A 57223-nucleotide genomic window follows, 5' to 3' on the forward strand; every position below is an offset into this window, starting at 1 on the left:
TGGTCTCCGCGTCGAACAGCTCGGTGGCGTACTTGCAGCCCACCCAGAGCCCCTCCGGGCCATGGGCCGCCTCGAACGTCAGGTCCAGCTCGGCGGTGTGGTTGTCCAGCAGCGCGACATCGAGCGACAGCCCATCCCCCAGCGAGAGCGCGCGAGGGATGTCGTAGTCGTCGAGGACGAACGCGATGTTGTACAGCTCTCGTCGCGACGAGCCCGGCTGCGCCGCCGCGAGCACATGGTCGAACGGGCAGTGCCCATGCGCGAGCGCACCAATGGTGCTCTCTTTCACCCGAGCCAACAGCGCCGTCATCGACCCTTCGACCGGCACCTGGATGCGCAAGGGGACGAAGTTGGTGCAGTCGCCCACCAGGGAACGGATGCCAGGGACATCGCGCCCCGAGACCGCGGTCCCGAGCACGAAGTCGGCCTGCTGACTCCAGCGATGCAGCACGGTGGCCAGGGCCGACACCACGCACATGAAGGGTGTGGCCCCTTCGCTGCGCCCGAGCGCGTGAAGTCGGGCCATGAGCGCCGCGGGCACTCGCCGCGACCGTCGAGCCCCTTGGAATGAAAGCCGAGACGGGCGCGGGCGATCCGTGGGGAGGAGCACCATCGGAGGCGCTTCGGCGAGCGCGCGTCGCCACCACCCAAGCTCGGTCGCCATCGCGCGAGCCGTGAGGTGCTCGCGCTGCCACCCCGAGAGGTCCGCGTACTGAAGAACAGGCTCCGCGAGCGGTGATGACTGCCCCGAGACGAAGGCGGCATAGAGCGCGGCCAGCTCACGCGCGAGCAGTCCCACCGACCAGCCGTCCGCCACCAGGTGATGCAGCGACAGCACGAGCACGTGCGCGTCGTCCGCGAACCGCAGCAACGTGCCGCGCCACAACGGCCCCGTGGACAGGTCCATGGGGTGCTGGCCGTCTCGCGCGGCCTGGGCATCCAGGGCCGCCTGGCGCGACTCGGGCGATGCGCTCGGGACATCCACGACCGAGAAGGACTGGGGCGCGGGTGAATGAATGCGCTGCCAAGGCTCGCCCGCGCGAACCTCGAAGGTGGTGCGCAAGGCCTCGTGCCGGCGCACGACCTCCGTCCACGCCCGCTCGAGCACCGCCACGTCCAAGGCCCCGTGGAAGCGGAGGGCCAGCGGGATGTGTGAGGCCGTGGAGGCCGGGTCCAACTGCTGCAACACCCACAGCCGTCGCTGCGCGAAAGACGTCGGGGCGTCAGCGGTCCGAACCGCGCGCGGCTGAAGCGGTGGCAGCGCCGCGGTCTCCTGTTCTGCCGCGAGTCGTCGCGCGAGGCGCTCCACACTCAGGTCATCCAGCATCGCCGCGGCGGGGATGCGCTTGCCGAGTCGCGTCTCGATGCGGCCCTGGAGTTCGGCCGCGCCCAGCGAGTCCAGTCCCATCCGCGTGAGGGGCGCGCTCACGTCGAGCGTCGTGGCCCTCGCGCCCAGGACCGCGCGCAGCTCCTCCAGGAGGAGTCGCTCCACCTCGTCCGGTGGCCGAGACGCCGGTGCCTCGGCGCGCACCGGAGCGGGTGACGGGCCTTCATCGCGCCACACCACGTTCAGGGTGCCGTGGGCCAGTCCATCGCGGCAGGCGAACCGCTGCAGCTTCCCGCTCGAGGTCTTGGGAATGCTCCCAGGCGCGAGCAGTGCGACCACCTGGGGCTGGATCTCCAAGGCGCGAGCGATGGCTTCGCGCACCGCGTGGCCCACGGACGCCAGTGCCTGGGCATTGGAGGACTCCACCAGCTCGCGCGCCACTTCGGCCACCACCGCGAGCGCCTCGCCTCCCGAGGTCTCCACGGAGAAGGCCGCCACGCCCCCGGGGCGCACGCGAGGATGCGCGCGCTCGACCACGAGCTCGACGTCCTGCGGATACACGTTGCGGCCGCGCAGGATGATCAAGTCCTTGCGTCGCCCCGTGACGAGGAGCTGGCCATCCTCGGTCAGCACTCCGAGGTCGCCCGTGCGCAGGTAGTGCGCCTCGGCCTCCTCGGGATGGCTCACGGCCAGGCGTGCGTGGAACAGCGCCTCGGTCTCCGAGGGCTTGCGCCAATAGCCTTGGGCGATGCTCGGTCCCGAGACCCAGATCTCCCCGACCTCGCCCGGTGCGCGAGGCACGCGAGACTCGGGATCCACCACGCGCAGGCGCTGCGTCTCCAGCGTGGCACCGCAGCCGATGAGGGTGCGCGCGCCCGGTGCCTCGGGCTCGCATGCGACGACACGACCTTGTGCCAGCGCGGGTTCCTGCACGGGGTGGACGCGCGCCCCGCGCCCCTTGCGCTCGCCCGTGACGATGAGCGTCCCCTCGGCGAGGCCGTAGCAGGGAAGGAACGCCTCCGGCCTGAAGCCTCGCGGGCCGAACACCTGGGTGAAGCGCTCCAGCGTCGCGGCGCGGATGGGCTCCGCGCCACAGAACGCCACATCCCAACTGCTGAGGTCCAAGCCCTCCAGGTCCTCGGGTGTCGCGCGGCGTGCACACAGCTCGAAGGCGAAGTTGGGGCCGCCGCTGACCGTGGCACGCCGCTCCGAGATGGCTCGCAACCAGCGCAGCGGGCGCTGGAGGAAGTCCATGGGCGACATGAGCGTGACGGGGAAGCCCGCGAAGAGCGGCTGGAGGATGCCGCCGATGAGCCCCATGTCATGGTACGGCGGCAGCCAGATGACGCCGCGGCTCTCGGGGCCGACCTCGAACGCTCCGGCGATCAGCCGCAGGTTGTGCAGCAGGTTCGCGTGGCCGAGCATCACCCCCTTGGGGGTGCCCGTGGAGCCCGAGGTGTACTGGAGGAACGCCAGGGATTCGGGCCCGCACGCGGGCTCACGCCACGAAGCCTCACCGCCGGCGGGCAGCGTGTCCGTGGCCAGCCATTGCAGCGCACGGAAGTCCGGCGCCTGCTCGAACACGAAGTCCGTGAGCGACAGGATGCCGGAGGTGGTGAGCACCACCGTCGCCTCGGCGTCCTGAATGATGGCGCGCAAGCGGGGAAGGGTGCGCTCCAGCCGCGACGGGTCCGGTGGATACGCGGGCACCGCGACGGCCCCGGCCAACAGGCACCCGAAGAAGCCCGCGATGTACTCGAGACCCGGCGGATAGAGCAGCAGCACCCGCTGCCCCTCGACCCCCCTCGCCTGGAGCGCGACGGCGATGCGCCGCGCTCGCTCCTCCAGCCCGCGCGCGCCCAGGACTTCTTCGTCGCCTGAGTCGGGCTCCAGGAACGTGAACAGCCGATCCTGAATTCGTGAGTCCAATGCGCGCTGCTGCAACAGCGCGATGAGCGTCCTCGAAGTCTCGTGCATGGGAGAGCCCGTCGGTTCGATGTCCAATCGCGAACGGGCCGGTCATACCAGTCCATATGCGCGAGATTGGAAAAGACAGGAAAACTCACATGCACCTCCACTCGGAGGTGTGCAGCGGCGATTCAAACTTCTCGCATCACGCGCGACCGAACAGCCCCCTCAACCATCCCATCAAACTTCTCTTGGGAGGCACGACAGGCGGAGGCTCGGGTGGGCTGGCCTTCGTGGGTGGAGACGACGGATTGCGTGGCGCGGCAGCGGCCGGAGGCGGGCGGCTGTTCGCGCGAGGCGGCGACGATGCGGCCGGAGTGACCTCCGCTTCCAGGCGTGAGACGCGGGCGCGCGCGGCCTCGGGCGTGTCGCGCGTGGTGAACGTGCTGGAGACCTCGCGGCCCGTGGTGCCCTCGCGGGCCGTCACCTTGAGCAGCGACTCGTTGCTCACCTCGAAGGTGATGGTGACCTGCACGGCGCCGCGAGGCCGCCGAGGCAGACCCGAGAGCTTCAGCGTGCCCAGGTACTCATTGGCCGCCGCGCGATCCGAGTCGCCCTGGAACACGGACAGCTCCAGCTCCGTCTGTTCATCGCGGTGCGTGGCCACCGTGTAGCTCTTGGTGGCTGGCAGCGACACGTTGCGCTCCAGCACGGGCTTGAACCGGCCACCCGGCAGGCCCACGCCAATGGCCATGGGGAGCACGTCGATGAGCACGACGCCTTCGAGCTGTCCCAGGCTGTGCGCGAGCAACGCCGCGCCCAGCGCCACGGCTTCATCGGGGTGGACGCCCTTGCTGGGCGGCCGGCCAAAGAAGCGGGTGATCTTCTCGTGCACGAGCGGGAAGCGGCTCTGGCCTCCCACGAGGATGACCTCGTCGATGTCCTTGGGGCCCAGGTTCTTTGCGCGGAGGACCTCGTCGCAGACCTGGAGCGTGCGGTCGACGAGCTTCTCCGTCAGCTCGGTCAGCTTCTGCCGCGTGAGCGTGACGTCCAAGTCGTAGGGCTTGTCGTCAATCATCGTCACGAAGGCCACGTGCACGCGCATCTCCGAGCGCTCGGACAGCGCGCACTTGGCGCGCTCCGCCGCGTCGTTGATGCGCTGCAGCGCCACGCGATCGCCCTGGAATGTGCGGCCGGTGGTCTTCCGGAACTCGTTCAGCAGGTACTCGACAATCGCGTTGTCGAAGTCGATGCCGCCCAGGAATGTGTCGCCGCCGGTGGAGATGACCTCGTAGACGGTGTCCGCCAGCTCCAGCACGGACGCGTCGAAGGTGCCGCCGCCCAGGTCATAGACGAGCACGCGCTGGTTGAGCTTGCGCCCATAGCCATACGCGAGCGCCGCCGCGGTGGGCTCGTTGAGGATGCGCTCCACCACGAGGCCCGCCAGCTTCCCGGCCTCGCGCACCGCCTGCCGCTGGTTGTCGTTGTAGTAGGCCGGGACGGTGATGACCGCGCGAGAGATGGGCTGGCCGAGCTGGTTCTGCGCCACCTCGCGCACCTCGCGCAGGATGAGCGCGGAGATCTGCTGGAGCGAATAGATGCGATCGCCCAGGCGCACCGCGGCCTCGCCTCCGTCGCCCGGGGCGATCTCGTAGTGAAAGCGGTCCTTGATGTGTTGAACGATGGGCGATTCGTACGGGCGTCCCACCAGCCGCTTCGCGCCATAGACGGTCTGGCGCGGGTTGGTGAGCATCTGCCCCTTGGCCGGATGACCCACCACCAGCTTGCCGCGCGCATTGAGCGCGAGGATGGAGGGCACCGTGTTGTGGCCCTCGCGGCTGTGCAGCACCGCGGGCTTGGTGTTGCGCACGAACGCCGCGCAGGAGTTCGTCGTGCCCAGGTCGATGCCGATGACAGGGCCCGTGCGCTTGGGCTCCTCGGTGTTCAGCTCCAGCGCCGCCGCCGTCATGATGACCACGTCGCCCGGGGTCGGGCCCGCGGCGGGCGAGGGTGCGGCCGGCGCTCGGGCAGCAGGGCTCGCGACGGGGGCCGCGCTCAGCGGAGGGGGAGCAGGGGAGGGTGGGACGGTGTGGTCCGCAGGCCCGACACCGTTGGGTAACGGAGGTGTGTCGGATTGGGCATGCGGAAGGCTGGCGGCGGCCGACTCCAGGAAGCGCCGGGTCTGCGGATCGAGCTGCACGAAGCGCAGCCCCATGCCCGGAATGCCCTGGCCTTGCTGCCCCGTGACGAAGTGCACCACGGCCGAGGCGTAGACAATGCGCTCACCGCTCGCCAGGCGGAGGTCCAGGGTGACGGGCGTCCCGGGAGGCTTCACCGCCTTGGCGCGCAAATAGATGCCGCCTCGGGTGATGTTGCCTCCGTACTTCGCAAGGAACTCTTCGGGTGTCGCGAAGGGCAGCTTCACCACCAGCCCGACCGCCCCCTGATTCGATTCCGTCAATGCGCGGTCCCGAGACGTGAGTGCGTGCCGAGTATCGCCCGAAGTCCTGGCGAACGGGCGTCAAAAAAGGCCTTCTCCGTTGCGCACGCGCCTCGTAACTCGTATGGACACGCACCCGCGGGGCGCTGGTGCCTCGCGGGGCCTCCGGGAGCCCCCATGCTGAACCCCGATATCCGGCTGGCCCTCACCTTCGATGACGTCCTGCTGCTGCCGGCCGACAGCGCCATCGTCCCGCGTGACGCCGACCTGACGACCCGCCTCACGCGCAACCTCCGCCTGAACATCCCGCTGCTCTCGGCGGCCATGGACACCGTGACGGAAGCACGCACGGCCATCGCCATGGCGCAGGAAGGCGGCATCGGCGTCATCCACAAGAACATGACCCCCGAGCAGCAGGCGCTCGAGGTCCTCAAGGTGAAGAAGTTCGAGAGCGGCATGGTGGTGGATCCCGTCACCATCGAGCCTGACGCGCCGCTGTCCCGCGCCCTCGAGCTGATGCGCCACCACGGCATCTCCGGCATCCCCGTCGTGAAGGGCAAGCTGCTCGTCGGCATCGTCACCAGCCGCGACGTGCGCTTCGAGAAGAACGTCACGCAGAAGGTGGAAGCCGTGATGACGCGCAAGCTCATCACCGGCCAGGTGGGCATCAAGCAGGAAGATGCCCAGCGGCTCCTGCACGAGCACCGCATCGAGAAGCTCCTCGTCGTCAACGACGGGTTCGAGCTCAAGGGGCTCATCACCATCAAGGACATCGAGAAGCGCCGCACGCATCCGAACGCGGCCAAGGACGCCAAGGGCCGTCTGCTCGTCGCCGCCGCGGTGGGCGTGGGCGCGGACCGCGAGGCCCGCGTGGATGCGCTGAGCAAGGCCGGCGTGGACGTCATCGTGGTGGACACGGCCCACGGCCATCAGCGCGGCGTGGTGGACTCGGTGCGCGACACGCGCACGAACTTCCATGGCTTCGAGCTGATCGCCGGCAACGTCGCCACCGCCGAGGCCACTCGCGCGCTCATCCAGGCGGGCGTGGACGCGGTGAAGGTGGGCATCGGGCCCGGCTCCATCTGCACCACCCGCGTGGTGGCCGGCGTGGGCGTGCCCCAGGTCACCGCGGTGGATGACTGCGCCCGCGAGGCGGACAAGCACGGCATCCCCATCATCTCGGACGGCGGCATCAAGTACTCGGGAGACATCGTCAAGGCGCTCGCCGCGGGCGCCAGCTCGGTGATGATCGGCTCGCTGTTCGCCGGCACCGAGGAGGCCCCTGGCGACGTCATCCTGTACCAGGGCCGCAGCTACAAGAGCTACCGGGGCATGGGCAGCCTGGGTGCCATGAAGCAGGGCGCCAAGGACCGCTACTTCCAGTCGGACGTGGAGGCGGTCAAGCTGGTGCCCGAGGGCATCGAAGGCCGCGTGCCGTACAAGGGCACGCTGTCCATGAACGTGCACCAGATGCTGGGCGGCATTCGCAGCGGCATGGGCTACGTGGGCTGCGGCAACATCGAGGCCCTGCGCACCCAGGCCACCTTCGTGCGAATCACGTCGGCCGGACTCAAGGAGAGCCACGTGCACGACGTCATCATCACCGAGGAAGCGCCCAACTACCGGATGGAGTAGGGCGCTCCGCGCTCGGGGAGGGGGCCCTGGGACGGGCCCCCGACCGCATGACTACTTGCGGCGGCGCTCCTTGCCACCCGCCGCGTCGTCGCTGGCGGGAGCGGTGGTGCCGGCGACCTTCTTCTCCGCGCCGTTCACCTTGCCCACGAGCTGATCCTTGTCGTCCGGCTCGAGCGTCTCGATGGCCTGTCGCAGGGTGTTGAAGTCCAGGCGCGCCACCGTGACGGTGTTGCCGCCCTTGATCTCCTGCACCGTGGGGACCTCGATGAGCTCGCGCAGGTACGTCTCGAACTCAACGCGCACATCGGCGGCCTGCTGCACGCAAGCCTCCTTGGCGGCGACGATGGTCTGGCTGCCCTCTCGGTAGCTCAGGTCGGGGTTGCGGTTCATCGCCTCCTCGAACGTGGCCGTCCGCTTGCGGAGCGAGGAGTAGAGCTGGATGTAGTCGACCAGGCGGTCGGTCTCTGGCCGGTTCACGTTGCGAGCCTTGTTCAAGGCCTCGGACGTGTCGTCACAGGTGAGCTTCTGAAGCTCGGCCGCTCCGGGAGTCTCCTTCACGGAGAGATTTTTCGTGTCGCGGTCCAACCGCTCGTCGGACGTAATCTCCTTCACGCAACCAGCGGAGGACAGCATCAGGACGGTCGCAGCAACAGCACTGGAAGCGGACAGGCGCATCCGAACCTCGAAGAACAATTGGCGGGCTTTCGGCGTTGTTTCCCGAAGTTTGTAGCGATAAGGCCCCCCACCCGTCAACGACGCCCCCTATTGGAGACCCTCTGGTGGACCTGCACGCCGAGAAGATCCTGATCCTCGATTTCGGGAGTCAGTACACCCAGCTCATTGCCCGCCGTGTGCGGGAATTGGGCGTCTACTGTGAAATCCACCGGCCGGACCTCTCCAAGGAGGAGATCCGCCGGTTCGCCCCCCGGGGAATCATCCTCTCTGGGGGCCCTGCATCCGTGGAAGCACCTGGCTCGCCCCGGTGCGATCCCTACGTGTTCGAGGCCGAGGTGCCCGTGCTGGGCATCTGCTACGGCCTCCAGCTCCTGGCGAAGCTCTTGGGCGGCCGCGTGGACCGGGGCGCCCATCGTGAGTACGGCAACGCGGAGGTGGAGGTGCTCGCCGCGCGAGGCCCGCTGTCCGACTTCCACCCCGGCGACCGGGTCCAGGTGTGGATGAGCCACGGCGATCGCGTGGACGCACTCCCGCCGGGTTTTGAGGCCATCGGTCGCAGCGGCAACTCGCCGTTCGCGGCGGCCGCGCACACGAGCAAGCCCTGGTACGGCCTCCAGTTCCACCCCGAGGTGGCCCACACGCCGCAGGGCAAGGCGCTGCTGCGCGCCTTCCTGTTCAACGACTGCAAGGTGACGGGCTCCTGGACGATGAAGGGCTTCATCGACGAGGCCGTCACGACCATCCGCCAGCGGGTGGGGGAGCAGGGTCGGGTCATCTGCGCGCTCTCCGGTGGCGTGGACAGCTCCGTCGCAGCGCTGCTGCTTCACCGGGCCATCGGCCCTCGGCTCCAGTGCATCTTCGTGGACAACGGGGTGCTGCGGCAGGGCGAGCGGGCGCAGGTGGAGGCGCTCTTCGTGGATCGCTTCCACGTGCCGCTCATCACGGTGGATGCGCGCGCGCGCTTCCTGGAGAAGCTCGCCGGCGTCACGGATCCGGAGAAGAAGCGGAAGATCATCGGCCGCGAGTTCATCGCGGTGTTCGAAGAGGCCTCCCGCGACATCCAGGACGCCAGCTTCCTGGCGCAGGGCACGCTGTACCCGGACGTCATCGAGTCGGTGTCCTACAAGGGCCCGTCCGTCACCATCAAGAGCCACCACAACGTGGGCGGGCTGCCTGAGCAGATGAAGCTCAAGCTGGTGGAGCCGCTGCGCGAGCTGTTCAAGGACGAGGTCCGCGCGCTCGGCCGCGAGCTGGGGCTCCCCGAGGAGATGGTGAACCGGCAGCCGTTCCCGGGCCCCGGCCTGGCCATCCGCGTGCTGGGCGAGGTGACCGAGCCGCGGCTGGAGCTGGTGCGCCGCGCGGACGCCATCGTCCAGGAGGAGATCCGCGCCGCGGGGCTGTACACCCAGGTGTGGCAGGCTTTCGCCGTGCTGCTGCCCGTGCAGAGCGTGGGCGTGATGGGCGACGAGCGCACCTACGAGTCCACCTGCGTGCTGCGCGCCGTCACCAGCGTGGACGGCATGACGGCGGACTGGGCGCGGCTGCCGTTCCCGGTGCTGGAGCGCATCTCCACGCGCATCACCAACGAGGTGCGCGGCATCAACCGCGTCGTCTACGACATCTCGTCCAAGCCCCCCGCGACCATCGAGTGGGAGTAGGCCGCAGCGTCGGCCCCAGGCTCGCGAGGGCCTGAATGACCAGAGGCTGCCCGGAGTGAACCGGGCAGCCTCTTTTGCTTCAAGGGACTGTGACGTCCGCGAGACTTACCCGGCCGGGTTCGCCTTCACGGGCGGCGTCTGGGTGCTGCCCGGGCGCAGCTCCTCGAGGACGCGGTTGGCGCCGTAGACCTTCTGGAGCGCCTCGATGAGCGCGTCGCTGTGGACGGCCACCGTGCGGTTCACGGACTCGTCGAAGCCGTAGTCACCGCCGAGCGACTGGATGTTGCCGTCGAACACCAGGCCGACGATCTCCGCGTCCTTGTTCAGCATGGGCGAGCCGGAGTTGCCGCCGATGATGTCGTTGGTGGTGACGAAGTTCATGCCCGTGGTCGGCGTCAGGCTGCTCTGCGCCTTCAGCCAGGACTTCGGCAGGGCGAAGGGCTCCTCGCCCGTCGCGTGCTCGAAGGTGCCCGCCATCTGGGTGATGGGAGCCACCGTCTTGCCGTTCGCCGAGTAGCCCTTCACCGAGCCGTACGACAGACGCATGCTGAACGTGGCGTCCGGGTACGCGTTGGTGCCGTAGATGTCGAACTTCGACTTGGCGACCAGCTCGCTGTTCTTCCGGATGACGGACTCGATGTCATCCTCGAACGTCTTGCGGATGCCGCGCGCGTCCTCGTCCACCAGGCGGGCCAGCTGGATCATCGTGTCCTTGGAGGACTCGACGGCGGCCTTGCCGCCCGTGAACAGGGCCTGGCGCGCCTTCACGTCCGTCAGCTTCGAGCCCTTGACGACGCGGGTGGCCAGCGTGGCGGGCGACTCCTTGCCCAGGACCTTCTTCACGAACGGGTGGGACGGCCCCAGCTCCTCGCGCAGCTTGGTGAGGCTGAACGTCAGGCGGGCAATCTCCAGCTCCGGGTAGATGGGGGCCGGGCTGAAGACGTTGGCCTTGAGGGCGGGCAGGTTGGCGTCCGAGTACTCGCGAAGCCGCTGGCCGTTGTCCTTGGGCAGCTCATCCGCGCCGCGCACGAGCGCGCGGGCGATGTTGAAGAGCTGGGACGAGAAGCCCGCGCCCTGCTCCATGAAGGACAGTTCCTTGCGGATGTGGGTGAGCTGCTCCTCCGCCTTGGCGATCTCATCCCAGGCCGCGCCGTACTTCTTCTTCATCTCCGGGTTGGCGTCGACCTTCTTGCGCAGCTCCTGCTCGGCGGCGACCTTCTGCGCGAAGAACGTCTTGTCGAGCAGCGCCTCGTGCTTGCCCTTCATGGCCTTCAGCGCGTTCTCCACGCCGAAGAGCAGGTTGCTGGAGATGCGCTTCTGCTCGGGGCCCCGGCGCTGGAACTCGGTGACCATGCCGCGCAGCTCGGACAGCGACATGAGCGTCTTGGGCAGCATCACGTCGCGCTGGTACTCCAGCTCGGCGATGGTCAGCCCGCGCGAGGTGCGGCCCGGGTTGCCGGAGACGAACGTCAGCTCGCCTTCCTTGGCTCCGTGCGCGGACCACTTGAAGTAGTTGTCCATCTTCGCCGGCTTGCCGTCCTGGTAGACGCGCACGAAGGACACGTCCAGGTCGTACCGGGGGAACTCGAAGTTGTCCGGGTCACCGCCGAAGAAGGCGATGGCGTGCTCCGGGGCGAACACCAGGCGCACGTCCTGGAACCGGCGGTACTTGTACAGGTTGTACTTGCCGCCCTGGTACAGGGTGACGACGTCACAGCGGACCTTGTCGTCGCCGCCGGCACAGTCCTTCTCCAGCTTGTTCATCTCGGCCTTGAGCGTCTCGGCGTACTGCTTGCCGGTCATGCCCTGGGTCGACTTGTTCAGCGACTCGGTGACGTCCTTGATGTCAACGAGCTGGTTCAGCTCCATGGCCGGGCACTGCTTCTCGTCGGCCAGGGTCTTCGCGTAGAAGCCGTTCGCGAGGTAGTCCTGCTTGGCGCTGGAGAGCTGCTCCACGCAGCCGCGCGCGCAGTGGTGGTTGGTCATCACCAGGCCGTCCGGCGACACGAAGCTGGCCGAGCAACCGCCCGCCAGACGCGCCGAGCCGAGCCGCACCTTGTCGAGCCACTGCTGGGTGGGCTCGAAGCCGTACTTCTCCTTCACCTTCGCGGCCGGGAAGTTGTTGTACGTCCACATGCCTTCGTCGGCGAGCGCGGGAGCGGCGCCGAGGAAAGCGGCAATCATGACCAGACGCTTCATGAAGTGAGTCCTTTCAGGCCGAGGGTACGGCCAGGGCAGTGCGGTGTTTCTGCGGGAAGCCACAGGGAGGGTCAAGCTGGGAAATACCCCGCGCCTCCCCTAACGGATGAGCGGCTGAACGATTCCTTGGGTGGGGGCCAAGGGGCTCGCCATCCCTCGGGAACCTTTAGGGAATCCCCGAACCCATGGAGTTAAACGAGGCCCGCTTGGAATTGTCGCGCGGCTTTCGCCCGAAAGGCGCTGGGTGACCTGGGGCATCGCGTCGTCAGGGTACGACGCAATACGTCAGGCCCGATGTCTGGATTGGATTCAGGGGTTGCGGAGGAATGCAGGGGGTTCCGGCCGCGCGAGAAGCTTCCGGGCGTGGTGCCGGTGAGCGCGCGGAAGTCCGCGATGAGGTGGGCCTGATCGTAGTAGCCCACCGCCGTCGCGATGGTGCCCCAGTCCGGTGAGGACTGGAGGCGCGAGGCGTGCACGGCGCGCTGGAACCGGACGATGCGGGCGTAGGCCTTGGGGCCCATGCCCACCACGTCATCGAAGGCCCGCCGCAGTTGGCGCTCGCTGACGCCCACCGCGCGAGCCAGCGCATCCACCCGAGGCAGCTCGCGCGCGTTCGAGAGCAGCCTCACGGCGCGGCGGACGAGGTGCGCGGACGCAGGTTCATACACGTCGTCTCGTCGCAGGCGGTCGATGAGGGTTTCGCGGAGCACGCCCATGCGCGCGGCCACCGAGGGGGCTTCGGTCAGGCGCTCGCGCAGTCGCTGGCCCTCCGCGCGGCTCCACAGGGCTTCGATTGGCACGACGCGGTTGGTCAACTCGGAGATGGGGACGCCGAAGAAGGGGTAGGCGCCGCCGGGCTTGAAGTGCAGGCCGATGGTTCCGGGAGGGACCTCGGACAGGGGCTTGCTCAGGGCCTGAAGTCGCGTCCCCAGGGCGTAGACGTCCGCGCCGGATTCGGTGAGGCGGACGATGAGGTCCACCTCGCCATTGGGCAGCCGCACGAACTGGTCCTGCTCTGGGGTTCGCGTCAGGACGCGAATCCTCTGCACGAACCGCGAGAGCGCGTCGTGAGGCATGGCGGGGGTGGAGGCCGGGTTCACGCTTCGAGCATGGGCCACGCCTCGCGGCGCTTCAACCTGGCCGCGAGGGGACCCCGAGGCCATGGCCGATTTCTCCAATCGCCTGCGAGGGGGCGTTCCTAGCTTTCGCGGACCCAGTCAAAGAGGTCATGCGACATGCGGATTCATCACATCAACTGCGGGACGCTGTGTCCCGCGAGTGCACGACTCGTCGTGGGAGAAGGCAGCCTGTTCGCCCGAGCGCGGCTGGTGTGTCACTGCTTGCTCATCGAGTCGAGTGACGGCCTGATCCTCGTGGACACGGGGTTGGGCACGAGGGATCTGAAGGATCCGAAGGGGCGACTCGGGAAGCGCTTCGTGCGCCGCAACGCGCCCCGATTGAATCCCGAGGAGACGGCGCTGGCTCACGTCGAGCGGCTCGGATTCCGACGCGAGGACGTGCGGCACATCATCCCGACCCACCTGGACCTCGACCACGTGGGCGGGCTCGCGGACTTCCCGAACGCGCGCGTGCACGTCTTCGGGGACGAGTTGGAGTCGGCGCGGCAGCCCATGGACCCGAAGCAGCGCTTCGGTTATCGGCCCGTGCTCTGGGAGCATGGACCTCAGTGGGTTTCGTACGCGGTGGCGGGCGAGCGCTGGTTCGGCTTCGACTCTGTGAGAGCCATCCCGGGGCTGTCCGAGGAGATCGCCTTGGTGCCCCTGGTGGGCCATACCGAGGGTCATTGCGGCGTCGCGGTGAAGACCGGCGAAGGCTGGCTGCTGCACGCCGGGGACGCGTACTTCAGCCACCGCGAGCTGGATTGGAAGTCACCGCACAGTCCCTTCGGGCTCGCGCTGTTCCAGCGGCTGCGGTCCGTGGACAACGCTCGGCGTGTGGCGAATCAGCAGCGGCTGCGCGAGCTGGTCCGGAATCATGGCCAGCAGGTCCGCGTGTTCTCCGCGCACTGTGGCGTGGAGTTCGATCGCCACGCGGCCACGGAGGACTCGGTGCGCGGCGCGGCTTGAGCGCGGAAGGGGCCGGGCAGGGGAAATGAGACGCGTCCGCTGCCCGCGCGCAGGGATGGCTGGCCGTAGGTGCTAGGGAATCAACCGGCGTTCCCGAAGCGCCGCGAGCAACCGAGGCTTGCCGTCGTTCATCGCCGGGTCGCCGTGCGAAGGAATCACGTGCTCGAAGTCCATCTCGACGAGCTTCGCGACAGCGACTTCGAGCGCGGCCCGGTCCTTGGCGAACCGCAGGAACAGCTTGCTGACCGCGAAGCGCCGGTACGTGCCGAACATGCGGAAGAACATCCACGCCAGCAGGCCCTTGGGATGGGCGATGTTGAACACCATGTCGGTCAGGTAGAGCGCCTTGGAGGCCCGGTGCAGGAACGCGGTCTCGTTGAGCTTGGGCATGCCCGGGAGCGGCAGGATCGGCAGCTCGCGTTCAAAGGGCCACGGGTCGACGCCCAGGAGCCCGTGGAACTTCGTGTCCGGGTGCTTTTCCCGGATGCCCACCGGACCCCAGAGGCGAGCGTTCGGATGGGCCGCCGCGGCGGCCTTCATGCCCGCGGTGTGCGGCAGGCACGGCGCCACGATGTCGGTGACGGGGCCTGCGCCCTTGAGCTGCTCATGGGTGAGCTGGGTGCCCGGGGAAAACAGCACGCGGCCTTGCTCGAGTTCGAAGACGACCGAGCGAACCGGCAGATGCATCAACGGCGACCGCAGCGTGGAGTCGAGGAAGCGAGTCTGGGGGAGAGTCATATGGGGCTGCGACGCTCGCACAACGCGCGACGGAAGACGCGGACGAACACGGTGGATCCGAGCGCGAACCGAGGCCGCCGAGGAGGGATTTCCAGCGGGATCTCAGCGGCCTCGAGCCCCCTTGGGATTCAATTCACTTAGTTTACATAACGCATCTTATCAGACGTTCCGTTCAGAGAGGGACAGGGGGACGAATGGCCCTGACTTGGGGCTTTCCGGGCCGGTCTCCGGCACCTACGGTTGCCGCCCCAAATGCGTCCTCTTCTTCTTCGAACCGGATTCGTCGCCACGTGCTGTGGCGTGGCGCTCGTTCTCGCGGGCTGCCCCAGCAAGACTCCCGTGCCCGGCCCCGATGGCGGCGTCGCCGAGACTGTCGTGGATGCCGGCATCGCCCCGCCGGTCGCGGTGTTCTCGCTCCAGTACCAGTCACCGGATGCAGGCCTCGCAACCATCCCGCTGGCGCTGGATGAGAAGCCGCTGGTCGAGCCCACCTCGGTCCTCGAGCTGCGCAGCTCGGTCCCGCTGCGCAACTACCGGGTTCGCCTCTTCGATGAAGCCGACCGCGCCGTGGTCTCGGATGACAGCGCCACCGAGTCCGAGGCCGGCCTCGAGTACCGCATCGGCCTTCCGGAGCCGCTCAAGACAGGCTTCTCGTACACGCTGGTCGTCGATGCCCAGACCGGCTCGTCCATCACCGACGCCCAGGGCCACGACGTCAACGACCTCCGGGCTCAGTTCCAGGTCGCCGGCGAAAAGGAAAAGCCCAAGCCTTCACCGGCGCCCGCCAAGTCCAAGGCCAAGAAGAAGAAACACAAGTAGCGGACCCTACCGGCCCGTGACCGGGAGCTTCAGCTCGGCCTGGAGTTCCCGCAGCTTCGCCTGGATGGTCCGGACGTTCGCCGGGCCCATGCGCAGCAAGTGCTTCTGGGCTCGGCTGAGCCCCTCCAGCTCCGGCGCCGCGTAGACGTACAGCGCGCCCTGGGCCTGGACCTCCACCGGGTTCTCGGACACAGGCACGGCCAGCATCGCCGCGATGGCCCGCGACAGCGCCTGGTCAAACGTCTGACCCGGCGGCGCGATCTCCGCGTAGGCCTGATCCATCAGCGGATGCAGTTCGCGGAACACCAGCCCCGAACCGCGCGCGTCGATCGTCCCCAGAACCCGGGCCACGGCGTCGTAGCGTGCGTAGGTCCGCGGATGGATCGTGGTCGCCGCACCTCGGGCCTCGTTCACCTCGAAGGCCCCCGGGGGCGCCAGGAACCCGAGCACCGTCCGCGGGCTCTCGCCGTCCGCGATGTTGCTGACGGCCGCCGTGAACCGCCGGATCAGGTCCTTCTCTTGGAGCCACTTCGCCAGCTCCGCCTCCAGCGACAGCTTGCCCACCAGCTCTCGGACTCGGCCGTCGCTATCCGGCAGCGAGGCCGCGGCGACCGGAACCTCGGCTGGCGGCGCAGCGGGCACTGGGGCCGGCGTGGTTGGCGTCTCTTCGGGCTGAGTCTCGGCATCGCGACGCAGCCCGAAGTACGAGCCGACCAAGGCAAGCACCGCGAGCGCTGCCACGGTTCCCATCGCCATGGCCCGGGATGACCGAGCCGGCTGGATGGCGGCATCGGCCTCGGGGGTGTCACCGGGGGGCTTCACGAAGTTGGGCTCATTCATGGGTGTCTCCAGTCCATCCAGCTACAAACGAGTCCCGGGCGCATTCCAGTCCGCCAGCCGCCACAGTCGACGGCCATCCGCCATGAGGAATCCCCCGGGCAGGAGCTGCAAGGCTCCGATGGCCTCGTGCTCCAGCGGCAAGTCGAGGCGACCTGTTGGCTGCAGCGTCTGCACGTCGAGCTGGAGGATCGAAAATCGCTGTGACTCCCCTGCCCCCTCGTCCAGTCCTTCCATGACGACCCACACCGAGTCCGCCGTCACGAGCCCGGAGTAGTCCGTGACCTGCGTCCCGGTGTCCTCGGGAAGCGCGTACTCAGCCAGCAGCACGCAGTCCGGGAAGCTCCAGCGGCGGATCCACGTCCCGCCAATGCCGATGAAGCTCGTCCCCGAGGCATCGAAGCCCGTGGGAAAGAACGGCGCATCCGGGCTGTCGAGGCCGCCCTCGCGGACCAGGTGCCCGCCCTCGCGCCGCAGGAACACGAGCCACGTCCCGTCCTGCCCTTGGCTCACGGACACGCCCATCACCGGCGCCGAGGGATGCGGCATCAGCTCATGCAGGCCCTCCAGCTCCGGGTCCAGCGCGGCATTGACTGAGCCCGGCCCCGAGGCCCCATCGGTCAGCGTCTCCCCATCGAGGACGCGCACGACGTGCTGGCCCGCGGACTCCTCGCTGGTCCAGAGTTCTCGGCCGGAGGCATCGAAGCCCAGCGCCAGCGACGGATGCGGCCAGAGCCGAGCCCCCAGCGTGGGCACATCGCGAGGCATCCCTCGCCGCAGCTCCAGTCGTCCGGGTCCCATGACGATGAGTCGCTCCAGGTCGGGATGCAGCGCCAGCAGTGTCGTGTGGAGCGGGACCTCCAAGCCCGGCCCCACGTGCCAATCATCCGAGGCGCGCAGCAGCGTGAGTCGCCCGGGTCCCGAGGGCAACCCCAGGACCCGATCGGACGTTCCGCGAATGACACCGTCCCGGGCCCATGGCACCTGCACCGGCCGAGGCAGGTCCTGCCGGATGAGGCGGACCGCGTGGCTGGGGATGTTCCTGCCCCCAGACGGGCTCAGGTGTCCTGCTCCATGGCGCGCACGCGCGCGAGCGTGTCGAGGTCGCGCTCGGTGGGGCCCAGCTCCAGGATGACGCGGCTCACGTCGTAGAGCACGTCGCCGCGATCGAACACCGGCAGCCGAGGAACGTCCTGGTTCAGATCGTCGGCGCCCCGGTTGTACGTCACGTCCATCAACGTCCGGAGCTGGAACGCGTCGTACAGGTTGTACTCGACGAGGAAGCGCAGGGCTTCGATGTCGCCGCGACGCAAATAGGCACGCCACAGCAGCACCGCGTCCCAGCCGTGCACGCCCTTGAGGTGCGGAGGCCGCGCGGCGCCGATCTTGTCTTCGATCTCCTTCAGCCCACCGCCCATGCCCAGTCGCCGCGTGACGAACCGCAGGTCGATGTGCGCCGCGGGCGCCGGGAAGCGCCCGGGGCCGAAGTAGTCCTTCAGCACTGGGACATCGAAGCAGGAGCCGTTGAACGTCACCCACAACCGCCGGGCCGCCATCGCCTCGGGCAGCGCGTCCATGTTGCGGCCCTGGACGAAGACACTCAGGCCCGAGGCATCGAACAGGCTCACCACCGTGGGGACCTGCGTCTTGCTGCCGTCCGTTTCGATGTCGAAGTAGACGGCCTCCTGCGCGAACTCTGGATACAGCCGCCAGTGCTCGCGGGATGGCAGGAGCTGCGCCAGCGCATGGAGGTCCCTGCGCGCCAACGCCTCGCGCGCCTGGGCGATCCGCGCGCGCGCCACGTCATCGGACTTGCGGCTGATGGCGATGCCGGTGCCCGCCTCGGGGAAGTCATCCCAGGTGCGGATGCCGCGCGACCACAAGTCCTTCTCGCGCCACGGCCCCACTCCGGGGATGTGCTGGAAGGTTCGCTGCAACATCAAGCGGGGGTGCCCAACCTTCCGGCCAGGAGTTCATCCAGGAGCGGCACGTCCGCCTCGCAGAACGGCAGGGCCTGCATCTCCGTGGGCGTGTGGAACGCGAGCGCCTGGGCGCCGAGCGGCCGGGGCTCACCCGAGACGAGCGTCGCGCCGTACAGCGCCAACTCCACCGTCAGGTCGGGATACGCGTGGCGCCCCTCCCAGAGGCGCGGTCCCACGCGCAGCTCCACGTCCAGTTCCTCGCGGCACTCCCGGGCGAGCGCGGCCTCGTCGGACTCTCCGCGCTCCACCTTGCCTCCCGGGAACTCCCACAGCAGCGCCCGGCTTCCGCCAGGCAAGCGCTGCTGCACCAGGAAGCGCTGGGGCTGGCCCGGCTGGGGAATCAGGGCCGCCACCACCCGCACCGTCCTGGGCGCGGGGGCTGTCAACCGTGCGTCCCCTTGATGTCCATGGAGTACAGGTAGCCGTTGTTCGAGAGCACGAACACCTTGCTGCCCTGCACGTAGGGGGTGGCCGAGATGCCATCGCCCGGGTTCCACGAGAGCCGGGACTGGCCCGTCACCGGATCCACGAAGAGCAGCGCGCGCTGAACGGGAACGAGCAGCATTCCCCTGGCGAACACGGGCGCATAGCCCGCGCGTTCCCCGAGCTTCAGCGTCCAGATGCGCTTGCCGTTCTCACCCAGGAAGGCCTCCACCCGGCCGTCCCCGCTGGCGAACAGGACCTGCCCCCGAGCGAGCAGCGAGGTGATGCCCTCCACCGCCGTGTTCCAGACGAGGTCGCCCGTCTCCGCATCCAGGGCGTACAGCCCGCCCTTGTACGACGCGACGTACAGGTGACCGGCCTCGTCGAGCACCGGCGTGGTGTCCACGTCCAGGAACTCGGTGCCGCCGCCGGCCAGGGACTTCTCCCACGTCACGCTGCCGTCGGACGTCTTCAGCGCGACGAGGTAGCCATCGGAGAACCCGAGGTAGGCCGTCTCGTCATGCACCAACGGCCGGCACGCGCCATGGATGGTGAAGCCCGAGGGCGGATCCCGGCGGTACTGCCAGGCCCACTGTCCATCGTCCGCCTTCACCGCGAACAGGGTGTCGCTCTCCGACACCACCAGGACGAGTCCGTCCGCGACGACGGGCACCGTGGCGAGCGACTCGCCTGCGGCGTACTTCCACTTCACCGAGCCCGTGCGGACATCGATGGCGTAGAGGATGCCGTTGCCGCCCGGAACGTAGGCCACGCCGTTCTGGATGTGCGCGCCCGCGTTGAAGCGGATGCCCGTCTCCACGCTCCAGACGACCTTGCCGTCAGGCGTGAGCCCGCGGGCGATGCCGTCTCGCGTGAGCGCCACCACATGGCGGCTGTCGGGATCGAATGCCGGCGAGGCGAACTCGCGCGGCGCGTACTCGAGCAGCGGTGGCTTGACGAGCGGCGTCCACCAGTCGATCTCGAAGAAGCTCACCGGTGGCTGACGGGGCGCCCGGGGCAGCTCCGGGTTTCCGTACAGCGGCACCGAACCGCACGCGCCCAGCAATCCAACCGCCGCGGCGCCACCCACCCAACGCTTCCACCACGTGAGCTGCTTCATGGTCACTGCGCTACCCCGCGTCCTGCGTCGTCGTCGCCGCGGGGGTGGGCGCCGGAACCTTCACGCCCTCGGCGGTCAGCACCGCCAACCGCTCCGTGGCCTGGCGCGCCGCCGCGCTGTTCGGGTGGTCCGTGGGAATCTTGGACAGCACCTGCGCGGCCTCTTCCTTCTTGTTGTCCAGGATCAGCATGCGGGCCTTGTGGTACTGGCCCATGCCGGCCAGGTACTCGCCGGAGTCCGCCGCGTCCATCTGGCTGAACGACTCGATGGCCTTCGCGTGGTCGCCCTTGGCCTCGTACGCGTAGCCCTGACCCTCGAACGCGCTCGCGCGCAGTGGATCATTGGTGGCGGCGGACTTGAGGAAGTCACCGAAGGCGGCCAGGGCGTTGTCGTAGTTGCCCAGCCGGAACTCGGCCTTGCCCAGCGGCAGGGCCGCCGTCGTCGCGGCGCGGGTGCCCCCGTGCTCCTTGCGGAAGTCCGTGAGGGACTTCACCACCGCCTCGTCCTTCTCCTTCACCGACTTGAAGGGCGGCTCGGTGTCCGAGGGGTTGGCGGCGTCCACACCCGTCACCGGGCGGTCCAGCACGGTCAGCGCCTGCCCGAGGCCCTGGGTGGCCTTCTCCTCGCCACGCTTGGACACCTCGCTGCCAATGGCAACGCCCACGGCGCCCACCACGAGCACGCCCGCGGCGATGGCGAGGAGCTTCTGGCGCTGCATGAGCCAATCGCGCGCCTCGGCGCCGACCTTCTGGAAGGCGTCCGGCTGGCGGAGCTCACGCTGGCGAATCTTCTCGGTCTTCTGCTGGGCCACGGTCACAGGACCTCTCTCGGCTCGACGGTGCTTTTCTGAGAAGCGGCGCACTGTAAAGAGCGCCCACCGGAAGTGTCAACGCGTTGGAGCGTCAGTGCTTCCCGGACTTCTTACTGACCAGGTGCGGCTTCTTGCGGGCCTCTCGCTTGGCCTTGCCCGGTCGCTCTCGGAACAGCAGTCGGATGGGGACCCGCAGGTCGAACGTCTTGCGGATCTGGTTGGTGATGTACCGCTTGTACATGTCCGGCACGCCCTCGGGCACGTTGCACGTGAGGGCGAAGGTGGGCGGCGCGATGCCCACCTGGGCGATGTAGTACAGGCGCAAGGGTTTGCCGCGAACAATGGGGGCCGGGTTGTTGTCCACCATGTGTTCCAGTAGCCGGTTGAGCTGGGGCGTGGGGGCCCGGAACCGGAACTGCTCGGCCATCTCCACCGCCAGGTCCACGACCTTCTCCACCTTGGAGCCCGTGAGGGCCGAGGTGAAGATGACCGGCGCGTAGCCCACGAACTTGAGGGCGAGCTTCAGGTCCTCGCGGTAGGTGTCCTGCTTGCGCTTGTCCGTGGACACCAGGTCCCACTTGTTCACCACGATGACGAGCGCCCGACCGCGGTCCGCCGACAGGCCGGCCAGCTTGGCGTCCTGATCCACGGCGGGCTCGGTGGCGTCCATCAGCAGCACGGCCACGTCGCTGCGCTCCAGCACCTTCATGGCGGCGACGACGGAGTACTGCTCCACGCGGTGCGCGATGGTCTTCTTGCGCCGGATGCCCGCGGTGTCCGTGAGGATGAGCTTCTTTTCCTTGTAGGTGATGGCCGAGTCGATGGGGTCCCGCGTGGTGCCGGGCACGTCGCTGGCCACCACGCGCTTCTCCTTGAGGATCGCGTTGACCAGGGTGCTCTTGCCCACGTTGGGCCGACCGATGATGGCCACGCGGATGGTGCCGTCGTCGGGCGGCGCCTCCGCGTCCTCGCCCTCTTCCTTGGGCGGCAGCTTCGCCACCACCGCGTCCATCAGGCTGGCGACGCCCAGGTTGTGCTCGGCGGAGATGGCCTGCACCTCGCCCAGTCCCACGCGGAAGAACTCGGCGGCCAGGGCCTGCATCTGCCCGGACTCGTTGTCGAGCTTGTTGGCGGCCACCACCACGGGCTTGCCGCTCTTGCGCAGGTAGGACGCCACCGCCTCGTCATCCGAGGTGAGGCCCACGCGCGCGTCGGCGACGAAGATGATGGCGTCGCACTCCTCCACGGCGAGCTGCGCCTGCTCGCGCACCTGCGCCAGCAGGGTGTCCTTCTCACCGGGGACGAACCCGCCCGTGTCGATGAGGGTGAAGGCGCGGTCCGCCCACTCGGCGTCGGCGTAGTGCCTGTCCCGCGTGACGCCGGGCAGGTCCTCCACGAGCGCGATGCGACGACCCGCCAGGCGGTTGAACAGGGTGCTCTTGCCCACGTTGGGGCGTCCCACGATGGCGACCAGCGGCTTCATGAATTCTCTTTCGCCTGCGACAGCTTCACTCGTAACCCAGCTTCTTGAGACCCTCGGGGCGCTCGCTCCACCGAGGCTCCACTCGCACGCGCAGGTCCAGGTAGACGTGCGCGCCCAGCAGGCGCTGCACCGACTTGCGCGCGTCCGTGCCGATGACCTTCAGCATCTGGCCCTTCTTGCCGATGATGATGGCCTTCTGGCTGTCGCGCTCCACGTAGATGGACGCGGCGATGCGGATGAGCCCGCCCAGTTGCCCGGGGGGCGTGCCCGGACGCGGCTCGCGCTCGGACTCGTCGAACACGTCCACCATCACCGCCGTGGAGTACGGAATCTCCTGGCGGCAGTGACGCAGCACCTGCTCGCGGATGTACTCGCTCACCAGCACGCGCTCCTGCTGGTCCGTGAGCATGTCCTCGTCGAAGAGCCGCTCGCCCTCGGGCAGGTGGCTCAGCACCGTCGTGAAGAGGTGCTCCACGCCGTCGCCCTCGCGGGCGGACACCGGCACCACCTCCGCGAACGGGAACTGGTGGCGGTACAGCTCGATGAGCGGCAGGAGCTGCTGCTTGGGGACCGAGTCGATCTTGTTGATGACGAGGAAGGTCGGCTTGCCGATTTTCTGGAGCCGCTCCAGGACGGCCCGGTTGCCCGGGCTCACATCCGGCGTCTCGCCCGCGGGGGGCTCGATGAGGAAGAGGACCAGGTCCACTTCCTCGGCCGCCGAGAGGGCGACCTCGACCATGTAGCGGTTCAGCTCGCCCTTCGCCTGGTGGATGCCGGGCGTGTCGAGGAAGGCCACCTGGCCCTCGGGCCGCGTCACCACGCCCAGGATGCGGTTGCGGGTGGTCTGCGGCTTGGGCGAGACGATGGCGATCTTCTCGCCCGTGAGCGCGTTGAGCAACGTGCTCTTGCCCACGTTGGGGCGACCAATGAGCGCGGCGAAGCCGGCGCGATATTTCTGCTGGGGGGACATGCTTCCGGAGGTGATCTGAGGGCCCCCTCGCGAGGGCCCCGGGTTGCGACAAGGACGGCGCTGCTGTCTTGCGACAGGCCCTTACAGGCTTACGGCTGCGACGTCGAGATGGTCAGCGTGTTGATCTTCACGTCCTTCTTGGGACGGTCGTTGTGATCCTTCGGCAGCTCGTTGGCAATCCGGTCCACCACCTCGTAGCCCTGGACGACCTCCCCGAAGATGGTGTGGCCGTTGTTCAGGTGCGGCGTGGGCACCACGGTGATGAAGAACTGGCTGCCGTTGGTGTTGGGGCCCCGGTTCGCCATGGCGAGCAGGCCCTTCTTGTCAAAGCGGCGGCCGCTCTGGAACTCGTCCTCGAAGTTATAGCCCGGGCCACCCGTGCCCCGGCCGAGCGGATCGCCGCCCTGAATCATGAAGTTGCCGATGCAGCGGTGGAAGATCGTCCCGTTATACAGGGACTTGCCCGTCTCCTGGGCGTTCGTGGCCGGGTTCTTCCAGGTCTTCTCGCCCGTGGCCAGGCCCACGAAGTTCTCCACCGTCTTGGGCGCGTCCTTGCTGAACAGCTTCACCACCACCTTGCCCTCGGTGGTGTCGAAGGTGGCGAACAGCTCCTTGCCCGAGCGGGCCTCTTCCATCATTCCCATGGTGTCGTCCTCGTGGTCTCGGGGCGCGTGGCCCCAGGGTTAGCTTGGGTTCTCGGGGTGCTCGCCCTGCCCTACGGCTTGGCGCCCGCCTGGGGCTTGCTGGTCCCGGTCGCCTTGGGTCCGCTCACGCCCTTGGGGCCCTTGTCGCTCAGCACCACCTGGGAGATGACCACCGGCGTCTGGGGGCGGTCCCGTCCGTCGCGCTTCACGTGGGCGATCTTCTCCGCCACGTCGTAACCCTGGACGACCTCCCCGAAGATGGTGTGCCGACCCGACAGGTAGTCCGGCGTGGAGACGGTGATGAAGAACTGGCTGCCGTTGGAGTTGGGGCCTCCGTTGGCCATGGCCAGGAGGCCCTTCTTGTCGAAGCGGCGGCCGCTCTGGAACTCGTCCTCGAAGCGGTAGCCCGGGTTCCCCATGCCAGTGCCGGTGGGGTCACCGCCCTGAATCATGAAGTCGGGGATGACGCGGTGGAACACGGTGCCGTCATAGAGGGGCTTCTTGGACATGGCGCCCGACTTCGGGTCGCGCCACTCCTTCTCGCCCGTGGCCAGCCCCACGAAGTTGGCCACCGTCTTGGGGGCGTCCTTGGAGAACAGCCGGACGACGATGGCGCCCTCGCTCGTCTTGAGGGTGGCGAACAGCTCCTGGCCCGCCTGGACCTTCTGGGTCCACTTGCCCGCGGCAGGCGGGGCTCCCGCCAGCGCCACGGCGGCGACCAACGCGACGGCGACTCCCAGGAAGCGGTGCATGCGAGACAATCCCCTTGGCAAACGGCGGGGGACCCTATTCGCAACCCCCGCCCCCTCCAAGGGGTTTCACGCCGGGCTGTCACCTCGTGGGACTTCCAGGGGAGCCTCCATGCTCCCGGGCGGAGGGCCTGGGAGCACCGGCGAGTCCGCCGTGACCTTGAGTCGCTCCATCGTGGCGCGCGCCGCGGACTGCTCCGCCTCCTTCTTGCTGCGCCCCGTCGCCCGCGCGTAGATGACCTCGGCGATGCTGACCTCGACCTCGAACAGCTTCGAGTGTTCGGGTCCAGACTCGGACACCACCCGGTAGCGCGGCGAGGCCTTCAGCCGCTCGTGCGCCAGCTCCTGGAGCAGCGTCTTGTAGTCCAGCCGCCCGGCTCCCGAGGACACCTCGTCCAGCATCTCCGCGAAGTACCGGTCCACGAGCGACACCGCCGGCTCCAGGCCCCCGTTCAGGTACACGGCCCCGAACACGGCCTCCAGCGCGTCCGCCAGGAGCGAGTTCTTGTCCCGCCCGCCCGAGAGCGCCTCGCCGCGGCCCAACAGGAGCAGGTCGCCCAGCGGGATGGAGCGCGCCACCCGGGCCAGCCCCTCCTCGTGGACGATGCGGGCGCGCATCTTGGTCAGCTCGCCCTCGGGCACCCCGGGGCAGCGCTCCATGAGCCGGTGACTCACGGCCAGGTTCACCACCGTGTCCCCGAGGAACTCCAGGCGCTGGTTGTCCTTGAGGTTCTGCTCGCGGTTCTCGTTGACGTACGTCTTGTGGGTGATGGCCTCCAGCCCCAGCTCGAGGCGAGCGAACGTCACGCCCAGGCGCACCTCGAGGGCCTGGACCCGCTCGGCCGGGGGCATCTTCTCCTTCTCCAAGGCCTTCACTCCTGAGACCCGCGCTGGAACAGACTGCGATTCACCGTGGCTTACTCCTGTGGCGTGTCGGGGCCCACCAGGCTCACCGACTCCGCGGGGACGTTCAGCAGGTTCGCGACCATGCGAACCACGCCGGGAAAGTCATCCAACTCGAAACGCCCGGCCCAGACCTTTCCCTGCGTCCCGGCGAGCAGGCCCCGGAAGGTCCGGCCGGCGACCCGGGCCGCGGCGAAGCGGTAGGCCCGTCCGTCGACCTGCAACTGAGCGAGCAGCTCCAGGCTGCTGCGCGGGGGCACGAGCGCCTCCAGGCCGAACTTCTCCACGACCTCGGAGAAGCGGACCAGGCCCGCGGTGGCGCGGGTGGGCCGGGGCCGCTCGTGCGGCTCACCGAACAGGGCGGCCAGATAGCCGGTGAGTGCCTCGCGCTCGCGGAACTCGGACAGCTCCAGCATGTGTCCGGCGGCCGTGGGCAGCTCCTCGCCCGAGCGACGCGCGCGGGCGACGCGGAAGTTGCCCAGGCGATCCGACACGAGGTGGACGGACAGGCCGCTCTCCTCCACGGTCGTCGCCAATTCGAGCGTCTCCGGATCCACCTCCGGGACGAAGCCCAGCACCTGAAGCTCCGCGGAGCGGCGCTGGACGTGGAAGATGTGCTCGTTGAACGCGTCCGCCAGCAGCGCCTCGATGTCCTGCACCTCGGCCACCGCGCCCACGAGGATGGGCGCCAGGCCCACCACCGCCGAGGGGGCGATGGGGATGAGGCGGTCGCCCATCACCTGGAACGTCACCTCGGGGATGAAGGCCTTGGTGATGGGGTTCACCAGCGGCGCGGACTCCAGGTCGAGACGCGCCTCGACGCCGGCCGCATCTTCATGAACCTTCAACCCGAGCTGTTCCAGCCGCGTGGTGTCCATCAGGCCCCTTTGAAGAGCTCTTTGGCGATGATGCTGCGCTGAATCTCGCTGGTGCCCTCGCCAATTTCACACAGCTTGGCGTCGCGAAGGTAGCGCTCCACCGGGAACTCGCGCGTGTAGCCGTAGCCGCCATGAATCTGGACCGCCTTGCCGCACGCCCGGGTGGCCACTTCCGAGGCGAACAGCTTCGCCATGGAGGCCTCCTTCGAGTACGGCTGGCCCGCGTCCGCGAGCCGCGCCGCGCGGTGGACCAGGAGGCGCGCCGCCTCCAGCTCCGTCTTCATGTCCGCCATCATCCAGCGCAGGCCCTGGAACTCGCTGATGGCCTGCCCGAACGCGGTGCGCTCGCGCGAGTACCGGACGGACTCCTCCAGCGCGCCCCGGGCCAGGCCCACGGCCAGCGCGCCGATGGTGATGCGGCCGCGGTCGAGGATCTTCAGCGTGTCGATGAAGCCGTGGTTCAGCTCGCCCACGCGGGCCGAGTCCGGCACCTCCACGTTCTCCAGAATCAGCTCGGCGGTGTCCGAGGAGCGCATGCCCAGCTTGCCGTGGATGGCGCGCTGGCTGAACCCCGGCAGGCCCTTCTCCAGGACGAAGGCGGTGATGCCCCTCTGGCGCTTCTCCGGCGCGGTCACCGCGAGCACCACGAAGACGTCGCCCACGGTGCCCTGGGTGATGAACATCTTGCTGCCGTTGAGCACCCAGCCGTCGCCCTTGCGCACCGCCGTGGTGCGCATGCCGGCCGCGTCCGAGCCCGATCCCGGCTCGGTCAGTCCCCAGGCGCCCAGCCACTCACCGGACGCCAGCTTGGGCAGGTAGCGCGCGCGCTGCGCGTCGTTGCCGAACACGCGCACGTGGCTGGTGCCCAGGCCGTTGTGGCTGGCCACCGTGAGGGCCAGCGAGCCGTCGAACCGGGCGATCTCCTCCACCGCCACGGCCACCGCCAGCGCGTCCATGCCCGCGCCGCCCAGGTCCTCCGAGACGAGGATGCCCATGACGCCGAGCTGCCCCAGCTCGCGCACGACCTCCATGGGGAACTTCTCGTCCTTGTCCCACTCGCGGGCGTAGGGCTTCACGCGGCGTTCGCAGAAGTCACGGAGGGAGGACTGGAGGGCGCGGTGGCTTTCGGGAAGATCGAATTCCATGGTCGGGCAGGATGTATAGCAGAGGGTGTCGCCGTGAGCGGCGGCTCTTGCCGGGCTCAAGTGGGGCTACTCAGACGGGATAGACGCCGTGCTTCTTCTCGGCGCGGGGCGCGTGGCGCTGGGAGTACAGCTCGTAGCGCCGGAGGAGCTGGTCGCGGAGCTGCTGGCCCGGGACGATCTCGTCGATGACCAGCTCGCTGGCCAGCTTGTAGATGTCCACGTCCGCCCGGTACTCGTCGCGCAGCTTCTGGACGTAGGCGGGCCGCTCGGCCTCCGGCAGCTCCTGGATCTTGTTGAAGTAGACCGCGTTCACGGCGGCCTCGGGGCCCATGACGGCGATCATCGCCTGGGGCAGCGCCAGGGTGGCGTCCGGCGCGAAGCCCGGGCCGCTCATGGCGTACAGGCCAGCGCCGTAGGCCTTGCGCACCACCACGCAGATGCGCGGCACGCTCGCCTCGGACACCGCGGAGATCATCTTCGCGCCCGCGCGGATGATGCCGGCGCGCTCCACCTTGGTGCCGATCATGAAGCCGGGCACGTCCGCCAGGTACAGCAGCGGGATGTTGAACGCGTCGCAGAGCCAGATGAAGCGGGCGGCCTTGTCCGCGCTGTCCACGAACAGCACCCCGCCCTTGTACTTGGGCTGGTTGGCCACGATGCCCACCGGGCGCCCGCCGATGCGCGCGAGGCCCGTGATGATCTCCTGGGCGAAGAGCTTCTTCACCTCGAACCAGCTCCCCTCGTCGATGAGCTCGCCGATGAGGGCGTGCATGTCGAAGGGCTTGTTCTGATCCGCGGGGATGATCTCATCCACCGTCTTGCCGCTCGCCTTGGGCGCCTTGAGTTCAGCGCGGGGCGGCGTCTGGCTGAAGTTCTCCGGGAAGTAGCCGAGGTACTGCTTGGCGGCGGTGATGGCCTCCTCCTCGGTCTTCACCAGCACGTCGCCGCAGCCGGAGATGGAGCAGTGCATCTTCGCGCCGCCCATCTCCTCCAGCGTGACCTTCTCGCCAATGACCATCTCCGCCATGCGCGGGCTGCCCAGGTACATGGAGGCGTTGCCGTCCACCATGATGACCAGATCGCAGAACGCGGGGATGTACGCGCCACCCGCGGCGGAAGGCCCGAAGAGCAGGCAGATCTGCGGCACGAAGCCGGACATGTGCACTTCGTTGTAGAAGATGCGGCCCGCGCCGCGGCGACCGGGGAACATCTCCACCTGGTCCGTGATGCGAGCGCCCGCCGAGTCCACCAGGTACAGCAGCGGACAGCGCAGCGAGCGCGCGGTCTCCTGGATGCGGAGGATCTTCTCCACCGTGCGCGCGCCCCAGCTCCCGGCCTTCACCGTGGAGTCGTTCGCCATGATGGCGACGGTGCGACCGGCCACGCGGCCCACGCCGATGATGACGCCGTCCGAGGGCAGCTCGGGGTCCACGTTGTTGGCGAGCTTGGCGTCCTCGACGAACGAGCCCGCGTCCACGAGCAGGCGGATGCGCTCGCGAGCAAAGAGCTTGCCCGCCTCCTTGTTCTTCGCGTGGTACTTCTCGGCTCCGCCCTTCTCGACCTGGGCAATCTTCTCGAGCAGCTTCACGTCGTTGGCCATGGCCCCGGCGACATAGCAAAAAGGTTCCCGGCTGGCTCCCTTCTCGCCAGTTCGTTTCCCAGCCGGCCGTCCAGCCCACGACGCACCGCGCCTCCCTCGGGGCGCCGGGGATGTCGGGTCGAGCCCCCCTGCCTAGCTTCATGTCGCACGGGGGATGCGCGCGCAGGCCGCCCCCGGCAACCCTCGCGTCCGGGAGGAACGACCATGTTCGAATCGAAGAAAGCCAAGTGGATGGCCAAGGGGGTCGCCAAGAGCGACCTGTATCGCCGCTACCTCGCCCACAAGCTGCTCAACCAGTTCCCCCGCTACGCGAAGTCCAAGTGGGACGACTTCGATCCGGATGATGCGCTGCATCATATCGGACTGACCACCTACCGGCCGGGGCGCTCGGGGCTGGGCGGGCTGGGGCTCTTCGTACTCGGGGCGGCGGTGGGCAGCGTGGTGGGCCTGATGATGGCGCCGCGGCCCGGCACCGAGCTGCGCACCACCGTCAAGGACAAGGCGATGGGCTATCTCAACAAGCAGGGCGTGACGCTGGGCTCGGAGAAGACCGCCAGCGCCTGAAGCCCACGCGGGCGAGGCGAGCCGGGGCCCGGGGAGTCATCCTCCGGGCCCCGAGCGCCTCAGCGCCCCTGGTAGACGGGGGCGCGCTTCTCGGCGAAGGCACGCAGGCCCTCGAGGCGGTCCTCCGTCTTGAGGACCTCTTCGTACTTGCGCAGCTCCAGCGCGAGCGCGTCGCCCAGCTCCAGGCCGAGGCCCTCGTCGATGGCGTGCTTGGCGGTGGAGACGGCGATGGGGGCGTTGGCCACCACGGCCTCGGCGAGCTGGAAGGCCACCTCCAGCAGGTGTCCCTCGGGCGCGAGCCGGTTCACCAGGCCGATGCTGAAGGCCTCGGCGGCGTTGAGGCGCCGAGCGGTCAGGATGAGGTCCTTGGCGCGGCCGGGGCCAATCAGGCGCGTGAGCCGCTGGGTGCCGCCTCCGCCCGGGATGATGCCCAGCTTCACCTCGGTGAGGCCCAGCTCCGCGGCGGGGGCCGCCACGCGCAGGTCGCACGCCAGGGCCAGCTCGGTGCCGCCTCCCAGGGCCGCGCCGTTGAGGGCGGCGATGAAGACGCAGTCGCTCTGCTCCACCGCGCGCAGCGTGACGCGCAGGCCGTCGAGGAAGGCGCGCACCTCGTCCTCGCTCATTCCGGCCCGCTCCTTGAGGTCCGCGCCCGCGCAGAAGGCCTTGTCGCCCGCGCCCGTGATGATGACGGCGCGCACCTGGCGGCCCGTGGACACGCGCGTCACCATCTCGCCCATCTCGCGGAGCATGGCGCGGCTGACGGCGTTGCGACGGCTCTCCCCGTCGATGGTCCAGATCTCGATGGCCCCCCGGGCGTCGACCTTGAATTCCGGCATGGTTGCTTCCCTTTCGGGCCCCGCAGCGGCCCACCGTGGCGGGCTGCAGACTGCGGCGGGTTCCCCAGTCTGGCAAGGCGGAAACGGTTAGGATTTCCCCATGCGTCCGTGTCCCTCCGCCTCGACCCGCATCCTCCGTCGGGCCCGCTGCTCGCCCGGCCTGCTCTCCCTGGTGGCGCTGGCCGTGCCCCTGCTCGCATGGGCCCGTGGCGGTGGCGGCGAGCACTACACGCGCCCCAGCCAGAGCGAGGATCACGACGGCGGCGGTGGAGGCGGCGGGCTCCCCATCTACCTGTTGTTCCGGATCGTCCAACTCGTCTTCATGTACCCGAAGGTGATGATCCCGCTGATCGTCATCGGCGGCGCCTTCTACTGGCTCTATCAGCGCAACCTGCACCCCACCGCCACGACGCGCCGAGCGCTGGAGCAGCGTGAGGCCGAGGTGCGCACGCAGGTCTCCCCGCGCGACGTGCAGGGCTGGGTCAACGCGCTCAAGCTGAAGGACCCCGCCTTCGAGCCCGAGGCCCTGCTGGGCAAGGTGCGCTGGCTCTTCATGGAGCTGCAGCAGTCCTGGTTCCGCCGAGACATGACGCCGGTGCGACCGTTCCTCTCGGACGCGACGTGGCAGCGCTTCAACGTGCAGCTCCAGCTCATGGAAGCCCAGGGCGTGCGGGACGCCATCACCGACATCGAGGTGCTCGGCCTCCAGCTCATCGGGCTGCACCAGAGCGAGTGGTACGACAGCGTCCTCGTGCGCGTGCACGCGCGGATGCGAGACACGGACGTGCCCGCCAACCACACCGAGGCCCAGGCCGAGGCCGCCGCGCGCCGTGCCCCCTTGGAGCCGTTCACCGAGGTCTGGACCTTCGTGCGCAAGCCCGGGGCGAAGACGCGCATCGGAGAGGACCTGTACCAGGGCAAGTGCCCCAACTGCGGCGCGCCCTACCAGGGCGGCGCGAGCAACCGCTGTGAGTTCTGCCAGGCGGTGGTGAACTCCGGCAACTACGACTGGACGCTCGCGGAGATCACCCAGGGCGTGGAGCACGTGCGCTACCACACGACGGTGGACGGCCTGCGCGAGGCTCGGCAGGTGGACCCCGCGCTCAACCTCGAGATGCTGGAGGACCGGGCCTCGCTCCTGTTCTGGAAGTGGATCGACGCCCAGAGCCGAGGCGACGCGCGCCGGTTGGGCAAGGTGGCGCAGCCTGCGGCCGTCGGGAAGCTGGGCGGGGAACTCGACGCGCTCGCGAAGCAGGGCCGGCGTCGCGTGTTCCTGGAGTGCGCGGTGGGCGCGGTGGACGTGCGCGCGCTGGAGGTGCACGCGGGCGACATGGATCGCGCCCAGGTGGAGATCCGCTGGAGCGCGCGCATGGGCGTGGGTCCGGTGAACGAGGCCCCGCCGCCGCTGCCCACCGTGCCGCAGCGCTGGGTCTTCACGCTCGTCCGCCAGCACGGGGCGACGACGAACACCGCCAACGGCATGTCGACGGACCGCTGCCCCCAGTGCAACGCGCCGCTCACCGACAGCGCCGCCACGTCCTGCGAGTTCTGCGGCGCCGAGCTGGGCACTGGCGCCCGGGACTGGGTGCTCGCCTCCGCCCTGCCCTTCGAGTCGTGGAACGCGCGCGAGGACGAGCGCTTCCGCGACACGCAGCGCGCCCGCGGACCGCTCCCGCGTCCGGGTGGCGCGGCGGTGGCACCCAGCGCGGGGGCTCGCGCGGTGACGGATGTGCGGGAGCGCGAGCGCCTGCTCTACATGATGGCCGCCATCGCGGCCGCGGATGGCGAAGTGAGCCCGGCAGAGCGACGCATGCTGAAGCTGTGCTCGGAGCGCTGGGGCGTGGCGTGGGCCAACGTGGAGATGGCCCTGGGCGCCGGTCCGCAGCTCTTCGAGCGCCTCCTGCCCCGAGGCAGCCCCGAGGCCGAGGTCTTCCTGCGGCACATCGTGGACATCGCGCTCGTGGATGGCCGCATCGACCGGAAGGAGCGGCGCATGCTGGAGACGGCCGCCGCGCACCTCGGGCTGGAGGCCCAGCTCACGCAGATGCTGGACGGGCACTGAGGGCCCGTCCGGGGCTCAGGTCTGGGCGCGGCGGGAGGCCTTCTTCTCCCGCTCACCCAATGCCGCCTGCAGGTACTTGCCCGCGAGCTTGCGGCCGATCAGCTCCTGGGCGATCTCCCCGGCCTCCACCAGCTTGTCCAGGTCGATGCCCGTCTCCACGCCCATGCCGTGGAGCATGAAGACCGCGTCCTCGGTGGCCAGGTTTCCGGCCGCGCCCGGCGCATAGGGACAGCCGCCCAGCCCGCCGATGCTCGCATCGAACGTCGTCACGCCCGCGGTCAGCCCCACCAGGGTGTTGGCCAGCGCGGTGCCGCGCGTGTCGTGCAGGTGGAGCGCCAGCTTCTCCACGGGGATGTGGCGCAAGAGCGCCTCCAGGATCTCCCCTGTCTGTCGCGGCGTCCCCACGCCAATCGTGTCGCCCAGGCTGAGCTGGTAGATGCCGGCGTCCGCGAGCTGGCGGCAGATGTCCACCACGCGCTCGATGGGAACGTGGCCCTCGTAGGGGCAGCCCCAGACGGTGGAGAGGTAGCCGCGCACGCGCAGGCCCGCCTTGAGGGCCGCCGCCGTCACCTCGCGCGCGCCCGCCAGGGCCTCGGCGATGGTCTTGTTGATGTTCTTCTTCGAGTGGGCCTCGGACGCGGAGATGAAGACCGCGGCCTCCTGGAGACCCGCCTCCTTCGCGCGCTCCAGGCCCTTGAGGTTGGGCACCAACGCGGAGAACACCACGCCCTCGCGCCGCCCGACGAGCTTCATCAGCTCCTCGGCGTCCGCGAGCTGCGGAATCCACTTGGGTGACACGAACGACGTCACCTCGATGCGCTTCTCGCCCGAGGCGACGAGCGCGTCGATGAGCCGAGCCTTGTCGCGCGTGGGCAGCGTCCGCAGCTCGTTCTGGAGGCCGTCGCGCGGGCCCACTTCGTACACGTCCACCCGGCGAGGCAGCTGCCCCAGCAGCGCCACGGGACTCCGGGGATGTTCGTTCGGCGCCATCTCAGCCATGTCGAAGCACTGCTCCCACGATGAGCTCGGTCGATTCGGGGGTCGGTGGCTCGCCCTCCAGCCCGCCGTGCACCCACGCCGTCGAAAACCCCGTGCTTTCCAACAGTTGCGTCAGTTCCGCAAGGGGATAGTAGCGGATGGCATAGGACGCGGACAGCACGCGCCCATCCGCCAAGGTCAAGGTGCGTCGCCCCACATCGCGGCCACGCACCGCGTCGAAGTGGCTCTCCTCTTCCAGGACACTCCCATCCGGTAACCGCCGTGTGAATGCCGCGCTTGGCGAAGCCGCCAGCCGCTCGGCCGGGACGGTTTGAAACACCAGCGTGCCGCCGGGCCGGAGCACTCGGGCCACCTCGCGCAAGAGCCGCACGTGCGCCTCGTCCGAGAACGCGAACAGTGTCGAGTACCAGGCATAGGCGCCCCCCAGCGACGCGGCGCGAAACGGCAGCGCGAGCAGGTCCCCCCGCACCGCCGGGAAGCCCCGCCGGCGCATGGCCAGGGATAGCGGATCCAACTCCAGCCCGAGCACGCGTCCCGCCAGCGGGCCCGAGGCGTTCAGCCGAGCCGCATGGCGACCATGGCCACAGCCCAGATCCACCACCGGCCCCGGCACCGAGGCGAACACGGACGCGAGGTAGTCCGCCTCGCGCGCGGTGACGGGCTCGGACAGGAAGGGCAACGTGCTGCGCAGGTACAGCTCGCCAAAGAACCCCACCGCGCGCGGCTCAGCGAGCGGGGGCGAGCCGGGCACGCAGACGCTTCGAGGCCTCGTCGAGCACCGCGTCCGTCTTGCAGAAGGCGAAGCGCGCCATGCCCTGCCCCAGGTGGCGGTGCTCCGGGCTGTAGAAGACGCTGGGCGGAATGGCGGCCACGCCCACCTCCGTGACGAGGTGCCGGCAGAAGGCCACGTCGTCCGCGAAGCCGTGGCGCGCGATGTCCGTGAGGATGAAGTAGCTGCCCTCGGGCGTGTACACGGGGAGCCCCGCCTCGCGCAGGCCCGCGAGCAGCCGCTCGCGCTTCCCAAGATAGAGGCGCGTGAGGTCCTCGAAGTACGCATCGGGAAGTCGCAGCGCGGTGGCCACGGCGGCCTGGAGCGGTGACGCCGTGGCGAACGTCACGAACTGGTGGGCCCGTTGCACAGCATCGCGCAGCGGCGGCGGCGCAATCACCCACCCCACCTTCCAGCCGGTGAGGCTGAAGGACTTGCCCGCGCTGCTCACGGTGACGGTGCGATCCGCGAAGACAGGCAGCGTCGCGGGACGCAGGTGCCGGGCCGGCGCGAAGACGAGGTGCTCATACACCTCGTCGGAGAGCACGAACGCGTCGTGCTCCGCGCACAGCCCGCCGAGGAACTCCAGCTCCTCGCGCGTGAAGACCTTGCCCGTGGGATTGTGGGGCGTGTTGAGGATGAGCAGGCGCGTGCGCGGACCGAACGCGGCACGGACCTCGTCGCGATCGAACCACCACGTGGCATGCGCCGCGTCGGGCGGGCGCAGCGGGACGTAGCGAGCGGTGGCCCCCAGGAACGCGATGTTCGCGTCATACGAGTCATAGAACGGCTCGAAGGCCACCACCTCGTCGCCGGGATTCACCAGCCCCAGGAGCACATCGAGGATGGCCTCGGTGGCCCCGCTGGTGACGGTGACCATGGTGTCGGGGTCCACTGCCTGGCCGTGGAAGCGCATCGCGTGCTCGGCGATGGCCTGCCGCAGGTCCTTCGCGCCCACGCCCATGGCGTACTGGTTGATGCCGTCGCGGATGGCGCGCTGAGCGGCTTCCTTCACCGCGTCGGGGCCGTCGAAGTCTGGGAAGCCCTGCCCCAGGTTGACGGCGCTGTGCTTGGCGGCGAGCGCGCTGAACTCGGAGAAGACGGTGGTGCCGAAGCGGGAGACGCGCTCTGCGAACACGGGCCTGGACATGGCGGACGGGTCCTCCGGTGGGCCGGAGGACCGGCCATTCAGGGGCGAACGATAGCGTCCACCGGGACGGAACGCGCGGCTTCCTCGCTCGCGCGCTGCCGGACGGCCCGAGACAGCACGAGGGCCAGACTCGTCACCACCACCACGAGCGGCACCGCGCACAGCAGATCCGTGGCGTAGTGGAACCGCCCGGACAGCGTCGCGATGATGAGCCCGATGCCCGGGGCCAACATCACCCAGAACAGCGTCCGGTAGAACCGGAACGCGTAGAACAGCACCAGCAGCGTCGCCCCGGTGTGCCCGGACGGGAAGCAGTCCCGCGTGAAGAGCGGCGTGCGCATCATCGACTCGAGCAGCGGCGTGAGCGGCCCGCCGTGCAACCCCGGCCCATCGAATGCGCCGATGAGGAAGTAGCGCGGCCCCACCGCGGGCACCAGCGAGTAGGCCGCGTAGTTGAGACTGAAGAGCAGGCCCAGGCCCAGGAGGTACTCGTCGAACCCCGCCGTGGCGCCCCGTCCCCGGTAGTACAGCAGGATGCCCAGCAGCAGCGGCCACATGAAGTGGCCGTAGTAGCAGAGCATCAGCACGTCATTGAGCAGCGGAGGCACCCGGTGCGCCAGCTCCACCGCGGCCTGGAAGCCGAAGAGGCGCTGATCCGTGGCCATGAGCTGCGCGTCCTTCACGAGCGGATTGATCCAATCCACCACGGGCCCGAGCCACCCATGCACCATGGCGGACACGGGCAGCAGCCAGAAGTCCGCCGCGACACTCAGCAGCCGCTGTCGGGGGAAGCGAGACTCCAGCGTGCGGAGCACCAGGGGCCCGAGCGCCATCATTCCGAACAGCCAGCCGTTGCGCGCGGCGTGGTAGCCCCAGCGAGCCGGCCCCAAGAGCACCAGGGCGGCCAGCGAGCAGGCGACGATGATGACGATGTCGACGCCACGGAAGCGGACCTGCGGCTGGCGAGCGTCCACCAGGGTTCGGCTGCGCTCTCGGGTGAAGGACCAGGAACTCACGCCGACTTTCGCTCCCCCGGCGGCCCGGCCGACACATCGCCAGCCACGCCGAGATCCAGGTTCGGAACGCCCACCCCGTCGCCCTGATGCCGCCCCTTCCATCGCTCCAGCAACGCCAGCATGGCAGGGAAGAACACTGTCGTCCCCATGAAGGTGCACACGACCCCGAGGATCGCAATCTGTCCAATGCTGCGCAGTCCCTGATGGTTCGCGACGAGCAGCGCGCCGTAACCCGCCGCGTTGGAGATGGTCGCCACCACGGCGGCCAGGCCCGTGTGCCGGACCACCTTGCCGAGCGAGCCAGGGCCCTCTTCCTCGTACCGGTGGAACAGATGCACCGAGTTGTCCACCGCGATGGCCAGGAGGTTGGGCAGCACCACCGCGTTGATGAAGTTGAGCTGCACGTCGAACAGGTACATGCCGCCCGCCAGGCACGTCATGCCCAGGAAGAGCGGGCCGGCCACCAGCAGCGCACGCTTGAAGCTGCGCAGGCTGGCGAAGATGACCAGGAAGACGACCACCGCGGCGGACCAGAGGATGAACGGGCCATCCCCCCGCACGAGCGAGAAGATGCGCGCCGCGATGCGGTTGCTGTCCAGCACCGCCAGGTCGATGCCCTTCGCCTTGGCGCCGTCGACCACCTCGTCGATCTGCGCCGCCCAGCGCTGCAGGTCCTGGGTGTCGTAGTTGGACACGGACGGGAACAGCAGGAGGAACATGCCCTTGCCGTCCAGCGCCTCGAAGCGCCGGCGCGCCTCCACGGGCACCTGCTCCAGCGCGTAGGGCTTGGCCTCCACCAGCTCCCGGAACTGCTTCACCTTCGCGTCGGCCTGAATCTCCGAGGGCAGGCCGTCGAGGATGGCCTTGATCTTCCCGATCTCCGCCTGCCGGTGCTCCAGGTCATACGGAACCAGATCGCTCAGGGACGCGGTGCGCAGGAAGACGGAGTCCTTCCCGTTCTTCACCTTCACCTGCGCGATGATGTCCTCCACCTGGTGGACCTGATCCAGGTTGTCCACGTAGAGGATGGCCGGGTTGAGCGGCGAGCCGATCTGCTCGGTGATGTGGTCGTCCAGCCGGGAGGCCGGCGAGTCGCCCTTGAGGTTGCGCAGGTTCGTCTCGAAGCCCAGGCGCGGCGCGATGACGACCGAATAGGCCGCGAACCCGACCACCATGAGCGCGATGGCCGCGATGAGCCCGGTGGGCCAGCGCCGCCACTCCTTCTCGGGGGCCGCGGGCGTGGCCGGTGCCGCGCCTGGAGCGGGCGCCTCGTCCCGACGGAAGGGCCGGATGCGCTCGGCGATGGCGAGCAGCGACGGACCGATGGCGTAGGCCGCCAGCACCGCCAGCATCACGCCCAGGCCGGCCAGCAGGCCGAACTGCTTGAATGCGTGGAACTGCGCCAGCAGCAGCACGAGGAACGCCGCCGCGTTGGTGAGCGCCGAGGTGAGCGCGCCGCTGAACGTGCCGCGCACCGTCGCCGCGAGCGACTCGCGCACGCCCTGGGTCTGCCGCTCCTCCCAGTAGCGCATCGACAGGTGGACGCCATACTCGATGCCCAGGCCGATGAGGATGGCCACGAGGAAGCCCGTGACGATGTTGAGGTGCCCGATGGCGAGCTGCGCGAAGGCGAACGTGAAGACGAGCCCCACCATGACTGGCAGGCCCACCACGAACAGCGCCGAGATGCGCCGGGTGGCCAGGAGGATGAGGGCCACCGCGATGAGGCCGGACAGCAGGCCCGCGTTGGACAGGTCGCGGCGCATCACCGCGTCCTCCTCGATGCGGTTCTGGAAGTTGCCCGTGGCCTCCAGCGTGACGCCCGGGTAGCTCGCCGCCGCCAGCTCCCGCCCCGTCCCCAGGGCCTTGTCCACGAAGCGCCGCGCGAAGTCGAGGTCGCCCGCCGTCCCCGACGGCTTGATCATCAAATACACTTCCGAGCCGTCCGCGTTCGTCAGGAACTCCCGCATCGGCGTCTCGGGCGTGTGCTTCTTCGCGATCTCCTCGAAGGTGGGCGGCTTGGGCAGGGCGCCCAGGTCGATGTAGAGCGGGTTGTACTGCTGTCGCTCGTAGTGAACCCGGGCCTCGATGTCACTGCGCAGCGCCTCCAGCTTCTCCGCCGGTAGCAGCAGGAGGCCGTGCGTGCGGAAGAACTCCACGTCGAAGTGGTACTCGACGTAGCGGACCTCTGGGAGGGCCTCGAGCCGCGACTTCAGCTCCCCGGCATAGGCGCGAAGCTTGTCGGGGGTCGTCCCCTTCGCCATGACGACGAGGTACCCGTCACCCCCCGCCTTCTCTGACACGCGTGTCAGATCTCGCACCTCGCGAGCCCCTTCGGGAAGAAGCTCCACGAAGGACCCGCGAAACTCCAGCCGCGACGCGAGCAGCCCGCAAACGGCCGTCACCAGGGCGAAGACCGCCAGTACTTGCCAAGGGCGCGCCATGGCTCCCTGGATGAACCCATCGAACCACCGCTGCCGCCAAGACTTGGACACCGTCCACTCCTCGAAATTGGCCGGCACAAGCAAGTTCCCAGCCACTTGTACCGGCACCCCCCAACAGCGGGAGAAGTGGAAGCCTTCCGGGCGCTTGCGCGACCCCTCACATGTGTCCCGATGTAAGCCCAGGGGACTCCACTATCTCCTGGCTGACGGGCATGCCTGGGGCGGCGGCGTGCCACCGATGCCACGCCTGTGTCAAGTGGCTGGCTGTCGGGGGTGGCCGAGGGCCATGCGAGGTGTCAGTCCGCGCCTTGACAGTGTGGAGTTCCCTCTTTATTCACGGCCGGCGTCGTCCTGCTGGGTGGTCGCGCACGCTGGGCATCCGGGACGGAACAGGCCCTGCATACAGAACAGCGACCCGATCCCGTTTCCACCCAAGGATCACTCCCCCCGACGCAGAGAAAGAGCACCATGAGCGACGTCTTCGAAAAGTGCCGTACCTGGAAGGACTACCGGATCGCGAAGGCCACCGGGCTCTACCCGTACTTTCGCGCCATCGAAGCGTCCCATGGCGCCACGGAGGTCGAAATCGAGGGTCGGCGAGTCATCATGGTCGGCTCCAACAACTACTTGGGCCTGTCCGCGGATCCCCGCGTGAAGGAAGCGGCCATCAAGGCCACCGAGAAGTTTGGCACCACCTGCTCCGGCTCGCGCCTGCTGAACGGCACCCTGGCGCTTCATGAGGAGCTGGAAGCGCGTCTGGCGAAGTTCCTCAACCGCGAGGCCGCCATCGTGATTTCCACCGGGTTCCAGACGAACCTGGCGCTGGCCTCCATCCTCGGCCGGCACGACATCGTCTTCAGCGACCGCCAGAACCACGCGTCGCTGGTGGACGGCATCCGCCTGTCGTTCGCGACCGAGCGCAAGTTCCGCCACAACGACATGGAGCACCTGGAGCAGCTCCTGTCGGCGGCGGATCCGGACGCGGGGAAGATCATCGTCACGGACGGCGTGTTCTCCATGGAGGGCGACATCTGCAACCTGCCCCGCATCGTGGAGCTGGCCGCCACGTACAACGCGCGGGTGATGACGGATGACGCCCACGCCATGGGCGTGCTGGGCGAGCTGGGCCGGGGCACCTCCGAGTACTTCGGACTGGAGAAGGAGACGGACCTCGTCATGGGGACGTTCTCCAAGAGCTTCGCGTCGCTCGGCGGCGTGCTGGCCGGTCCGTTCGAGGTCATCAACTACATCCGCCACAAGGCGCGCTCGGTCATCTTCTCCGCGTCCATGACGCCCGCCTCCATCGCGGCGGCGCTCAAGGCGACGGAGATCATCGAGGCCGAGCCGCAGCGACGCGCGCGCCTGCTGGACATCGCGGAGAAGATGCACAACGGCTTCCGCGCCATGGGCTTTGACACGGGCGTCTCCGTGACCCCCGTGGTCCCCGTGCACATCGGCGACCAGGTGAAGTGTTTCCGCTTCTGGCGCGCGCTGCACGAGGCAGGCGTGTTCGCCAACCCGGTGATTCCGCCGGCGGTCGAGCCGGGCCACGCGCTCATCCGCACCAGCTACATGGCCACGCACACCGACGCGCAGCTCGATCAGGTGCTGGACACCTTCGAGAAGATCGGCCGCCGCCTGGGCGTCATCCCGGAGACGCGCCCCACGGTGTACGAGCCGGTGAAGATCGCGCGCCCGGGCTCCAACGTCCGCGGCAACCGCGCCAGCGAGACCTGGGCGGCCGGCAGCGCGGGCCAGCTCGCGGATCGCGGCTTCTCGCTGGATCAGCTCTCGCGCATGTCGTCGCGCGAGATGGCCGGCAAGCTCTTCGACGCCGTCGAGCAGCTCACCTGGCGCGCCGCGAACCTCCAGCCGGAGGACCTGCGCAAGCTGGGTGAGGCGCCCATGAAGCTCTGGGAGAAGCGCGGCGAGCTGGGCGGGCTCTTGCTGGAGAAGGGCGCCCACCTGTTCCTGCGCAACGGCGCTGACGGCTCTGACGGCAACCAGGCCGAAAGGAACTGAGCCCCTCCATGGCCCTCCCCGCCGAACAAGACGCAGCTTCCCCCGCCCTTCCCCCCATGCCCGTGGATGTCCAGATCTCCCCTGTGCGGAGCTCGGCGGACCGGATGGCCTTCATCCGGTTCCCCTACTCCGTCTACCGGAACGATCCGAACTGGGTCCCGCCGCTGGAGATGGAGCGAAAGGACTTCCTCGACCCGAAGAAGAACCCCTTCCTCGAGTACGCGGACGTGGAGCTGTTCCTGGCTCGGCGGGGCAATCAGGTGCTGGGGCGCATCGCCGCCATCAAGAACCCGCACCACATGGAGTACCACGGCACCAAGGAGGGCTTCTTCGGCCTCTTCGAGTGCGTGAACGACGCGAGCGTGGCGCGGGCGCTGCTGGACACCGCGGCGAACTGGCTGCGGGAGCGCGGGCTGGACTCGATGCTCGGGCCGGCCAACTTCTCGTCCAACCAGGACTGGGGCTTGCTGGTCGAGGGGCATGAGACGCCGCCCGCGATCATGATGCCCTACAACCCGCCCTACTACTCCGCGCTCCTCGAGGCGTGCGGCTGCACCAAGGCGAAGGACCTGTGGGCGTGGGAGCTGTCCTCGGCCGCGGAGCCTCCGGAGAAGGTGGTGCGCATCGCGGAGAAGATCCGTCAGCGGGACGGCATCACCGTGCGCGCCATCCGGATGAGCGAGTTCGCCGCCGAGGTGTCGCGCGTCAAGGCCATCTACAACGCGGCCTGGGAGAAGAACTGGGGCTTCATCCCCATGACGGAGAAGGAGTTCGACCACCTGGCCAAGGACATGAAGACGGTCGTCCGGCCGGAGCTGGTGCTCATCGCCGAGGTGAAGGGCGAGCCGGTGGCCTTCTCCATGACGCTGCCTGACGCCAACGAGGCCCTGAAGGCGGCGGGCGGGCGGCTGACGCAGTTCGGTCTGCCCATCGGCCTGGTGAAGCTGCTCCTCGCCTCGCGGAAGATCCGGCGCCTGCGCCTGATCACCCTGGGCATCAAGGAGGGCTACCGTCGCCGTGGCCTGGACGCCATCCTGTACCTGGACACGCTCCGGACGGCGAAGCAGCTGGGCTACACGGGCGGAGAGATCTCCTGGACCCTCGAGGACAACCATCTCGTGAACCGGGCCATCGAGAGCATGGGCGGCCGGCGGTCGAAGACGTATCGCGTCTTCCAGCGGCCCCTGTAACACCTGGCCTCGGGGCCCCTGCCCCGCTCACCTTTCGGGAGCGGGGTACGCGAGGCCCGGGCCAACTCTTCACCGCACTACTTCGGCTGACCCGCCGCCCCAGTCGACTCGGCGGCGCTCGGCTTCACGGACGCGGCGCTGGTGTTGGCGTTCTCCTTCTCCAGCTGCGCGCGCTTGGACTTCAGCGTGGAGAGCAGTCCGTCGAAGCCCTTGTCGTTGAGGATCTTCCGGAACTGCCCCTTGTAGGTCTCCACCAGCGACACCTCGTCGGTGACGACGTCGAAGATGCGCCACTCGGCCTTGGGGGTGGTGCGGAAGAGCTTGTAGTCGACGGGGATCTCATCCTTCTTCACGGTGAGGGTGGTCACGACCGTGGCCTCGTTCCCCTGGATGGTCTCCTTGCCGTACTTCACGTCGGCCTTGGCCTGACCGATGGCCTTCTGGGCGTAGGACGCGCGCAAGAGGCCCGTCATCGTCTCGGTGAAGTCCTTGCGCTGGGCCGGCGTCAGGCCCTCCCAGGCCTTCTCGCCGAGGGCGCGCTTCGCCAGCTCCGAGAAGTCGACGAACTTCTCCACGACGCTGGCGAGCGACTGCACGGTGGCGCCAGGCGCGTTGGCGGCCTTCTGAACATCCGCATTGCCCGATTTGACGACGGTGAGCGGGGCGGCCGGCGCGGCGGCGAGCAGCGTGGCGGCGAGCAGGGAAGCGATCATTTGCGTATGGCTCCGGGATGGAGAACGAGAGTCAGGACAGCAAGGGTAAGATGCTTATTCACCGCTGGAGCCGTGACCTGTCACTCGGGCCAGTCCAGCCAGACCCAGACGAACGTCGTGCCAGCTCTTGGCCTTGTCCGACGAGGCCTGGGCCAGCGCGGTGAAGGCATCCACCAGCTCGCGCGTGTCACCCGTCCCCAGGTCGAAGGCGGCGAACGCGGCGGTCACCCAACGACGCGCGTTCTTCTCCGCCTCGTTGAAGGCCTGGGCCCGGGAGTAGGCGGCCACCAGCTGCCCGTGGACCTGCGTCACTTCCAACTGGATGCCGGCGTGGATCTGCAGCTCCTGCGCGCGCAGCTTGTCCAGCTCCGCGCGGGCCTGCTCCAGCTGCGCGTCCTTGATGGGGATGTCGAACGAGCCGCGCATCACCAGGCCGATTCCGGCGGTGCGCTCGTTGTAGGGGTCGTACGCGAACGGGCTGACCTGCCGCGTGGCGCTGGAGGTCCAGCGGATGTCATAGAAGCCCGCGAGCCCGAGGTCCGGGTAGTAGCTCATCTCGCGAATCCGGACTTCTTGCTCGCGCGCGATGATGCCCGCGGTGATGGCGCGGATCTCCGGGCGGCGTGACTCCGCCTCGCGGACGGACGCCTCCAGCGTGGGCGGCTTCACCTCGGAGTCGAGCGCGAGGTCCTCGGAGACCACCGTGACGGACTCGCCCGGTCCCGCGTTGGCGAGCAGGCGGATCGCCGTGAGCGCGAACTCCATGCCCTGCTGCGCCTCGGCCTTTCGCGCCTCCACGAGCTGACGGAAGTAGCGGACCTTGTACGTGTCCAGCTTGGACACCTGCGCCGAGTCCTCCGCGAGCAACGCGTCGATGCGGCGGCCCGCGTCCTCCAGGCGCTTGGACACGTCGTCGATCTGCTCCACGCCAGCGCGCGCCAGCTGGTAGCCGTAGTACGCCTGAGCCGCCTGGTAGCCCGCCTCATCGCGAGCCCGCTCACGCAGCGCCGCGCCGACGATGGGGCCCTGCTCGCCCGCCTTCTTCAGCGCGGAGAGCTTGCCGAACGTGTACAGCGGCAGCACGGCGTTGCCCGTCGAGAAGACCGTCACGCCGACCTTGCCGAAGTTCCAGTCGCCTTCGAGCGAGGCCTTGGTGGTGGGCGGTCCGCCCAGGCCGTTGTTGCGCGCCTCGGGGATGGGGCCACCGGCGCCCAGGGTGACCTCGAACTTGGGGAACCACGCCCACTTCGCCTGCTGGTAGAGCGCCTGGAACTTGCGCAGCTCGGCCGAGGCCTCCGCCACGCGGGAGTCCGTGGCCCGGGCTCGCGCCACGAGCTGGGCCAGCGTCAGCGGCTGGTGCTTCGCCTCGGGCGCGGTGGAGTCCGGGACGGCCGGCGTCTGAGCGCCTTCCGTCGCGGTGGTGCCCTCGGGCTGGGCGGTGGGCGTCAGCTTGCTCTGCACCGCGTTGCCCGGCTCGCCCGCGGGCTGCGGCGCGATGGCCGGCGGTCCGGGAGGAAGGCGAGGCGTGGCGATGCCCGGCTTGATGGACGAGGTGTTCGTCGCAGGAGTGCCCGCTCCCGAGGGGGAGGACGGATTCGTCGAGGTCCCTGGGTCCGTCGAAGGCGTGGCTGGGCCGGTGCTCGGAGTGGCGGCCCCCGAACCCTGCTGGCCAGAGGGTGACGATGAGCCCGGGGACATGCTCCCCGGCGTGGGCGAAGCGGTGCCCGTCGCGGCCGACCCAGGCGCGAGCCCTGGCGCCGGAGATGGCGCGATCTGCGCTCCCGCCATCCCGGCCGAGAACATCAACCCCACTGCGACGACCCTACCCGCTTCTCTGCGCATCAGTCCGCCTCGTGTGCGGCTCGCATACATGGAAGCACGCACCGGTGCAGCATTTCTGTTCCAGTTCGCGACGTCACCGCTGTTCTTCTTGCGCCCCTCTTTTCATGCGGTCGCATCCCCGCGCGCAAGCGGATGCCACTCGCAGACACTCCTCGAAGACAGTGCTTGGTCGGGAAGAGTCCGCATCGCAGAATCCCGCCGACTTTTTCCCGGAGCGGGCCCGTCCGCCCGAGTCCCGAGGCACACCGAATGGCACACACCGACCGCGTCAAGCAGATCCTGTCCTGGTACCCGTCCGACAACCCCGGCACGCTCACCAACCTGTCCCGCCTGCTCAACTCGGGCACCCTGGCGGGCACCGGCAAGCTGGTCATCCTCCCAGTGGATCAGGGCTTCGAGCACGGCCCCGCGCGCTCCTTCGGGCCGAACCCCGCGGGCTACGACCCGGAGTATCACGCGCAGCTGGCCATCGACGCGGGCTGCAACGCCTACGCGGCCCCGCTCGGCTTCCTGGAGGCGGTCGCTGGGAAGTTCGCGGGCGAGGTTCCGCTCATCCTCAAGCTGAACAACTCGGACTCGCTGGCCAAGGTCCCGGCCCCGATGTCCGCGGTGACGAGCTCCGTGAAGGACGCCGTCCGCCTGGGATGCACGGCCGTCGGCTACACCATCTATCCGGGCTCCGCCGCGCGCAACGAGCAGTATGAAGACCTGCGCGACATCATCGCCGAGGCCAAGTCGTACGGCCTCCCCACCGTCCTGTGGGCGTATCCCCGTGGAAGCGTGAGCAAGGAGGGTGAGACGGCCATCGACGTGGTGGCGTATGCGGCGCAGATCAGCGCCCAGCTCGGCGCGCACATCATCAAGGTGAAGCCGCCGACGGACGTCCTCGAGCAGCCCGAGGCCAAGAAGGCCTTCGAGAAGGCTGGAATCGCCACCAAGACGCTGGCGGACCGGGTGCGCGAGGTGGTGCGCTCCGCGTTCAACGGCAAGCGCATCGTCATCTTCTCCGGCGGCGAGGCCAAGGACACGCCCACCCTGCTGGAGGAGATCCGCCAGATCAACGCGGGCGGCGGCTTCGGCTCCATCATGGGCCGCAACGCCTTCCAGCGCCCCCACGCCGAGTCCGTGAAGCTGCTCAAGGACGTGATGGGCATCTTCGCCGGCAAGTAGTCCGCGCGGTTCGCGGATGCGGCACCGGACGGCCGGGCTCCCACAGGAGTCCGGCCGCTCACGTTTCCGGAGGCATGCGCGCGACGTGAGCCCATGCGGCGGAAAAACAAAAAGCCCGCTGGGTTTCCCCAGCGGGCTTCGTTCACTTCAGTGTGGAGCTAACCGGGATCGAACCGGTGACCTCTTGAATGCCATTCAAGCGCTCTCCCAGCTGAGCTATAGCCCCGAAATCTACTGCAACCACCCGAATCCGCCGTGGGGAGCGGTTCGTGCCGCGAGGCGGCGCACTTCTACCGCTTCTTCGTTCCAGACACCAGAACTGTTTGCGGCTTCGCGACGTTTTTTCCACCCTTCAACCGCTCCGCGATCTCCTCCCCTTCCCGGAGGATGTCCGTGATCTCGCGCGCGTGGGCCTCGGCCGCCTGCTCGGCGTCCTCCACCTGCTTGAGCACCCGAGCGAAGGCAGCCGGCAGCTCCAGCTTGCCCTTCTGCACCTGGCGCCAGACGGCCTCGCCCAGCTCCCGGTACGCCTGCTCCTTTTGATCCTTCAGGAGCGTGGCCCGGCCGTGCGCGCGCGCCAGCTCGGTGTTGCGCTCGACGGCCTCGCGGAGCTGGTTCAGCCGGGCCTGGGACGCCTGGAAGGCCTCCTGGATCTGCTTCATGATCTCGGTCTGCTTCGCGTCGGCCGCCACGTTTCGCCACCTCTAGAGAGGAAGTCCGGGTTTTGCGTAGCGTGGCGCCTCGCTGGCTGTCAACCCTGGGCCTTGCGCAGGCGGGCTGCGAAGAAGCCACCTCCCGGGACGCGCGGCGGCACCGCGCGCAGGAAGGGACCGTCACAGAGGAGCGCGGCGCGCTCGGGCGGCATCCCCTCGCCCACGGGCTCGAGCGAGAAGTCCGGGTGCTGGGCCAGGAACTCCCGCACCACGACGTCGTTCTCCTCCGGCAGCACCGAGCACGTCGCATAGACAATGCGTGCACCCGGTTTCGCCTGCCGCGCGACCTCCGTCAGCAGTGAGCCCTGCGTCGTCTTGAACTCGGTGACGGCCTTCGCGGAGAGCTTCCACTTCTGATCCGGCTCGCGCGCCAGTGACCCCGAGCCGCTGCACGGCGCATCCACCAGCAACACGTCCGCCTCGCTCAGCGGCAGCGGGTGCGGGAAGGCAACCTGGCGCAGGTGCCACTCGCGCACGCGATCCCTCGCGTCCGACAGTCGCCGGCGCGAGCGATCTCCCGCCACCACCTTCCCCGTGGGCCCCACGAGATCCGCCAGCGCCAGCGTCTTTCCGCCCGCACCGGCGCACACGTCCGCCACGGTCAGCCCCGTCAGCGAGCCCCCCGCGGGCCGGCAGGCCTCGACGATGAGCTGGCTGCCCACGTCCTGAACCTGGAGCCGCCCCGACTTCATCATCCGGGTCTCGAAGATGCGGTGGCTGGAGTCCGTCACGCGCAGCGCGTCCGGGGCGGCGGCGACGGCCTCGGCCTGGACGCCCTCCTCCACCAGCGCGGCCAGCACCGCGTCGCGCGTCCCCGGTGGCCGCACCCGGAAGTGCAGCGAGGGCTCCTCATCCAGCGCGGCGAGCAGCCCGGCCAGCACCGGCTCCGGATAGGCCTCCGCGAGCTTCAGCACCAGCCAGCTCGGGAACGAGTGGCGCACCGCGAGCCGCTCCGCGAGCGCCTCGGGCATCGCCGGCTCCGGCAGCGGCGCGGTCACCACGCTGGACAGCAGCGTGTCATTGATGGTGCGCGGGCGCACCGGCCCGGGCAGGCGGACCTCCGGCCCGATCTTCGCCCAGTCCTCGCCACAGAAGAGGCGGCGCCAGAGCGCGTAGCGCACCAGCGCCTGATCCTCGTTGAGGCCGATCTTCCCGGGCGTATGGCCCAGCGTGCGCGCCGCCAGGTCCAAGAGCCGCTGATGACGCGACAGCTCGCGCGCCGCGAAGGCCGCGAACCGGCGCTCCTGTCCGCCCAGTCCGTCGGCGTCCCGCAGGGCGTTGGCCAGCGCGGCCTTGAGCGGCTCGCCCTTCATCACCTCGATGTGCGTCTCCAAGGCGGCGGTGGCCGCGCGTCGAGACGGGCGCCCCAACCGCTCCGAGGGATGCGGCGAGGGCCAGACTGAGGAATCCACGGCGTGAAACCTACTCTCTCAAGGGGACACAGACCGCCAGGCAGCCCGCGTGCGTCCGTGCCTCGGGGTGTTGTCCCTCGGACACGAAGAAATAGTGGGGACTGGAGAACCGCTCGCCCCCCACCGTCAGTTCACCTTCCACCACCCTCACGCCGTGCCGCTCGCTCCGGGGCCCCCATGCGAAGGACGCTCCTGGGCCCATGCGTACCCAGGAATATCCGGAAGCCGCGGTCTCCGGGGGCCGTGCCACCTCCACGCCCGGCCCGAGCGCGGACCAATGCCCGCATCCAGGGCGGGGCTCGCCGAGGGCCACGTGCTCGGCCTCGCGCTTCACCTCGAGGAAGCGGTTGACCAGGGCGAGGATGTCCTCGAGTTGGAAGGGCTTGGTGAGCAGTCCGTCCGGCGAGGTGGCTCCGAGCGTGCGCCCCACTTCGTCGGGAGTCGCCGCGCTGACCACCGCCACTGCCTGGAACTTGCTCCGAGCTGCCTCCAGGATGGTCCGGCCGTCCCGCTCGCCGCCGCCGATCCGCAGGTCCGTGATGACCAGCTCGTATCGCTCGTTCTCCAGGGCGGCGAGGGCCTCGTCGACGCCGCCGGTCGCTCGCACCGTCGCGAGCTCCTCGACCAGCTCCGCCATTCCCTCCCGGAGGCTTGCGTCGTCCTCGACCAGCAGCACCTTCATGGGGTCACTCCCACCTGGGCGCACCGTCATCCAACCGGTCTGGAGTGAATGGCCCTCCCCGGACTCGAACCGGGACGCGGGGTCAGCCGCAGCGGATTTTGAGTCCGCCTCGTCTACCAATTTCGACAGAGGGCCCCTCGACGCTGGGACGGGCAGACGTATACCGCGCTCCGCGCCCAGATGCATCCGAAGATTGCGGTGCCGCACGCACATCGCTAAAGGGGCACCCCATGTACAACCTCATCCTCTCCCTGGCCGTGGGGCTCGTGGTCGGTGTGCTCGTGCACCTGACGGGCTTCTCGTGGTGGGCCTGTCTCATCCCGGGCATCATCGCCTTCTTCGCGTCCTTCCTCCTCCTGGCGCGGCGGGTCGCCAACCGCATCCAGGCGTTGATGACGGTCGTCCAGCAGGACCTCCAAGGACAGCCCAGCAGCCAGAAGGAGGCGCAGGCCAAGGTGGACCGCGCCGTGAAGACGCTGGAGCAGGGGCTCGCCTACGAGAGGTGGCAGTTCCTCGTGGGGCCGGAGATCCACGCGCAGATCGGCATGCTCAAGTACATGGTCAAGGACATGGACGGCGCCAAGAGCCACTTCGACAAGGCCAGCGCCCGCAACTACATGGCCAAGGCGATGGAGGGCGCCCTGCACTACCAGCGCAAGGACACCGCCGCGATGAAGGCCGCCTTCGAGGCCGCCGTGAAGAGCGGGAAGAAGGAGTCCATCGTCTGGGCCGTGTACGCCTGGTGCCTGCTCCAGCAGAAGGACAAGGATGGAGCGCAGCAGGTGCTCGCGCGCGGCGTGGAGCAGAACCCGTCCGACGAGAAGCTCAAGTCCAGCCTGGCCCAGCTCCAGAACGACAAGCGCCTGAAGATGAAGCCGTACGAGCCGCTGTGGTGGCAGTTCGGCCTCGAGGCGCCGCCGGTCATGCCCCCCATGGGCGGTGGCCGCCGCGTTCAGTTCACCAGCCGACGCTGACGGGCACAAACGCCCTCGTGTCACGCCGGGCCTTCGGGCCCGGCAATTCCTACCGCCCCTCCTCGCGGGCTGCTGCAACGACTTCCGCTCGTTCCCCCGCGAGGCGCCGGCTCTCACCGCAAACACTTGAAAAGACTTCCGCCGCGGCGTGCTCGAAAGGGCACGCTGCTTGCTCTCCGTGCGGGCTCGCAACGCGGGGGACGCACCCCATCGGCCCCGGCGCCCAGGCGCGCGGGCCGGGTGTCCGGAGGTCTCGGGTGATGGGTGCAGGGGGAATCGGGTGCGAGGCGGACCGGCAGGGGGCAGCGGAGTGGACGGCGCGGACTCCGGCCGAGTCTGGAACCCACGGTGGCGACCGGACGCCTCTCCCCGACGACGCGCGCGCTCGCGGTGACGGAGGCAGGGACATGGAACGTCTCGGCCGGAGCCATGGACGCGCCCTCCTCCTCATCATCGAGGACGACGCCGGTGTCCGCGACAGCCTCCGGGAGCTGCTGGCCCCGCGCTTCGAGGTGCTGTGCGCGGCCGAGGGCGGCGCAGGGGTCGAGCTGGCGCGCGAGCACCGGCCGGACCTGGTGCTGTTGGATCGCTTCCTTCCCAACGCGGATGGCCTGTCCGTGCTGGAGACGCTCCAGCGCGACGCGCGCACCCAGCCCCTGCCCGTCATCTTCCTGACGGGGGACGCGGACGAGGCGACCCTCGAGCGCTGCCTGGAGATGGGCGCGGTGGACTTCATCCACAAGCCGGCGAGCGCGCGGGAGCTGACGGCCCGAATCGATCGGGCGCTGCGGCAGAGCGAGCAGCAGCGGCGGCTGCAGATCCTCGCGCAGACGGATGCGCTCACCGGGTTGGCCAACTTCCGCGCGCTGTCGGTGCGCTTGGACGAAGAGTTCCGCCGCGCCGACCGCTACGGCTATCCGCTCAGCGTGGTGGTCATCGACCTGGACCACCTGAAGGCCCTCAACGACGGCCTGGGTCATGACGTGGGCAACCAGGCCATCCTCGCGCTGGCCACCCTGCTCCAGACGAACCTGCGCGAGTCGGACTTCGCGGCGCGCTTTGGAGGGGACGAGTTCGTCGTGCTCCTGCCGCACCAGACGGCGCAGGAGGCATCCGTCTTCGCCGATCGCATCCGCACAGGCATGCACGGCGTGAGCGTCCACAAGAGCGATGGAAGGCCCGCCCCCTTCGGACTGAGCGTGAGCGCGGGCGTGGCCGACCATACCTTGGAGACAGCCCGCGACAGCACCGAGGCGCTGCTCCAGGCGGCGGACGCGGCGCTGTACGAGGCCAAGCGCGAGGGACGCGACCGGGTGGTGGTGTTCGGCCAGCCGCTCCATGCGTCGCCCGCGCACCGACATTGAGACGTGGCACGTGGGTACTTGGCGGGCGCGAGCGAGGGCGCGGATGACTGGGAGCGGCAGGCTGGCGAGTGGTTCGAGGGTGGCGATCGTCGGTGGCGGCATCGCCGGAGCGGGGCTGGCGGCCTCGCTCCTCTTCAACGGGCGGGCGCGAGGGGTGTCCCTGGATGTGAGGGTCTACTCGGGAGGCACGTCCGAGCGCACGGCGCCCCCCGCCGTGCTGACACCCGAGTGCCGCTCTCGCCTGGCAGCCCTGGGCTGCCGCATCCCGGCCGAGTGGCGGACGCACGAGCTGCGCGGCGTGGAGGTCATCTCGGAGGGCCGGCGGGCGCTCTTGCCCGCGTCGTCCGGAGGACTCTGGGTCGTCGACGGTTGGCCGCAGGGGGACGGTGGGTTGGCCCAGGTGCGCGCCCTGCTCGCCAATGCCTCCAGCACCCAGGGGGCTCGCTTCATCCCTCGGCACGTCGAGCGTGTGGAGCGACAGGCGCCCGCGCCGGACGCGCCCGTGTCGGTGCGCAACTCGGGGTCGCTGGTGGTCCGAGCCCAGGGCAGCGGTGAGCGCTTCCACGCCGTGGCGCTCGCGGCCGGCGCGGGGCCCCTGCTGGGGGACGGCTTCTTCAAGGGGTTCCGTCCGGCGCCGGTGATGCCCGCGGTGCAGGCTCGGCTGCGGCAGTCCGCGTCGCGCCTGGAGCTGTCTCCCGTGGCGCGACTGTGGATCTCCCCCCTGCCCACCATGGATGGCCTGTTCCTGCTGCCGGGCGCGGGCTCGCTGTACGCGCTCGCCTTCGGTCCCGCGGTGACGCCGGCGGACCTGTGCCAGGCGCTGATGATGGCGGCGCGGGATGGGCTGGTGGAGGAAGGCTTCGAGCTGGCGGCGCTGGAGACCACGCGCCTGCCCTTCGGTCCTGGGCGCGTGCTGGTGGCTCCCGGGCAGCTCGCGGTGGGACCGGCCGCGTCCGGGCACCCGCTCCAGATGGGATTGTCGGAGACGCTGGCCTCGTGCAGCCGCGCGGCGGTGGCGCTGCTCGACGGAGGGCCGGGGGCCTCCAGCCTGGAGCGGCGCTACGTGCGCGAGGGACTGGCCGAACTCATGGAGGACGCGGCGGCCGCGTCCCGAGCCGTGGCGTGGCTGCGACGCGCGGGACGTCGAGCCCCCGCGGCCTTCACCGCGGCGAACGAGCGACGGCCCGTGGTGGGCGCGTATGGCGTGGGGGTGCTGGGCCTGAGTGGCCCCTCGCCGCAGGCCCTGCTCTCCTCGGCGCGGTGGGCGGGCATGCGCGAGGTGGTCGGCTCCTGGCTGCGCACGCCCATGGAGCCCGTGCCTACCGTGGTGCCGGAGCTGGAGCCGGACCTGTACTACGTCGTGGATGACGACCCCGACGCACGCGAGGCGCTGACCGCGCTGCTCGAGAGCACCGGCGCCAAGGTGGTGGCCTTCGCGGATGAGCTGGCGCTGTTCTGCGCCGTGGCTCGGCGTCCACCCACGGCCATCCTCCTGGACGTCGTCCTGCACTGGGTGGACGGCCTGCGCCTGTGCGAGGGCCTGAAGCAGCATCCCCTCACCCGAGGCACCCGCGTGGTGGTGATGAGCGGGCTGAACCGTCCTCATGTGCGCCAGCGTGCGCTCGACGCTGGCGCGGAGGCGTTCCTGCCCAAGCCCGTCGAGCCCGAGCGGCTGCTGCGCCAGCTCCTGGGCTGCACGAGCCCCGAGTCGCCGCGTCCAGGCGAGACGCGTGCCCCCGCGGGCGGCGACGGGCTCGGAACGGATCGCTACGCGTCCTGAGCCCTGTCCGGCGCCCGGGCTCCGAGCGCCGGATTGGAACTCAGCAGGCCCAGGCGCAGGTCGTCCCGCCGTTCACCGCGTTGCAGGTGGCGGCGGACGTCGCGTACGGGTTGCAGTACGTCCACGGCACGGTGGCGGAGCTCTTGGGCTGGCAGCACGTCACCGGACAGGTCGTGTTCGACCACTGACAGGCCGTGCCCTGGACCACCTGGTTACAGCGGCCCGGCGAGTACGCCACGGCGTCGCAGTAGGCCTCGGTGTAGCCCGAGCCAGGAATGGCCGAGCAGCACTGCGGGTACGTGCTCAGGCCTGCCTCACTCGTAGCCAGCGCGTCCTGCTCCGGCACCTCGCCACCGCCCTGCGCCGAGCCACAGGCCGTCAGGGCCAGGGCCATCAGTCCTACTATGAACACTCGCGTCATGGTCGCTCTCCTGGGAGGTGAGTTGAAGTCCCGGAAGAGCGTGAAAGAGCCGCAACTGTGCGTCAAGTGTCGATTTCACTCCCAGTTTCGATGACTGGGAGTGAAGTCGACAGGCCGGACTCAGTGCGACAGGGCGCGAATGCCCCGGCGAAGGGCGAGCGAACCCGACATCATGGCGACACCGCGCATCAGCAGGCCCACGCCCACGAGCGTGCCCAGGAGCCACGCCGAGGAGACCGGCCACTGGGACATCACCGTGATGCCCAGGAAGATGGACACGAGGCCGTAGGCGAGGTCCCACCCCCACTGCGGATAGCGGTCCACCACCGAGGTGATGGCGTGGAACAGGCCGCTGGCGAAGAAGAAGCCCGCGAGCAAGAGGGTGATGGTCCCCAGGCCCGCGCCGGGATAGCGGAGCACGAGGAGCCCCACGACCATGGTCAGGATGCCTGCCAGCAGGAAGGACAGGAACGGGCCTCCCGCGGACCGGCTCCGGAACGCCGCGACAATCTCCGCGATGCCGCCCACCGTCAGAAGCGCGCCGACGAAGACGATCGAGAGCACGCTCGCGAAGACCGCCTCGCCCAGCATGATGAAGCCCAGGACCGTCATGAGGATGCCGAGCAGGAACGTACCGCCCCAGAGGGCGGACGCGTTGCGCGACAGCCTCCCCTGATTCGTGTCCGGGCCTCGCTCCAATTGTGTGGTTGCCATGACGCTGCTCCCGCGTTGGAGGCCACGGCATCCAGGGCCGAGGGCCTTTGCGCGGAAAACATTGGGCTCCGCCTCCAAGGCGCACACTCGGGTGCCCCGAGTGGCGGCTCAGGGGCCCGGCCGCTCCCCTCCCCCTCGGCCCAGCGCGAGACTCAAGGCGCGGCGGGACTCAGCTCGGCATAGGGCGGCGCGATGAAGCGGGCGCCCGGCTCCTTGCGAAACCACGTGAGCTGCCGCTTGGCGTAGCGGCGCGTCTCCTGGGCGGTGTCGTGGATGGCCTCCTGCATCGACATCCGCTGCTCCACCACCGCGCGCGCCTGCACGTAGCCCACGCTGCGCATGGGCGCCGCGTCGCCGTAGCCAAGCGCCAGCAGCTCGCGGGTCTCCTCCACGAGCCCGCGGGCGAACAGCGCCTCGGTGCGTGTGTTGATGACCTGGTACAGCGCGTCTCGCGGCGGCTCCAGGACGTACAGGTCGAAGGGATATCGGTCCGGCGCGAAGGCGTGGGCCCGGCGGAACTCCGACGCGGGCACGCCCGTCTGCGCGTGGATCTCCAGCGCGCGGATGACCCGCAGCAGGTCCTGGGGCGGCAGCTTCGCCGCGGTCGCTGGATCCACCTGGGCGAGCCGGCGGTGCACGGCCTCGCGGCCCTCGGCAACAGCAAGGGCTTCGAGTTCGCTCCGCAGCGCCGGCAGTGCGCCAGGCGCATCCACCACGCCGTGCAGGAGGATGCGCAGGTACAGCCCCGTGCCCCCCACGACGAACACGGGCCTGCCTCGCGCGGTGATGTCCGAGATGGCGGCGTCCGCGCGCCGTTGGTACTCGGCCGCGGAGAACGGCTCGAGCGGCTCGACGACCGACACCAGGTGATGCGGAACCGCCGCCAGCTCCTCGGCGGAGGGCTTGGCCGTTCCAATGTCGAAGCGCTGGTAGACCTGCTGCGAGTCGGCGCTGACGATCTCCCCGCCCGCGCGCTCGGCCAGCCGCACCGCGAGGGCCGTCTTGCCCGATGCCGTGGGGCCCGCAATCACCGTGAGCCGTGGCCGTGCTTCCTCACCCAAGCGTCGCCTCCAGGCGCGCGCGTAGCACCGTCACCGCCGCGCTGTCGCGCGTGAAGTGCAGCCGGCCCGTCGCCACCTCCGACAACAGCCGCGACGCCGAGGCAATCATCGCGCTCCGTCCCGCCGGCGAGGACTCGGGCAGGAGCGCATTGAGCAGCAGCACTCGCGCCACCTCGCCCGCGCCCTGTGATTCCCAGCGCGACGGGGCATCCCACGCCAGGGTTCCCACGGCAGCCAGTGCGGCCTCGGACTGTGTTCCCAAGAGGTTCCATGGCGTGCCCGCGGCCCGCCACGTCCGGGATTCTGCATCGGGCCAGATCGCCACCAACTCGTCCGCGAGCACGAGCCCTCCCGCGTCGCGCCAGAGCGTCCCCAGCGTGCTCTTGCCCGCGCCCGAGTGCCCCACGAACAACGCGGCCCGTCCTGCGTGCGCCACGCCCACGCCATGGATGAGCAGCCCGCCGCGCCGGGCCAGCTCGGCACCGAGCATCACCTTGAGCGCGGTCTCCACGGGGAACATCCCCGCGCCCGTCACGAGGGCCCGCGCGCCGTCAGCGGAGAGCTGAACCGTGTAGTCCTCTCCTTCCAGGTGCAGGCCGCCGTCCGGAGACCGTCGTGCCTCGGGGAGCGCGCGCTGGGCGGGCGCGCAGCGTGGCTCACTCGGCGCGCTCAGCACCAACGTCGCCGAGGGGATGGCCCTCTCTCGCGCGGGGAAGCGGGCCAGGAGTCTGCGGGTCGCGGCGGCACTCGCCGAGGTGCCCAACTCCATCGCCACCGTCCAACCGGCGAGGGTCGCATGGAGCGAGCGGTCGGGGCCCGGTGAAGGGCCCGCGTCGCTCACGGCACGCATTCCGATTCGCCGGGGATGGTGCACATGGACGTCTGGGCGAGCGCCACGAAGGGCTGCTCCCAGAGGATGGCGGGCGGCGAGTAGGCCTCGAGCCGAACTCCCGGGGTGGGAGCGGCTGGGGTGGGCGTGACAGGCGCCTGTTCGGGACGAGGACTCACGGGAACGGCACCGGGTAGGCGCAGATGCGGCCGTCGGCCGTGCCTACGTGAAGGCGGCTGACGGTGTGATCGATGGTGGGTGTACCGATGCGCTGAGCGCCGCCGATCGCGACCTGTCGCGAGTCGATGCCCTCCAGCTCGAGCTGATGCACCTTTCCATCCGAGCTGCCCACGTAGATGCGCGCCACGCCGGCCTGATTGATGGAGAAGGTTCCGGAAGGGTCGGCGATGGGGAGGCTCCAGGCGCGGGTCACGGCGTTGTCCGTGCCCACGTCATAACGCTCGATCTTGCCCACGGACGCTCCATTTCGCGCCACGCTCGCCACGAAGCCGCGCCCCTGGGGACGCACGAAGCTGGTGAACGCGGGAGTGTTGGCGGACGGCCGCGAGGCGACGACCTGGGTCCAGACCGGGGCGAGCGTCACGGGATCGATTCCATACACGGTACCGTCGCTGGAGGTGACGAGGATGTGCCCGCTGGCCGCATTGCGCACCACGCCGAACTCGATGTCGCCCAGGGCCCGGCGACCGACCTCGGCCCCGGTGAGCGTGTTGAGGACTCGCAGCGTATTCGTCGCGCCCGCGGCTGTCTTCGAGCCCACGTACAAGCGGTTGCTCGTGTAGTCGACCAGCATGCCGCCACTCACCATGCCCATGTCCCCGGGGCGATAGGTCCACACCACGGCGCCCGTGGCGGCGTTGAGCGCGACCACCTGATTCAGCCCCACGTTCGAGAGCCGCGTGGCGAAGAAGACGAGGTCCCGGTCGGGGTTCGCCGCGCGATAGGCCGCATCCGCGTAGTCGTAGAGCTGAGTGACCGGGAAGGACTGCACGGTGCCCACATTGGCGCCGCGCCAAAGCACGTCGCCCGAGGACGCCCGGATGGCCGAGGGCACGCCGGACTGATCTCCCACCAGGATGAACTGACCGGTCAGGCCGTGGAGCGGAACCACGGGGAAGCGACTCCCCACCAGGCCCGACAGCTTCACGGGCCGCCAGCGCTCACCGCCATCGACCGAGGGGTTCACGGTGTTCGTGCTGCTGGCCACCACCGAGTCGTTGAAGGAGGTGAAGATGCCTACGCCCAGCTCGGTGATGGGCTGGAGTCGCGCATCCAGCCCCACGGAGTAGCACCAGAGCGGCGCCCCCGCGCCCCGCGCCAACGGAGTGGCGAGCAACCCCGCCGAGGTGGGCTGATTGCCACTGCCGTACCGGCGCGAATCATCCGCGTTGAACACGCGGTACACGTAGGTGGTGCCGTTGGTGACGGTGGTGTCCGTGAACGT

The 57223-nt window shown here is 69.2% G+C and carries 48 protein-coding genes and 2 tRNA genes (1 of these 50 cut by a window edge); 12 read left to right on the forward strand and 38 right to left on the reverse strand.

The window, feature by feature from the left end; translation table 11 throughout:
- Both JGU66_32640 and JGU66_32645 read right to left on the reverse strand, forming a co-directional pair.
- On the reverse strand, window positions 1-3304 hold a 3304-nt coding region (locus tag JGU66_32640; protein ID MBJ6765527.1), incomplete at its 3' end, for an AMP-binding protein.
- A 136-nt stretch (window positions 3305-3440) separates the two neighbouring features.
- Entirely contained in the window at window positions 3441-5696 is a 2256-nt protein-coding gene (locus JGU66_32645) for a TIGR02266 family protein (protein ID MBJ6765528.1), read from the reverse strand.
- Window positions 5697-5852: 156 nt separating this feature from the next.
- Here JGU66_32645 and guaB point away from each other — a divergent pair, with 156 nt between their 5' ends.
- Window positions 5853-7310, forward strand: coding sequence for an IMP dehydrogenase (gene guaB, locus JGU66_32650; GenBank protein ID MBJ6765529.1), 1458 nt, complete (start codon window positions 5853-5855; stop codon window positions 7308-7310).
- Between the two features lie 51 nt (window positions 7311-7361).
- Here the strand turns inward: guaB and JGU66_32655 are convergent, their stop codons facing one another.
- Entirely contained in the window at window positions 7362-7985 is a 624-nt protein-coding gene (locus tag JGU66_32655) for a hypothetical protein (GenBank protein MBJ6765530.1), read from the reverse strand.
- A 104-nt stretch (window positions 7986-8089) separates the two neighbouring features.
- Here JGU66_32655 and guaA point away from each other — a divergent pair, with 104 nt between their 5' ends.
- Window positions 8090-9643, forward strand: a complete 1554-nt coding sequence (gene guaA, locus JGU66_32660) for a glutamine-hydrolyzing GMP synthase (protein ID MBJ6765531.1) — start codon at window positions 8090-8092, stop codon at window positions 9641-9643.
- 105 nt (window positions 9644-9748) lie between these two features.
- On the opposite strand, the gene JGU66_32665 is transcribed toward guaA, so the two are convergent.
- Window positions 9749-11842, reverse strand: coding sequence for a S46 family peptidase (locus tag JGU66_32665; protein MBJ6765532.1), 2094 nt, complete (start codon window positions 11840-11842; stop codon window positions 9749-9751).
- A 191-nt stretch (window positions 11843-12033) separates the two neighbouring features.
- Window positions 12034-12918: a helix-turn-helix transcriptional regulator gene (locus JGU66_32670; protein MBJ6765533.1), complete on the reverse strand. Its 885-nt coding sequence runs from the start codon at window positions 12916-12918 to the stop codon at window positions 12034-12036.
- 159 nt (window positions 12919-13077) lie between these two features.
- Here JGU66_32670 and JGU66_32675 point away from each other — a divergent pair, with 159 nt between their 5' ends.
- A complete protein-coding gene (locus tag JGU66_32675) occupies window positions 13078-13929 on the forward strand; it encodes an MBL fold metallo-hydrolase (protein ID MBJ6765534.1) in 852 nt (283 codons plus the stop codon).
- A 72-nt stretch (window positions 13930-14001) separates the two neighbouring features.
- Here the strand turns inward: JGU66_32675 and JGU66_32680 are convergent, their stop codons facing one another.
- Window positions 14002-14667 carry a hypothetical protein gene (locus tag JGU66_32680; GenBank protein MBJ6765535.1) on the reverse strand — a complete coding sequence of 222 codons (666 nt, stop codon included), beginning with the start codon at window positions 14665-14667 and terminating at the stop codon, window positions 14002-14004.
- 252 nt (window positions 14668-14919) lie between these two features.
- Between JGU66_32680 and JGU66_32685 the strand changes: the two genes are divergently transcribed.
- Window positions 14920-15486 (forward strand): hypothetical protein, encoded by a 567-nt coding sequence (locus JGU66_32685; GenBank protein ID MBJ6765536.1) that lies wholly within the window; start codon window positions 14920-14922, stop codon window positions 15484-15486.
- A gap of 6 nt (window positions 15487-15492) precedes the next feature.
- Here the strand turns inward: JGU66_32685 and JGU66_32690 are convergent, their stop codons facing one another.
- The 14 genes from JGU66_32690 to JGU66_32755 form a co-directional block, all read right to left on the reverse strand.
- Window positions 15493-16326 carry a DUF3014 domain-containing protein gene (locus tag JGU66_32690; GenBank protein ID MBJ6765537.1) on the reverse strand — a complete coding sequence of 278 codons (834 nt, stop codon included), beginning with the start codon at window positions 16324-16326 and terminating at the stop codon, window positions 15493-15495.
- A 21-nt stretch (window positions 16327-16347) separates the two neighbouring features.
- Window positions 16348-17253, reverse strand: coding sequence for a hypothetical protein (locus JGU66_32695; protein MBJ6765538.1), 906 nt, complete (start codon window positions 17251-17253; stop codon window positions 16348-16350).
- Between the two features lie 128 nt (window positions 17254-17381).
- Window positions 17382-18263, reverse strand: coding sequence for a ribonuclease H-like domain-containing protein (locus tag JGU66_32700; protein MBJ6765539.1), 882 nt, complete (start codon window positions 18261-18263; stop codon window positions 17382-17384).
- Window positions 18263-18691, reverse strand: a complete 429-nt coding sequence (locus JGU66_32705) for a (deoxy)nucleoside triphosphate pyrophosphohydrolase (GenBank protein MBJ6765540.1) — start codon at window positions 18689-18691, stop codon at window positions 18263-18265. The genes JGU66_32700 and JGU66_32705 overlap by 1 nt, the downstream gene beginning before the upstream one ends.
- Window positions 18688-19848 (reverse strand): PQQ-binding-like beta-propeller repeat protein, encoded by a 1161-nt coding sequence (locus tag JGU66_32710; protein MBJ6765541.1) that lies wholly within the window; start codon window positions 19846-19848, stop codon window positions 18688-18690. The genes JGU66_32705 and JGU66_32710 overlap by 4 nt, the downstream gene beginning before the upstream one ends.
- A gap of 10 nt (window positions 19849-19858) precedes the next feature.
- A complete protein-coding gene (locus JGU66_32715) occupies window positions 19859-20659 on the reverse strand; it encodes a tetratricopeptide repeat protein (protein ID MBJ6765542.1) in 801 nt (266 codons plus the stop codon).
- Between the two features lie 91 nt (window positions 20660-20750).
- Entirely contained in the window at window positions 20751-22142 is a 1392-nt protein-coding gene (gene der / locus JGU66_32720) for a ribosome biogenesis GTPase Der (GenBank protein ID MBJ6765543.1), read from the reverse strand.
- A gap of 25 nt (window positions 22143-22167) precedes the next feature.
- The gene (era, locus tag JGU66_32725; protein MBJ6765544.1) at window positions 22168-23112 is read right to left on the reverse strand and encodes a GTPase Era; all 945 of its coding nucleotides are present in this window, start codon (window positions 23110-23112) and stop codon (window positions 22168-22170) included.
- 89 nt (window positions 23113-23201) lie between these two features.
- Entirely contained in the window at window positions 23202-23756 is a 555-nt protein-coding gene (locus JGU66_32730) for a peptidylprolyl isomerase (protein ID MBJ6765545.1), read from the reverse strand.
- Window positions 23757-23827: 71 nt separating this feature from the next.
- The gene (locus tag JGU66_32735; GenBank protein ID MBJ6765546.1) at window positions 23828-24508 is read right to left on the reverse strand and encodes a peptidylprolyl isomerase; all 681 of its coding nucleotides are present in this window, start codon (window positions 24506-24508) and stop codon (window positions 23828-23830) included.
- Between the two features lie 66 nt (window positions 24509-24574).
- On the reverse strand, window positions 24575-25357 hold the full coding sequence (rnc, locus tag JGU66_32740) for a ribonuclease III (protein MBJ6765547.1): 783 nt from the start codon (window positions 25355-25357) through the stop codon (window positions 24575-24577).
- Window positions 25358-25422: 65 nt separating this feature from the next.
- Complete coding sequence (locus JGU66_32745; GenBank protein MBJ6765548.1) at window positions 25423-26286, reverse strand: hypothetical protein; 864 nt, start codon at window positions 26284-26286, stop codon at window positions 25423-25425.
- Window positions 26286-27431, reverse strand: a complete 1146-nt coding sequence (locus JGU66_32750; protein ID MBJ6765549.1) for an acyl-CoA dehydrogenase family protein — start codon at window positions 27429-27431, stop codon at window positions 26286-26288. The genes JGU66_32745 and JGU66_32750 overlap by 1 nt, the downstream gene beginning before the upstream one ends.
- Window positions 27432-27501: 70 nt before the next feature.
- Complete coding sequence (locus JGU66_32755; protein ID MBJ6765550.1) at window positions 27502-29031, reverse strand: acyl-CoA carboxylase subunit beta; 1530 nt, start codon at window positions 29029-29031, stop codon at window positions 27502-27504.
- Window positions 29032-29235: 204 nt separating this feature from the next.
- Here JGU66_32755 and JGU66_32760 point away from each other — a divergent pair, with 204 nt between their 5' ends.
- On the forward strand, window positions 29236-29595 hold the full coding sequence (locus JGU66_32760; GenBank protein ID MBJ6765551.1) for a YtxH domain-containing protein: 360 nt from the start codon (window positions 29236-29238) through the stop codon (window positions 29593-29595).
- Between the two features lie 59 nt (window positions 29596-29654).
- Here the strand turns inward: JGU66_32760 and JGU66_32765 are convergent, their stop codons facing one another.
- The gene (locus JGU66_32765) at window positions 29655-30431 is read right to left on the reverse strand and encodes an enoyl-CoA hydratase/isomerase family protein (protein ID MBJ6765552.1); all 777 of its coding nucleotides are present in this window, start codon (window positions 30429-30431) and stop codon (window positions 29655-29657) included.
- A gap of 100 nt (window positions 30432-30531) precedes the next feature.
- Between JGU66_32765 and JGU66_32770 the strand changes: the two genes are divergently transcribed.
- The gene (locus JGU66_32770; GenBank protein MBJ6765553.1) at window positions 30532-32493 is read left to right on the forward strand and encodes a TIM44-like domain-containing protein; all 1962 of its coding nucleotides are present in this window, start codon (window positions 30532-30534) and stop codon (window positions 32491-32493) included.
- Window positions 32494-32508: 15 nt separating this feature from the next.
- Here the strand turns inward: JGU66_32770 and JGU66_32775 are convergent, their stop codons facing one another.
- Genes JGU66_32775 through JGU66_32795 form a run of 5 tightly spaced genes read right to left on the reverse strand, consistent with a single transcriptional unit; the run spans window position 32509 to window position 38871 of the window.
- Complete coding sequence (locus JGU66_32775) at window positions 32509-33483, reverse strand: hydroxymethylglutaryl-CoA lyase (protein ID MBJ6765554.1); 975 nt, start codon at window positions 33481-33483, stop codon at window positions 32509-32511.
- 1 nt (window position 33484) lies between these two features.
- Complete coding sequence (locus JGU66_32780; GenBank protein ID MBJ6765555.1) at window positions 33485-34207, reverse strand: class I SAM-dependent methyltransferase; 723 nt, start codon at window positions 34205-34207, stop codon at window positions 33485-33487.
- 10 nt (window positions 34208-34217) lie between these two features.
- Complete coding sequence (locus JGU66_32785) at window positions 34218-35411, reverse strand: aminotransferase class I/II-fold pyridoxal phosphate-dependent enzyme (GenBank protein MBJ6765556.1); 1194 nt, start codon at window positions 35409-35411, stop codon at window positions 34218-34220.
- Between the two features lie 38 nt (window positions 35412-35449).
- Window positions 35450-36529: a phosphatase PAP2 family protein gene (locus JGU66_32790; GenBank protein ID MBJ6765557.1), complete on the reverse strand. Its 1080-nt coding sequence runs from the start codon at window positions 36527-36529 to the stop codon at window positions 35450-35452.
- Window positions 36424-38871: an MMPL family transporter gene (locus JGU66_32795; GenBank protein ID MBJ6765558.1), complete on the reverse strand. Its 2448-nt coding sequence runs from the start codon at window positions 38869-38871 to the stop codon at window positions 36424-36426. Before JGU66_32795 ends, JGU66_32790 begins: the two co-directional genes overlap by 106 nt.
- 468 nt (window positions 38872-39339) lie before the next feature.
- On the opposite strand from JGU66_32795, the gene JGU66_32800 reads away from it, so the two are divergent.
- Both JGU66_32800 and JGU66_32805 read left to right on the forward strand, forming a co-directional pair.
- On the forward strand, window positions 39340-40893 hold the full coding sequence (locus tag JGU66_32800; GenBank protein MBJ6765559.1) for an aminotransferase class I/II-fold pyridoxal phosphate-dependent enzyme: 1554 nt from the start codon (window positions 39340-39342) through the stop codon (window positions 40891-40893).
- Between the two features lie 8 nt (window positions 40894-40901).
- Window positions 40902-42083 (forward strand): N-acetyltransferase, encoded by a 1182-nt coding sequence (locus JGU66_32805; protein MBJ6765560.1) that lies wholly within the window; start codon window positions 40902-40904, stop codon window positions 42081-42083.
- 77 nt (window positions 42084-42160) lie between these two features.
- Here JGU66_32805 and JGU66_32810 read toward each other — a convergent pair whose 3' ends face one another.
- A complete protein-coding gene (locus JGU66_32810; GenBank protein ID MBJ6765561.1) occupies window positions 42161-42796 on the reverse strand; it encodes an ABC transporter substrate-binding protein in 636 nt (211 codons plus the stop codon).
- A 54-nt stretch (window positions 42797-42850) separates the two neighbouring features.
- Window positions 42851-44638 carry a TolC family protein gene (locus JGU66_32815; protein MBJ6765562.1) on the reverse strand — a complete coding sequence of 596 codons (1788 nt, stop codon included), beginning with the start codon at window positions 44636-44638 and terminating at the stop codon, window positions 42851-42853.
- 249 nt (window positions 44639-44887) lie between these two features.
- Between JGU66_32815 and JGU66_32820 the strand changes: the two genes are divergently transcribed.
- Complete coding sequence (locus JGU66_32820; GenBank protein ID MBJ6765563.1) at window positions 44888-45808, forward strand: class I fructose-bisphosphate aldolase; 921 nt, start codon at window positions 44888-44890, stop codon at window positions 45806-45808.
- Between the two features lie 153 nt (window positions 45809-45961).
- Here the strand turns inward: JGU66_32820 and JGU66_32825 are convergent.
- The 5 genes from JGU66_32825 to JGU66_32845 form a co-directional block, all read right to left on the reverse strand.
- Window positions 45962-46034 (reverse strand) — tRNA-Ala (locus JGU66_32825).
- Window positions 46035-46098: 64 nt separating this feature from the next.
- Window positions 46099-46500 carry a hypothetical protein gene (locus JGU66_32830; protein MBJ6765564.1) on the reverse strand — a complete coding sequence of 134 codons (402 nt, stop codon included), beginning with the start codon at window positions 46498-46500 and terminating at the stop codon, window positions 46099-46101.
- A 59-nt stretch (window positions 46501-46559) separates the two neighbouring features.
- Entirely contained in the window at window positions 46560-47834 is a 1275-nt protein-coding gene (locus JGU66_32835) for an RsmB/NOP family class I SAM-dependent RNA methyltransferase (GenBank protein ID MBJ6765565.1), read from the reverse strand.
- Between the two features lie 109 nt (window positions 47835-47943).
- A complete protein-coding gene (locus JGU66_32840; GenBank protein MBJ6765566.1) occupies window positions 47944-48615 on the reverse strand; it encodes a response regulator in 672 nt (223 codons plus the stop codon).
- A gap of 49 nt (window positions 48616-48664) precedes the next feature.
- Window positions 48665-48750: transfer RNA gene (locus tag JGU66_32845), tRNA-Leu, on the reverse strand.
- A gap of 95 nt (window positions 48751-48845) precedes the next feature.
- Here JGU66_32845 and JGU66_32850 point away from each other — a divergent pair.
- The 3 genes from JGU66_32850 to JGU66_32860 all read left to right on the forward strand — a co-directional run bounded on the left by JGU66_32850 (window position 48846) and on the right by JGU66_32860 (window position 52733).
- On the forward strand, window positions 48846-49589 hold the full coding sequence (locus JGU66_32850; GenBank protein ID MBJ6765567.1) for a tetratricopeptide repeat protein: 744 nt from the start codon (window positions 48846-48848) through the stop codon (window positions 49587-49589).
- A gap of 407 nt (window positions 49590-49996) precedes the next feature.
- Window positions 49997-50953, forward strand: coding sequence for a diguanylate cyclase (locus JGU66_32855; protein MBJ6765568.1), 957 nt, complete (start codon window positions 49997-49999; stop codon window positions 50951-50953).
- 43 nt (window positions 50954-50996) lie between these two features.
- Window positions 50997-52733: a response regulator gene (locus JGU66_32860; GenBank protein ID MBJ6765569.1), complete on the forward strand. Its 1737-nt coding sequence runs from the start codon at window positions 50997-50999 to the stop codon at window positions 52731-52733.
- A gap of 40 nt (window positions 52734-52773) precedes the next feature.
- Here JGU66_32860 and JGU66_32865 read toward each other — a convergent pair whose 3' ends face one another.
- The 5 genes from JGU66_32865 to JGU66_32885 all read right to left on the reverse strand — a co-directional run.
- Window positions 52774-53154, reverse strand: coding sequence for a hypothetical protein (locus tag JGU66_32865; GenBank protein ID MBJ6765570.1), 381 nt, complete (start codon window positions 53152-53154; stop codon window positions 52774-52776).
- A 120-nt stretch (window positions 53155-53274) separates the two neighbouring features.
- On the reverse strand, window positions 53275-53868 hold the full coding sequence (locus JGU66_32870) for an HdeD family acid-resistance protein (GenBank protein ID MBJ6765571.1): 594 nt from the start codon (window positions 53866-53868) through the stop codon (window positions 53275-53277).
- A 152-nt stretch (window positions 53869-54020) separates the two neighbouring features.
- Window positions 54021-54929 (reverse strand): tRNA (adenosine(37)-N6)-dimethylallyltransferase MiaA, encoded by a 909-nt coding sequence (miaA, locus tag JGU66_32875; protein ID MBJ6765572.1) that lies wholly within the window; start codon window positions 54927-54929, stop codon window positions 54021-54023.
- Window positions 54922-55779 carry a hypothetical protein gene (locus JGU66_32880; GenBank protein MBJ6765573.1) on the reverse strand — a complete coding sequence of 286 codons (858 nt, stop codon included), beginning with the start codon at window positions 55777-55779 and terminating at the stop codon, window positions 54922-54924. The genes miaA and JGU66_32880 overlap by 8 nt, the downstream gene beginning before the upstream one ends.
- A 154-nt stretch (window positions 55780-55933) precedes the next feature.
- On the reverse strand, window positions 55934-57223 hold the 3' portion of the coding sequence (locus JGU66_32885; protein ID MBJ6765574.1) for a PQQ-binding-like beta-propeller repeat protein. It continues 1785 nt past the right edge of the window; the window shows 1290 of its 3075 coding nt (coding positions 1786-3075); the start codon falls outside the window, past its right edge — the gene reads right to left on this strand; its stop codon occupies window positions 55934-55936.

Source organism: Myxococcaceae bacterium JPH2, from assembly GCA_016458225.1.
GTDB lineage: Bacteria > Myxococcota > Myxococcia > Myxococcales > Myxococcaceae > Citreicoccus.

What these genes read in the sequence shown, in the direction of transcription:
- guaB (MBJ6765529.1), top strand. Translation starts at nt 5,853, where the DNA reads ATGCTGAACCCCGATATCCGGCTGGCCCTCACCTTCGATGACGTCCTG.
- JGU66_32655 (MBJ6765530.1), bottom strand. Translation starts at nt 7,985, where the DNA reads ATGCGCCTGTCCGCTTCCAGTGCTGTTGCTGCGACCGTCCTGATGCTG.
- JGU66_32665 (MBJ6765532.1), bottom strand. Translation starts at nt 11,842, where the DNA reads ATGAAGCGTCTGGTCATGATTGCCGCTTTCCTCGGCGCCGCTCCCGCG.
- JGU66_32670 (MBJ6765533.1), bottom strand. Translation starts at nt 12,918, where the DNA reads ATGCCTCACGACGCGCTCTCGCGGTTCGTGCAGAGGATTCGCGTCCTG.
- JGU66_32675 (MBJ6765534.1), top strand. Translation starts at nt 13,078, where the DNA reads ATGCGGATTCATCACATCAACTGCGGGACGCTGTGTCCCGCGAGTGCA.
- JGU66_32680 (MBJ6765535.1), bottom strand. Translation starts at nt 14,667, where the DNA reads ATGACTCTCCCCCAGACTCGCTTCCTCGACTCCACGCTGCGGTCGCCG.
- JGU66_32685 (MBJ6765536.1), top strand. Translation starts at nt 14,920, where the DNA reads ATGCGTCCTCTTCTTCTTCGAACCGGATTCGTCGCCACGTGCTGTGGC.
- JGU66_32690 (MBJ6765537.1), bottom strand. Translation starts at nt 16,326, where the DNA reads ATGAATGAGCCCAACTTCGTGAAGCCCCCCGGTGACACCCCCGAGGCC.
- JGU66_32700 (MBJ6765539.1), bottom strand. Translation starts at nt 18,263, where the DNA reads ATGTTGCAGCGAACCTTCCAGCACATCCCCGGAGTGGGGCCGTGGCGC.
- JGU66_32710 (MBJ6765541.1), bottom strand. Translation starts at nt 19,848, where the DNA reads ATGAAGCAGCTCACGTGGTGGAAGCGTTGGGTGGGTGGCGCCGCGGCG.
- der (MBJ6765543.1), bottom strand. Translation starts at nt 22,142, where the DNA reads ATGAAGCCGCTGGTCGCCATCGTGGGACGCCCCAACGTGGGCAAGAGC.
- era (MBJ6765544.1), bottom strand. Translation starts at nt 23,112, where the DNA reads ATGTCCCCCCAGCAGAAATATCGCGCCGGCTTCGCCGCGCTCATTGGT.
- JGU66_32730 (MBJ6765545.1), bottom strand. Translation starts at nt 23,756, where the DNA reads ATGGGAATGATGGAAGAGGCCCGCTCGGGCAAGGAGCTGTTCGCCACC.
- JGU66_32735 (MBJ6765546.1), bottom strand. Translation starts at nt 24,508, where the DNA reads ATGCACCGCTTCCTGGGAGTCGCCGTCGCGTTGGTCGCCGCCGTGGCG.
- rnc (MBJ6765547.1), bottom strand. Translation starts at nt 25,357, where the DNA reads ATGCCCCCGGCCGAGCGGGTCCAGGCCCTCGAGGTGCGCCTGGGCGTG.
- JGU66_32745 (MBJ6765548.1), bottom strand. Translation starts at nt 26,286, where the DNA reads ATGGACACCACGCGGCTGGAACAGCTCGGGTTGAAGGTTCATGAAGAT.
- JGU66_32750 (MBJ6765549.1), bottom strand. Translation starts at nt 27,431, where the DNA reads ATGGAATTCGATCTTCCCGAAAGCCACCGCGCCCTCCAGTCCTCCCTC.
- JGU66_32755 (MBJ6765550.1), bottom strand. Translation starts at nt 29,031, where the DNA reads ATGGCCAACGACGTGAAGCTGCTCGAGAAGATTGCCCAGGTCGAGAAG.
- JGU66_32760 (MBJ6765551.1), top strand. Translation starts at nt 29,236, where the DNA reads ATGTTCGAATCGAAGAAAGCCAAGTGGATGGCCAAGGGGGTCGCCAAG.
- JGU66_32765 (MBJ6765552.1), bottom strand. Translation starts at nt 30,431, where the DNA reads ATGCCGGAATTCAAGGTCGACGCCCGGGGGGCCATCGAGATCTGGACC.
- JGU66_32770 (MBJ6765553.1), top strand. Translation starts at nt 30,532, where the DNA reads ATGCGTCCGTGTCCCTCCGCCTCGACCCGCATCCTCCGTCGGGCCCGC.
- JGU66_32775 (MBJ6765554.1), bottom strand. Translation starts at nt 33,483, where the DNA reads ATGGCGCCGAACGAACATCCCCGGAGTCCCGTGGCGCTGCTGGGGCAG.
- JGU66_32785 (MBJ6765556.1), bottom strand. Translation starts at nt 35,411, where the DNA reads ATGTCCAGGCCCGTGTTCGCAGAGCGCGTCTCCCGCTTCGGCACCACC.
- JGU66_32790 (MBJ6765557.1), bottom strand. Translation starts at nt 36,529, where the DNA reads ATGGAAGGGGCGGCATCAGGGCGACGGGGTGGGCGTTCCGAACCTGGA.
- JGU66_32795 (MBJ6765558.1), bottom strand. Translation starts at nt 38,871, where the DNA reads ATGGCGCGCCCTTGGCAAGTACTGGCGGTCTTCGCCCTGGTGACGGCC.
- JGU66_32800 (MBJ6765559.1), top strand. Translation starts at nt 39,340, where the DNA reads ATGAGCGACGTCTTCGAAAAGTGCCGTACCTGGAAGGACTACCGGATC.
- JGU66_32805 (MBJ6765560.1), top strand. Translation starts at nt 40,902, where the DNA reads ATGGCCCTCCCCGCCGAACAAGACGCAGCTTCCCCCGCCCTTCCCCCC.
- JGU66_32810 (MBJ6765561.1), bottom strand. Translation starts at nt 42,796, where the DNA reads ATGATCGCTTCCCTGCTCGCCGCCACGCTGCTCGCCGCCGCGCCGGCC.
- JGU66_32815 (MBJ6765562.1), bottom strand. Translation starts at nt 44,638, where the DNA reads ATGCGCAGAGAAGCGGGTAGGGTCGTCGCAGTGGGGTTGATGTTCTCG.
- JGU66_32820 (MBJ6765563.1), top strand. Translation starts at nt 44,888, where the DNA reads ATGGCACACACCGACCGCGTCAAGCAGATCCTGTCCTGGTACCCGTCC.
- JGU66_32835 (MBJ6765565.1), bottom strand. Translation starts at nt 47,834, where the DNA reads ATGAAGGGCGAGCCGCTCAAGGCCGCGCTGGCCAACGCCCTGCGGGAC.
- JGU66_32840 (MBJ6765566.1), bottom strand. Translation starts at nt 48,615, where the DNA reads ATGAAGGTGCTGCTGGTCGAGGACGACGCAAGCCTCCGGGAGGGAATG.
- JGU66_32850 (MBJ6765567.1), top strand. Translation starts at nt 48,846, where the DNA reads ATGTACAACCTCATCCTCTCCCTGGCCGTGGGGCTCGTGGTCGGTGTG.
- JGU66_32855 (MBJ6765568.1), top strand. Translation starts at nt 49,997, where the DNA reads ATGGAACGTCTCGGCCGGAGCCATGGACGCGCCCTCCTCCTCATCATC.
- JGU66_32860 (MBJ6765569.1), top strand. Translation starts at nt 50,997, where the DNA reads ATGACTGGGAGCGGCAGGCTGGCGAGTGGTTCGAGGGTGGCGATCGTC.
- JGU66_32865 (MBJ6765570.1), bottom strand. Translation starts at nt 53,154, where the DNA reads ATGACGCGAGTGTTCATAGTAGGACTGATGGCCCTGGCCCTGACGGCC.
- JGU66_32870 (MBJ6765571.1), bottom strand. Translation starts at nt 53,868, where the DNA reads ATGGCAACCACACAATTGGAGCGAGGCCCGGACACGAATCAGGGGAGG.
- JGU66_32880 (MBJ6765573.1), bottom strand. Translation starts at nt 55,779, where the DNA reads ATGCGTGCCGTGAGCGACGCGGGCCCTTCACCGGGCCCCGACCGCTCG.